Source organism: Arthrobacter mangrovi (genome assembly GCF_026011795.1).
GTDB classification, from domain to species: domain Bacteria; phylum Actinomycetota; class Actinomycetes; order Actinomycetales; family Micrococcaceae; genus Crystallibacter; species Crystallibacter mangrovi.
On sequence record NZ_BRVS01000002.1, the window covers coordinates 168,779 to 226,449 of the forward strand.

Consider the following 57,671-nt stretch of genomic DNA (forward strand, 5'->3'; position numbering starts at 1 on the left):
CCGGGTGATTGCGAACCCGGGCTGCCCTCGGCACCGGCCGGTACCGGGACCGGATCGGCGCCGGTCCGGTCAGTCCCGCATGGCCCGGCGCGCGCTGTCGGTCCGCTGCGCGTAGTTGCCCAGCCGCAGGTCGGCGCTCAGCACGGTGAGGCCCTGCGGCGAGACCAGGACCGGGTTGAACTCCAGCAGCGCTATCTCCGGGTGGTCGTCTTTCATCAGCGCCACCCGGTTGACCAGGTCTTCCAAGGCTGCCACGTCGACGGCGGGCAGGCCCTGGTAGCCGAACAGCTTGGGGGCAGCACGCGGGCTGCGGATCAGGTCCGCGACGTCGACGGAGGTCAGCGGCGGAATGCGGTGCGACCAGTCGCCCAGCAGGTTGACTGCGTCCCCGGACAGCCCGAAGGAGACGACCGGCCCCAGGAGCGGGTCCTCGATCGCCCGGACGGTGCAGGACTGGCCGGACGGCGCCATGGACTGGATCTCCAGCCCGATGTCCCCGAACGGGCGGAGCACCTCGCGCATGTGGTCGATGTTCCGCCGCAGCGAATCGGCGTCGACAATGTTCAGCCGGACACCGCCGAGGTCGAGCCGCTGGCGCAGCCTGTCGTCCATTGCCTTCAGCGCCACCGGCCAGCCCAGCCGGTCCGCCGCCGCGACCGCCTCGTCCGCCGTGGAGAACGCAGCCGACGGGAGCACGCTGATGCCGTAGCAGCCGAGCAGTTCGGCGGCCTGCCCGGTGGTGGTCTGCACCAGGTGGTCGCCCGCAACACCCTCGAGCAGCGCATCGATCATGTCCGCCGCGCGGTCCCGCTCCAGGCCGCTCGGTTCCACGACCTCGCCCTGGTCGCGTCCCAGCCATTCGGTGTAGCGCACCACGGCGGCCAGCGCCTCGATGCCGTTGCCGGGGCTGGAGAACGTCGGCAATGCGGGCTGGCGCGCCGAGCCTTCCTCCGCCGTTTCGGCCGCGAGCAGCCCCTCCGCGACCGCCTGGGGATCCAGGACGCCGGTGAAGGCGGCGATGACCGGCTTGCCGGCCTCCTCTCCGCAGGCCCGCAGGACCTGCGCGATCTCGCCGTTGTCAAGGCCGTTCACGGGAAGCAGCGTGATGAAGACCGTATGCACCTCCGGAAGGGCCAGCGCCTCGCGCACCTTGCTGCGGAGCAGCCCCAGGGCCTCCGAGCGGGCGGCATCGAGTCCGAGCGACGTCGCCAGGTGCACCACCTGCAGCTGGTGGGTGGCCGCCGCGTCCGCAATGACCTTGCCCAGCGCCAGCGAGTTGCTCAGCACCGCGACTCCCGGCCCGGCCGGCAGCGGCTGGCTGACCACAATCTGGGCCACGTCCATCAGCTGCTCGTAGGTGTCGACCCGTACCACGCCGGACTGCCGCATCATGGCGTCGAGCGCGCCGCCGGGCGCCTGCGTGGTCCGCACATGGTGTCCCGGCGGCAGCTGGAGTCCCATCAGGTCCGACTTCGCGACGATGACCGGCTTGCTGCGGGAGAGCCGGCGTGCGATCCGGGAAAACTTGCGCGGGTTGCCGAAGGACTCAAGGTAGAGCCCCACGGCGCCCGTCGCCGGATCATCCTCCCAGTACTGCATCACGTCGTTTCCGGAAACGTCCGCCCGGTTGCCGGCAGAGAGCGTCGACGACAGGCCCAGGCCGCGGCGGTTGGCGGCGGCGTACAACATCACCCCGATGGCGGCCGATTGGCTGAACAGGCCCAGCCGGCCCCGCGGCGGCAGGTGCGGCGCCATCGACGCGTTGAGCGTGACGGCCGGGTCGGTGTTGATGATGCCGAGCGACGCCGGCCCCACCACCCGCATGCCGTTCGCCCGGGCATTGCGGACCAGCTCGCGCTGCCGGGCCAGTCCCTCCTGCCCGGTGTCCGCGAAGCCGGCCGTGGCGACAATCAGCCCCTTCACACCGGCGTCGGCGCATTCCTGCACGACCTTGAGCACCTGGTCGTAGGGCACCGCGATAATGGCCAGCTGGACGGGCTCGGGCACCTCGCCGATCGTGCCGTAGGAGATCATCCCGCCCAGTTCCAGCGCCTGCGGGTTGATCGCGTAAACCGGACCGGTGAAGCCGCCCTCGACGATGTGTTCCAGCAGGGCGTAGCCGATGCTGCCGTATTCCCGGCTGGCCCCTATGACGGCCACGGACGACGGCGCCAGGAGGCCGGCGACGCTGCGTGCCTCCGCGCGGTGCTCGCGTGATTCCATCACGGCGCGGGAGCGTTCCGTCGGGTCGATGTTGAATTCGAGCATGACAACGCCGTCGTCGAAATGCCTCCGCACCTCGTAACCGGCGTCGTTGAATACCGTGACCATCTTGCGGTTCTCCGGCAGCACCTCAGCGGAGAAACGGCGGATGCCGTTTTCGCGCGCCGCCGCGGCGAGGTGCTCCAGCAGGATGGAGCCAAGGCCGCGGCCCTGGTGGCTGTCCGCGATGTTGAAGGCGACCTCCGCCTCGTCCGGGTCGTCCAGCCGGTCGTAGCGGCCGATACCGATGATGTCCCCGGCGATGGTGATGACGAAGGCGACCCGGCTGTGGTAATCGACGTTGGTGAAACGGTCCAGTTCGCGCGAGCTAAGCTTCGCCTTGAAGGTGAAGAAGCGCAGGTAGATCGAGCTCTCCGACTGGCCCATGTGGAACGCCTGTAGCGCCGGTCCGTCCTCCGGGACGATGGGCCGCAGGTGCGCGGTCCCCCCGTCACGCAGCACGACATCGGCCTCCCAGTAGTCCGGATAATCCCGGGTTTGCGCCTCTTGAGCCATAAACTCACTTTAACTGCTTCAACAGATGTAAGGACCCGATCTCTCCATATGGCCCGCCGACCCAAGCCCTCTGCCCGCGAGGCACTGCCCGAAGACCTCGTCGAGAACATCGTCGATATCGATGTCACCTCCGAGATGGAAGTCTCTTTCCTCGAGTACGCGTACTCGGTGATCTACTCCCGGGCGCTGCCGGACGCACGCGACGGGCTGAAGCCGGTCCAGCGGCGCATCCTGTTCATGATGTCGGAGATGGGCCTGCGTCCGGACCGCGGACACGTGAAGTCCGCCCGCGTCGTCGGCGAAGTCATGGGCAAGCTGCACCCGCACGGAGACACCGCCATCTACGACGCGATGGTCCGCATGGCCCAGGACTTCGCCCTGCGCATGCCGCTGATCGACGGGCACGGCAACTTCGGCTCCCTCGACGACGGACCCGCGGCCCCGCGGTACACCGAGGCGAGGCTGGCGGCTCCGGCGCTGGCCATGACCAACCACCTGGACGAAGAGGTCGTCGACTTCATCCCCAACTACGACAACCAGTTCATGCAGCCGGAGGTCCTCCCGGCCGCCTTCCCGAACCTCCTGGTCAACGGATCCTCCGGTATCGCCGTCGGCATGGCCACCAACATGGCCCCGCACAACCTCGGCGAGGTCATCGCCGCCGCCCAGCACCTGATCGCCAACCCGGACGCGCAGCTGGACGACATCATGGCCTTCGTCCCGGGTCCGGACCTGCCCACCGGAGGCAAGATCGTCGGGCTGGACGGGATCCGCGACGCGTATGCCACCGGCCGCGGTTCCTTCAAGACCCGTGCCACCGTGCAGGTCGAGCAGATCTCCGCGCGCCGCACGGGCCTGGTCGTCACCGAGCTGCCGTACCTGGTGGGTCCGGAAAAAGTGATCGAGAAGATCAAGGACGCGGTCACCTCCAAGAAGCTGCAGGGCATCAGCGATGTCGTGGACCTGACGGACCGCCACCATGGGCTGCGCCTGATCATCGAGCTGAAGAACGGCTTCAACCCCAACGCCGTGCTCCAGCAGCTGTACCGCTACACGCCGATGGAGGATTCCTTCGGCATCAACAACGTCACGCTCGTCGACGGCCAGCCACGCACCCTCGGGCTGGTGGAACTGCTCCAGGTCTACGTGGACCACCGCATCGGCGTCGTCCGCCGCCGCACCACGTTCCGCCTCGGCAAGAAGAAGGACCGCCTCCACCTGGTCGAGGGCCTGCTGATCGCCATCCTGGATATAGACGAGGTCATCCAGATCATCCGGTCCTCGGACGAGACCGCGCAGGCCCGGGAGCGGCTGATGGGCGTCTTCGACCTGACCGAAATCCAGGCCAACCACATCCTGGAGCTGCGCCTGCGCCAGCTGACCAAGTACTCGCGCATCGAACTGGAGAAAGAGCAGGAGGAACTGCGCCAGGCCATCGCCGAGCTGGAGGAGATCCTCGCTTCCGAGCCGAAACTGCGCAAGCTGGTCTCCGACGAACTGGGCGAGGTCGCCGCCAGCTACGCCACGCCGCGCCGGACGGTGCTGCTGGAAAGCGAAGCCACCGCCGCGCTCGCCGGTGCCGCCCCCGCCCCGGCGGGCAGGAAGGCTCCGGTGCAGCTGGAGATCGCCGACGACCCGTGCTGGGCCATCCTCTCTGCCTCGGGCCAGCTCGCCCGCACCGCCGACCAGCAGGAGCTCATGGACGGCGGACAGCGCATCAAACATGATGTGTTCACTTCCGTGGTCCGCACCTCGGCCCGCGCGGAAATCGGCGCCGTCACCTCGCTCGGCCGGATGCTCCGGCTGCAGGTGGTGGACATGCCGACGCTCTCTCCCGGCTCCGGCACGCCCAACCTCGCCGGCGGCGTCCCCGCCCGGGAGTTCATCACGCTGGCCAAGGGCGAGACGCTCGTCGCCCTCGCGCCGCTCAACGCCGTGCTGGCCCTCGGCACCGCCCGCGGCATGGTAAAGCGGGTCAGTCCCGATTACCCGCTGAACCGCGAAGACTGGGAGATCATCACGCTCAAGCCGCAGGACCACATCATCGGAGTCTGTGCCGCGCGTGAGGACGAGGACCTGGTGTTCCTGACCCGGCACGCCCAGCTGCTGCGCTTCCCCGCATCGACGGTCCGGCCCCAGGGCCGCACCGCGGGCGGCGTGAACGGGATCAAGCTGGGCGACGAGGACTCGGTGCTCTTCTTCGGCGCGGCCGACCCGACGGACGACGCGGCCGTCGTCGTCACCATCGCGTCCGCGTCCGCCGCACTGCCCGGCACCTCCCCCGGCTCAGCCAAGGTCACGGCGCTGGCTGAGTTCCCGGCCAAGGGCAGGGCCACCGCCGGCCTGCGGGCGCACCGTTTCCTCAAGGGCGAAGACCAGCTCAGCCTCGGCTGGGCGGGCCACGGTCCGGCCAAGGCCTCTACGTCAGCCGGCGTGGTCCGGACGCTGCCGGTGGAACACGGGCGCCGGGACGGCTCCGGCGTCCCGCTCTCGCAGCCAATCGACGCGGTCGGGCCCGCGCTCGGCTGATCCGCGGGGCCATCGGGCCGGCGGGTCAGGTGAGCGGCAGCTGCCAGGCGAAGTCTCGCTTGGTCGGCTCGTATCCCATCCGGGTGTACAGGCCGAGGGCACCGCTGGGATTCTCGGTGTCGACGCCCAGCCCGGCATGCGCGATACCGGCGGCCCGGAACCGGCGCATCGCTTCGGCCAGCAGGGCCGGGGCGAACCCTCGTCCGCGCCAGGCCCGGCGCACGCCGAGCAGGTCGGTGAAGCCCTCGTCGTAGCCGGACTGCTTGCGGTAGTCCGGGTCGAAGCTCGCCAGCTGGTAGGCCACGGTCTCGCCGGTGGCCGCCTCGACGACCGACATGCTCCACGCCGGCTTGAGCTGGGGGTGCTCCACGGTGAACTTCCAGCGCTGCCGGTCGCGCGGTTCGCTGCCCCAATGGTCGGCGAACGCCTCGTTATGGGCGAGCCGCACGGCCTCGCTGTCCGCCGGGTCGAGGGTGCGGAAGACGTAGCCCTCGGGCAGCTGCAGGTCGGGAATGCCGACGTCCAGGGACCGCGTCATCTCGGTGAAGTACCGGACTATGCAGGCACCGGCGGCCCGCATCAGCGCGGTGTGGCCGGCGTTCTGTTCCTCGGTGTAGGTCCGCAGGACCCCGCCGGAAATCCCGGCGGCCGCAAAACGGGCCCGCTGGCAGTCCGCCTGCCAGGCGTAGAGCGCCCGGCCGATCCCGCGGCGCCGCCACTGCGGATCCACGCCGCCCCAGGTGTACGCGACGGCCGATCCGGCGTTGCCATGGACCCGCCCGACGGCACGCAGCACGCCGCCGTCGTCGAAGCCTGCCGCTGTGGTGGCGGCCGGGTCGTTGTGCGCGCTGTCGAAGACCTCTTCAAGGTCCGCCCGGGTTTCGCTCCACACCGGCTTGTCCGCCTCGGCCATGCGCCCGATCAGTGCATGCCACGTGTCGATATCGGCGGCGGTGAGGGCCCGCCAGGACAGGCCGTGGTCGGGAAAGGGCGGCGGCGCGGCGATCGTCATGTCCTTCAGCGTAGGACAGCTGCCTCCGCCGCGGTACCCAGCTCCAGGATGCGCGGACAGGCGGCCGCCTCGTTCGGATCATGCGTCACCATGACCACGGCCTTTCCCGCGAGGGCGGTCCGCAGGTCGGCCAGCAGGCTCGCGGCCGACTCCGGGTCCAGGTGCGCTGTCGGCTCGTCCAGCAGCACCGCATCCGCTTCCGTCAGCAGCGCCCGGGCTACGGCGACGCGTTGGCGCTGGCCGCCGGAGAGGAAATGTCCGTCCGGTCCCAGCCGGGTGTCCAGTCCCTGCGGCAGTGCCGCGGTGAAGTCTGCGAGCCCGACGGCGGCAAGCGCCGCCCGCATTTCGGCGTCCGACGGCGGGTTGCCGCGTTCCCTGGCCAGCAGCAGGTTGGCCCGCAGGCTGGAATTGAACAGGTGGGCCTCCTGGGGCGTCCACGCGATCCGCCCGGCCAGTCCGGCGCCGGCCTCGACCGGAGCTCCGTTGACCAGGTAGTCGCCCCGGCACAGCGGCAGGAACCCCAGCAGCACGCCGAGCAGCGTCGACTTGCCGCTGCCCGAAGGGCCGGTGACGGCGAGCCAGTCCCCCGGTGCCAGGTCGAGTTCCAGTCCGGTGAAGACCGGCTCCGCCTGCCCGGGATAGGCGTAGCCGGCGCCGCGCAGCTGGAGCGAGGCCACTGGCCCGCCCGCCGCCTCGGGCCGGGCGCCGGCAGCTGCACCCGCCTGGGCCGCCTGGGGTGCCGTTCGCCCGGGCAGAGGTTGCTGGTCGGCGCTGCCCAGCTCCGGCAGCACCCGCCCGCCCAGTTCGCGCCAGGCGCCCCACTGATGGGCCGCGGCGTTCACCGCCACGAACGGCTCCACCAAGGCCAGCTGCATGAGGATGACCACAGCCGCAGCCCCCGGATCCGTCCCGCCGGCCGAACCGATCATGGCCAGGGCCGAGAGCGAGCAGGCCAGGACGATAATGGCCTGTCCCAGCCCCTGCGCCCAAGCACCCCTCCGGAGCACCGCCGTCGTCTGCGCTTCCAGTTCGCGTGCCCGCGCCAGCAACGGTCCCGCTGCCCGGTTGGGTGCCAGGTCCGGCGCCGCCTGCAGCAGCCGGGTAAAGGCGCGCAGCGTCCGGCCCTTCAGCTCCACGCTGGCCGCCTGGCCGGACCGGTCGGCCCACCGGGTTACCGCCGGTGCGAGGCCGAGCCCGGCGGCGGCGAGCAGCACCTGCCAGCCGAGCCCCGCCGGCATCAGCAGCCAGGTCGCGATGCACGACGCGGCTGCCGTCAGCAGGCCGACCAGCGGCGCGAATACCGCCCGCGGTGCCACGTCGCGCAGTTCGTCGACGTCGCCCACCAGCTTCTCCAGTGCCTCGCCGCCGCGCGCGAGCTTGCGCCATCCGGCCGGGCGCTGCTGCAGCCCGTTCCAGAGCCGGATCCGCAGCCGGTCGGTGGCGGCGAAGACGGCATCGTGCAGCCGCAGCCGCTCGTGGTAGCGCAGCACCGCCCGGCCGATGCCGAAGAACCGGACCCCCACAATGGCGGTCATCAGGTGCAGGATGGGCGGCTGCTCGCTCGCCCGGACGATCAGCCAGCCGGACAGCGCGGTCAGGGCGACGCCGAAGAGCGTGGCGCCCAGCCCGAGGAAGAGCGCCGCGACGAACCGCCGGCTCCAGGGCTGGAGCATAGCGAGATTCCGCCAGAGCGGAACCCGAGGCCGCTCCGAGGAGGCCCCGTCATGTCCCCCGGACGCTGGCCGGACGGCCGCTCCGGGCTGCCACGCCGGCTCCTGCGCGGCGCTCTCCCGCGGACCGTCCGCCGGCAGGGCACCCTCGTACCCGGCGGCGCCTTTCCGCCCGGCGGGCGACGGACCGGCCTTGGGCCGCGCACCCCGGACGCCGCTTTCCGCGCCGCCGCGGGCGGGATCCACGGGCACGATCAGGTCGGCCAGCCGCGCGGTCTGCGGATCGTGCGCCACCAGCACGGTCGTCACGCGGCCCCGCAGGCACGCGAGCGTCCGCTCGATGGCGCGCGCGCTCGCGTCGTCCACGTGCGCGGTGGGTTCGTCGGCCAGCAGCACGCTGACGCCGGGGACGTGGCCGATCCTGGCGAGGGCGCGGGCGACGGCGAGCCGCCGCAGTTCGCCCGGGCTGAGTTCGCCGGTGCGGGCGTCGATGAGGTGGGCGGCGTTGACCTCGGCCAGCACCTCCACGGCGGCCTCCCGGGCGGCCTGTCCGTGCAGCCCCGAGTACAAGGCGATTTCCGCCGCGACGGTCTCTTCCGCCGCCACCGGATGCTGCGGGATCCATGCAATGCCGTCCCGGTCAACGCCGCTGACGGTGCCGGACACGGCGGCCTGCGGTCCGTCCTGCCGCAGCCCGGCGAGCACTTCCAGCACCGTGGTCTTGCCGCTGCCGCTCGGCCCGGCCAGGAGCGCGATGCTCCCGGCCGGCACCGTGAAGCCCAGGCGCTCGACGGCGGGCAGTTCCCGGTCCGGATAACGGACGGACAACCCGCCCACCTGCAGATCGGACGTGCCTGGCAGAGGCGCCGCGGTGAGGCCCGGCCGCGACTGTCCCGCGGCGCGGGTCAGTGCTGCACCCTCGTCGGCGGCCACCAGCGGGCGGCCGGCCGGGGCGTGCAGGACCGCGTTGCTGCGCTTGAGCGATTCCAGCCCGTCCTCGCTCGCGTGGTGCGCCGTGCCGAGGTCCCGCAGCGGCTGGAAGCACTCCGGGGCCAGGATCAGCGCGAGCAGGCCCGCCTCGAGGCCCATCTCGCCGTGGACCAGCCGGACGCCGATGAACACCGCCACCACGGCGACGGAGATCGTCGAAATCAGCTCGAGCGCCAGCGAGGACATGAAGGCGACGCGGAGCGTGTCCATGGTGCGGCTGCGGTAGGCCGCGGCCATGTCCGCCAGCGCCCGCGTCTGGGCGGACGCCCGTCCCAGGCCCACCAGCACCGGCAGGCCGCGGGCCAGCTCCACCAGCTGGTCCGAGAGCCGCTGCAGCGCCTGCGCGGCCTGGCTGGTGCGGTCCTCCGTGTGCAGGCCGATCAGGACCATGAACACCGGCACCAGCGGCACGGTCAGCAGCACCACCAGGGCGCTGGTGAAGTCGGCTCCCAGGATCCGCAGGCCCACCAGCAGCGGAACGACGGCGCAGCCCACCAGGGCGGGCAGGAACTTTGCGTAGTAGTCATCCAGCGCGTCCAGTCCGCGGGTGGCCAGCACGCTGAGCGCCCCGCTGCCCGGACTGCCGCCGGCTCCCGTCGCGCCGCCGTCGTTGATGACCCGCTCGGCGAGGGCGGCCCGCAGCTGCGCCTTGACGCCGGCGACGGCGCGCTGGGACAGGACTTCCTGCCCCCAGGCCGCGACGGCCCGGAGAAGGGCCCCGGCCGCCGCCTCGGCCACCACGGCGTTCCAGTCCGGGCCGCCGCCGGCCAGCCCGGCCACGCCGGCCGCCACGGCCTGGGCGAGCAGGACGAGTCCGGCCGCCTTGGCTGCGGCCAGGACGCCCAGCAGGTAGAGCGCCCGCTTGCCCGCGGCGCCGACCGGGAGCAGCGGCTTCACTGCGGAACGACGGCGTGGGCGGCCGGGATGGATTCGGCGCTGACGCGCTTGCGGAATACCCAGTAGGTGTAGCCCTGGTAGACCAGCACGGCGGGGATGCCGAACGCCCCGATCACGCTCATCACGCCCAGCGTGTAGTCGGACGAGGACGCATTCTCAACGGTCAGCGAGAAGGCCGGGTCGAGGCTCGAGGGCAGCACGTTGGGGAACACGGCGGTGAAGATGGTGGTGGTACCGGCAACCAGGAAGATCCCGAGTCCGGCGAAACTCAGCCCGTCCCGCTCCCGCCGGGCCAGCAGCCATGCCGCCGCGGCACCCAGCACCGCCACCGTCAAAGTCACCCACGTAACGGGCTTGCCGCCGGCCAGCACCACGAGGATCGCCCACAGCGCCATCGGGAGCAGGGCCACCGGCAGCCAGCGCAGCAGCAGCCTGCGCGCCCGCGCCCGGATGTCGCCGTCGGTCTTCAGGACCAGGAAGGCTGCGGCGTGGACCAGGCAGAACAGCACGACCGCCAGCCCGCCGAGCACCGCGTAGCCGTTGAACCAGGCGAACGGGCCGCCCACCCGGTCGCCGTTCGCGTCCAGCGGCAGGCCGGTGGTGGTCAGCGCCAGCATCGCGCCCACGCCGAAGGCCGCCACGAAGGAACCGAGCGCGATGGCCCAGTCCCAGCTGCTCCGCCAGCGCGGCGAGTCGTGCTTGCCGCGGTACTCGATGGCCACCGCGCGGAAGATCAGGGCCAGCAGGACCAGCACCAGCGGCAGGTAGAGGCCGGCGAAGAGCGAGGCGTACCAGTGCGGGAACGCGGCGAAGGTCGCGGCGCCGGCGGTGATCAGCCACACCTCGTTGCCGTCCCAGACCGGCCCGACGGTGTTGAGCAGCACCCGGCGGTCCGTGTTGTTCCGGGCGAAGCCGCGCATCAGCATGCCGACGCCCAGGTCGAAGCCTTCAAGGAACAGGTAGCCGGTCCAGAAGAAGGCGATGATGATGAACCACAGAGTGGGCAGGAAATCCATGTCAGCTCTCCAAGATGTTCAGGTGGCGCACGTTGCGGCCGGCGGAATCAGTACGCGAAGGCGAGGACATCATCGTCGTCCTTTCCCTTGCCGCTGCCGGCGTCATCGTCCCGGTGCGCCAGCACTTCGGGCATCGCCGAGGGGACGCCGCCCTTGCAGTAGGCGAAGAGCAGCTTGACCTCCACCACCAGCAGCACGCCGTAGACCAGCGCGAAGGCGCAGAGCGAGAAGACCAGCTCCGCGAGGGAAACCCCCGGCGAGACCGCGGCGGCAGTGAACATGAAGACGTTGTCGATGCCGTTGGGATCAGGGTTCGGCGCCACCACGAAGGGCTGGCGGCCCATCTCGGTGAAGATCCAGCCGGCGGAATTCGCCCCGAACGGCGCCAGGATGCCGAACACTGCCAGGCGCATCAGCCACTTCGACTCGGGGACGGTCCCCTTGCGGGCAATCCAGAGGGCCACCAGCGCGGCTCCGGCGGCAAGCATGCCGAAGGTGATCATCATCCGGAAGCCCCAGTACGTGACCTCCATGACCGGAACGTAGTCGATCTCGGTCCCGGCGCGCTCGCCGTAGACGGGGTTGTCCGGCAGGTGGGTGCCGAAGCTGTCCTGGTACTCGGGAATCAGGGTATTGATGCCGCGGATGTCGGTGGTGAAATCGCCGTTGGCCAGGAAGGACAGCAGGCCGGGAAGTTCGACGACGGCGACCATGTCGTCGCAGTCGTTGGAACCGAGGTCGCCGACGGAGAGGATGGAGAAGCCCGTGCCGTCGTGGCAAGCCGCCTCCGCCGCGGCCATCTTCATCGGCTGCTGTTCGAACATCAGTTTGGCCTGCAGGTCGCCGGTCAGCGAGACACCGGCGAAGGAGACCATCGCGACGACGGCGCCGACCCTCAGCGAGGTCAGCCAGACTTTGTGGTCGGTGGCGTCGCGGCCGATGGCCGGGTTGCTGCCGACCAGCACCTTGCCGTCGGCGCCGACGGTGTCGATCCCGTCCCGGCGGCGCTTCCACAGGTGGTACCACGCGATGCCGAGCAGGAAGCCGCCCGCCACGGAGAAGGCGCCGAAGAGGGTGTGCGGGTACGCGACCAGCAGGGTGTTGTTCGTCAGCACCGCCCAGATGTCCACCATGACCGGCCGGCCGTCGATCATCTCGACGCCCACGGGATGCTGCATCCAGGAGTTGGCCGCCAGGATGAAGTAGGCCGAGCCCATCGTGGCCAGCGAGGCCGCCCAGATGCTCAGCAGGTGCATGCCCTTGGGCAGGCGCTTCCAGCCGAAGATCCACAGGCCCAGGAAGATCGACTCGACGAAGAACGCGAGCAGCGACTCCAGCGCCAGCGGGGCGCCGAAAACGTCGCCGACGAAGCGGCTGTACTCGCTCCACGCCATGCCGAACTGGAACTCCTGCACGAGGCCGGTGGCCACGCCCATGATGAAGTTGATCAGGAACAGCTTGCCCCAGAACTTGGTCATCCGCAGGTACTGTTCCTTGCCCGTGCGGTACCAGGCCGTCTGCAGGACGGCCACCGTGAGGCCAAGGCCGATGGTCAGCGGCACCATCAGGAAGTGATAGACGGTGGTGATGCCGAATTGCCACCGGGCGACTTCGAGGGCTTCCACATTTTCCCCTTCGACGTGATTTCTACAGAACGTAGAACAAGTTGCTTCTACGGAGTGTAGAACAAATCCGGCAAAGCCTGTAAATTGGATACGGAAGCCACACGGGCGGCGCTCAGGCTGCCGGTGTGGAGTTGTTTTCGGGTGCGGATGAAGGATGTAAATGGCCACTCTTGGAGAGCTGGAACGGGCAGTCATGGATCTGCTGTGGGAGCAGAACGGACGTCCCGAGGGGGAGAACGCGCTGACCGCGAACGAATTGCGCGACAGCCTGGCCCGCAGGGGCGGCACAACCAAAGACGGCAAGGAGCTTGCCGTGACGACAGTGCTGACGGTGCTGTCCCGGCTGGAGAAGAAGAGCCTGGTCCAGCGTGAGCGCGACATCCGCCCGCACCGCTACCGCGCCGTGACCAGCCGTGAGGCACACACCGTGGAGCTCATGCACGAGGTCCTCGGCTCTGCCCGCGACCGCGAGGCCGTACTGGCGGCCTTCATCGGTTCGGTGTCGGCCCAGGAAGCCGAGGCCCTGCGGAAGATGCTGACGGCCTAAACCGCCGTGCGGATCGCATAACCGAGGTGTTCTGGGCCTCCTACCTGCTGGCCGCCCTGGCCGTGATTCTTGCATGGCCGGTTCCGGTCATGCTTTCGCGCGCCCGCTGGCCTGCGAGGGCGCCCAAGACGGCGCTGATCCTCTGGCAGGCGATCGCGCTCGCCGGAGGCCTCTCCATGATCGGCGCGATGCTGACCTGGGGGCTGGAACCGCTCGGCGATAACCTGCTGGCGGGCCTCCGCGGCCTGGCCGCACTGCTGGCCAGCTACCAGCCCGCACCCGGGCTGGACCTGATCCATGTCTTCGCCCTGAGCGCCGCCCTGCTGCTGGGCGTCCACCTCGTCTTCACGCTGCTGCTGACGTACTACCGGATCGCCAAGCAGCGCCACCGGCACCGCACGCTGCTGAACCTGCTGAGCTCCCCGGCCAAGGATTCCCCCAAGACGCTGGTCATCAACCATCCCGCCCCCGTCGCCTACTGCCTGCCCGGTGGCAGCGGATCCGTCACGGTGCTCTCGGAAGGCCTGATGGAACTGCTGACTCCGGCCGAACTTCAATCCGTGCTGCAGCACGAGCGCGCCCACCTGAACCAGCGCCACGACCTCCTGCTGTGGGCCTTCGCGGCGTGGCGCGCGGCGCTGCCCTGGCTGCCCACCTCGCAGCTGGCACAGCGTGCCGTCAACGAACTCATCGAGATGCTGGCCGATGACGCGGCGCTGGAAACCACGGACCGGCCGACCCTCATCCGCGCGGTCGCCCTGGTCGCCGGCGGCGAACGCCCGGCCGGCAGCGCAGCCGGTGCTCCGGCACGGGAACTGCTGAGCCCCGAAGAGGCCCAGGCGCTGACCTCGGCCAACCGGCTGCGCCGGCTGCTCACGCCGATGGCGCCGCTGGGCAGGGCGGCCCAGTCGCTCGTCCTTGCCGGCGCAGCCCTCCTGCTGGCGGTGCCGACCGTACTGCTGCTCGCCCCCGGGCTGGCCGGCTAAGGCACCGGCCTGGGCCCGTCCGGCAGGCCCGCGGACCGGTCAGGCGTCGATTTGTTCGCGGTCGAGCACGGCCGCGCCGGCGATGATGAACTCCTTGCGGGGAGCCACGTCGGAGCCCATTAGCAGGTCGAACGCCCGCTCGGCCGCCTCGGCGTCCTCGATGCCCACCCGCCGCAGGGTGCGGTGCCGGGGATCCATGGTAGTTTCCGCCAGCTGGTCGGCGTCCATCTCGCCCAGGCCCTTGTAGCGCTGGATGGGCTCCTTGTACTTGCGGCCGGACGCCTCGAGGCCACCCAGCAGCTGGTGCAGCTCCTGCTCCGAGTACGTATAGACGATTTCGTTGGACTTCGCCCCGGGATTGACGATCTCCACCCGGTGCAGCGGCGGCACGGCCGCGTACACCCGCCCGGCTTCCACCAGGGGCCGCATGTAGCGGAAGAACAGTGTCAGGAGCAGCGTCCGGATGTGCGCCCCGTCGACGTCCGCGTCGGTCATCAGGATGACCTTGCCGTAACGTGCCGCGTCCAGCTGGAAGCTTCGGCCGGATCCGGCGCCGACCACCTGGATCAACGCAGCGCACTCGGCATTCGAGAGCATGTCGCCGATCGAGGCCTTCTGCACGTTCAGGATCTTTCCGCGGATGGGCAGCAGCGCCTGGTAGTCAGATGAACGGGCGAGCCGGGCCGTGCCCAAGGCGCTGTCGCCCTCGACAATGAATAGTTCGGAGCGGTCTACCTCGGTCGTGCGGCAGTCCAGCAGCTTGGCCGGCATCGTGGAGGTCTCCAGCGCATTCTTGCGCCGCTGGGTTTCCTTGTGCATACGGGCCGAGACACGGGACTTCATCTCGCTGACCACCTTCTCCAGCAGGAGGGCGGACTGTGCCTTGTCGGCCCGCGCGGTGGAGTTCAGCTTCGCGGTGATCTCCTTCTCCACCACCCGCGAGACGATCGAGCGAACGGCCGACGTGCCCAGGACCTCCTTGGTCTGGCCCTCGAACTGCGGCTCGGCCAGCCTGACGGTGAGTACGGCGGTCAGGCCCGCGAAGACGTCGTCCTTCTCGATCTTGTCGTTGCCGGCCTTCAGCTTGCGTGCGTTGGCCTCGACGACCTTTCGGAAGGTCTTGAGAAGGGCCTGCTCAAACCCGGCCTGGTGCGTACCGCCCTTCGGCGTCGCGATGATATTGACGAAGCTGCGCACCGCCGTGTCGTAACCAACGCCCCAGCGCAGGGCCACGTCCACCTCGCACTTGCGCTCGACTTCGGCGATCTTGCTGTGGCCGCGCTCGTCGAGCACCGGCACCGTTTCCTTGAACGAGCCGGCGCCGTGGATCCGCCAGACGTCGGTAACCGCGCTGTCGTTGGCGAGGTACTCCACGAACTCGGCGATGCCGCCGTCGTGCTGGAAAACCTCCTCCACCGGACCGTTCTCCCCCGGCGTACCGGGCTGCCGTCGCTCGTCCCGCAGCGTCACCCGCAGGCCGGGCACCAGGAACGAGGTCTGGCGTACCCGGGACTGCAGCTCCTCGTAGGAGAACTTGGCATCCGGGGTGAAGATCTGGTGGTCAGCCCAGTACCGGATGCGCGTACCTGTCACGCCCCGCTTGGCCTTGCCCACGATGTCCAGCGAAGAGCTCTCCAGGAAAGGCTCGAACTTCGCGTCCGGGCTCGGCGTCCGCCCGGTATCGATGAAGTGGCCCGGCTCGCCTCGCCGGAACGACATCTGGTAGGTCTTCCCACCGCGGTCGACCTGGACGTCCAGCCGCGAGGAAAGGGCGTTGACCACGCTGGCGCCCACGCCGTGCAGGCCGCCCGAGGCGGTGTAGGAACCGCCGCCGAACTTGCCGCCGGCATGGAGCTTGGTGAAAACCACCTCGACGCCGGTCAGGCCGGTCCGCGGCTCCACGTCCACCGGGACGCCGCGGCCGTCGTCATGGACCTCCACCGAACCGTCGCCGTGCAGGATCACCGTGATGTTCTGTCCGAACCCGGCCAGCGCCTCATCGACGGAGTTGTCGATGATCTCCCAGAGGCAGTGCATCAGCCCGCGGGAGTCCGTGGAACCGATGTACATGCCCGGACGCTTGCGGACCGCCTCCAGTCCCTCCAGGACGGACAGGTGCCGCGCGGTGTAGTCGGTGCTCGGTGGGGTCACTTAACCAATACTCCTTGGCAATGCAGGTGGAACAGGAACAGACGCGCTGCCCCGCGGTCTCGGCGCCCGCCGTCGGGCACCCCCCTCTAGGCTAGTCCCCCTCGGGGCCCGGACCCGTTCAACGCACCGCGGACGCGTGGCGGCGAAGGTCACAGCGGGCCCCGGTGACGCAGCGGATACGCGGTCAGCGAAAGTTGCAGGCTTGGACGAAGAAAACGGGCCGCCTGATGGTTGTATGTAGGTACGCACTTGTAAGGAGGTCACCATGACGACAGCAGTAGCTACCCGAGAACTGACCGCAATGGACCGCTGTGACCGCTGCGGCGCCCAGGCCTACGTCCGTGTTGTGTTGGAATCCTCCGGTGGGGAATTGCTTTTCTGCGGACACCACGCCCGTCAGCATGAACCGCAGCTTCGCCCCATTGCGGCCGAGTGGCAGGATGAGACCGGCCGGCTGAGCACCAACGCCGAAATGGCGGCGGAAACGCAGTAGTACTGTGCAGGCGGCCCGGGTCAGCCCCGGTCGCCCACGGGAACAACGGGCCAATAACGACGGGCCAATAACGACGGGCCAATAACGACGGCGCCGGCCTCCTTCTTTCGCGAAGGAGGCCGGCGCCGTCGTTTGCGTGCCTGTCCGGTCCTAGTCCAGGTAGTCCCGGAGGACCTGCGACCGCGACGGGTGGCGCAGCTTGGACATGGTCTTGGATTCGATTTGGCGGATCCGCTCGCGGGTCACGCCATAGACCTTGCCGATTTCGTCTAAAGTCTTCGGCTGGCCGTCGGTCAGGCCGAAGCGCATGGCGACCACGCCGGCTTCGCGCTCGGACAGGGTGTCCAGCACCGAATGCAGCTGCTCCTGCAGCAGCGTGAAGCTCACGGCGTCGGCTGGCACAACAGCCTCGGAGTCCTCGATCAGGTCGCCGAATTCCGAGTCGCCGTCCTCGCCCAGCGGAGTGTGCAGCGAAATCGGCTCGCGGCCGTACTTCTGGACCTCAATGACCTTTTCGGGGGTCATGTCGAGTTCCACAGCAAGTTCTTCGGGCGCCGGTTCGCGGCCCAGGTCCTGCAGCATCTGGCGCTGGACGCGGGCCAGCTTGTTGATGACCTCGACCATGTGCACGGGAATGCGGATGGTACGGGCCTGGTCCGCCATGGCGCGGGTGATCGCCTGCCGGATCCACCAGGTGGCGTAGGTGGAGAATTTGAAGCCCTTGGTGTAGTCGAACTTCTCGACGGCGCGGATCAGGCCCAGGTTGCCCTCCTGGATCAGGTCCAGGAACAGCATGCCGCGGCCGGTGTAGCGCTTGGCCAGCGAGACCACCAGGCGGAGGTTGGCCTCCAGCAGGTGGTTCTTGGCGCGCTTGCCGTCATGCACGATCTGCTCCAGGTCGCGCCGCAGGCGCGTGTCCATGGAGCCGTCGTCCTTGGCGAGCTTCTCCTCGGCGAACAGGCCGGCCTCGATCCGCAGGGCCAGGTCGACTTCCTGCTCGGCGTTCAGCAGGGCGACCTTGCCGATTTGCTTCAGGTAGTCCTTGACCGGGTCCGCCGTTGCTCCGGCGCTGACAACCTGCTGGGCGGGCGCATCGTCATCGTCGGCATCCGAATAGACGAAGCCCGAGCCGCCGGCGGGCTTGGCAGCCGGGGTTTCGTCCTCTTCGACGAGCTCGGCCTCGTCCGTCAGGTCGGGTTCCACCTCGACGTCCTCGTCCTCGACCTCGGAGTCCACCTGGTCTTCATCGGCTTTGGTGGTCTTCTTGGCGCCGGAGGCCTTCTTGGTGGTGGCGGTGCCGGGCTTGCGGCCGCGGCGCTTCGGTGCGGCCGGACCGTCTGCGGCCGTCTTCGCCTTGGCGCCCCTGGCAACCGACGGCGTCGTGGAGGGTGCAGTTGCCTCTTCTGGCGCTGCAGCAGTCTTCTTGTCAGGTGACACAGAGAACCTTTCATATCCGGTCTGCAGTGCTACCTGCGGGTAACACCACTATGACCCTGTCAAGTCCGTGGTGATTTCCAAACGCAGGCCACGGTGCAGGGTCTCCCTTCGGAAACACTCACCATCTCAGCCCTATTCCCCGTTACGGCGAATACATTTGAAACACGGACCCGACCGGGTCTTGGCTCCCATTGTCTCACGACTTGGCGGGTGAAGTGAACGCTCGTCCGACGCTCCGGCCGCGGCAGGACCCGGCGTACGGCGGTCAGGCCGCAGCCGACGGACTCTCTCCCGCCGCCGCGGGCGGCCTGCGCAGCCACGCCGGCAGGGTGCCCAGCCCGAAAAAGCTTTCCAGCAGGCCTGCCAGCCGGTAGTCGGGCGATTCCGCGAGCACGGTCTGCAGGTGCGCGTGGGCCAGCGAGCTGCGGCCCTGGGCCCATTCCAGCCAGGCGAGCATCGTTCCGGCGGCCGGCTTCGCCGCTCCTTCCGCCAACCGGTGCAGCAGGCCCAGCAGTTCCGAGGTCCGGGTCATCCGTTCGCGTTCGACCGGCGGTTTGTAGCTGCCGAGGAGGATGTCGGTGAAGAGGTCGGCGCCGGGTTCCGGACCGCTGCTGCCGGGAAGATACCCGTCGAAGGGAAGCACCCCCATCAGCTCCGGGGGAACGGGCCGCAGAGGATCCACCCGCCCGTGGGCGACCGCACCGTAATAGGCGGCCGCCGGATCGAGGCAGGCCAGAACCAGGACGGCGTCCCGCACGTGGTCCGACTCGAGGCTGGCGAGGAGCACGGACAGCACTAGCGGTTCGGCGGTACCGCTGCTGATCGCCTCGTCCCAGCTCCCCAGCACCCGCATGAAAACACCGCCGGCCTCCCACTCGCCGGCAAAGCCGGCTGCCAGGTCGCGCGCGCGGGCACGGATGGCCGGCGCGGCATCCGGAAGGGCGCCCGAGCGGGCCAGGACGGCCGCCTCCCCTGCGGTCGCGGAGACACTGCTGCCGAGCAGCATCATCTCGAGGTTCACATGGCTCTCCTTGATCCGTGCCGCGGGATGCCCCTGCGGCGGGCAGCATGGCGACGTCCGGCACTGGACGCAGCGGAACGAGTCCGGCCCTACCGCCCAGGCCCCCCGCACCGGCGTCCCCGCAACGCCCAGGAGGTCCTCTAGGAACACTGCGAGCGGCCAATACGCGAAGGCTTCCGTGCCCGCCCCGCCGGTGGCATCCGTGTAGACCACAACCAGCGAACCGTCCGCTTCGGTGTCCGCGCCGAGATAGGACACGGCGGTTTCCGCGAACGCGGCGAGCCGGGCGTCGTCCCCGGCCTCCGGCAGATCCAGCCGAAGCGTGGCGCCGAGGCTTGAACCTCGCATCGACAGCAGCACCAGGCTCTCGCGCGGGTGGAAGGTGAGCTGGTGGGGCACATACCCGAGCACGTCTTCGGCACGGGAGGCCTTGATGTTGATTCTGTTTTTCATGCGGACCACTCTGGCCGCGGGGCGGCGCGGCCGACAGCACCGCCGGAGCCATTGTGGAAGCGCGGCGTCCTCCATGCGGCTGTGGAGGAACGGTCCGCGGGCTACTTGCCGGCGCCGCGTCCACCGACCCGGTTCCGCCGGCGCAGCCGGCCCAGTTCGCGTTCGCGGGCCAAAGCCGTCCTCAGCGGCAGCACCACCGTGCCTTCCTCGGCCAGCCGGTCGCGGACCCGGCGGCGCACGGTGAGCATCGCCAGGCTACCGCCGGCCAGGAACAGGAACTGCAGACTCAGGGCGATGCGAAAGGAGTCGAGGGCGTAGAGATTGGACCCGGAGAATCCGCTCGCGTACAGCGCATCCAGGGTCAGGCCGATGCCGAACATCACGAGCAGCGCTGAGACAAAGCCCCCGACGTTGACGATGCCGGTCGCGGTGCCGGCCCGGCGGATCGGATTGAAGGTGCGTGCGAAGTCGAACGCGATCATGGATCCGGGCCCGCCGACGGCCAGCACCAGGATCAACGCCACGAGCAGCCACAACGGGGCCGGCCCCGGGTACGCCAGCACCACCAGCCAGGCCAGGGCGGTTGCCCCGACGATCAGCAGCACCATCGTCGAACGGCGCAGCGGATGCCGCGCCACCATGCGTCCGATCATCGGGCCGGAGACGAGGGCCACGACCACGAACAGGGACATCAACGCCGAGGCCACGGCAGGAGGCTGCCCCTGGGCGGAAACCAGGAACGGATAGCCCCAGGTCAGGACGAAGACGTTCCCTGCGAACTGGACAGTGAAGTGCGACCACAGGCCCAGCCGCGTGCCCGGCTCTTTCCAGGCCTCCACCAGCGAAAGCCGGGTCTGCCGCAGTGTCGGCGGCAGATCCCGCTCGGCGCCCTCCGGGAAGTCGCGGATCACGGTGACGGCGAGCACGCAGGCCAGCACCGCCAGTGCGGCCACGGAGAGGAACGAGGTGGTCCAGCCCTGCAGGTTGAGCAGGGCGATGAACGGAATCGTGCTGATGAGCTGGCCCAGTTGGCCGAACTGACCGGTCAGCTGCGTCAGCAGCGGAATACGCTTGCCGGTGAACCAGGCCGGCAGCAGCCGGAGCACCGAGACGAACGTCATCGCGTCGCCGGCCCCGACCAGCAGACGCCCCAGCAGGCCCTCGGGAACCGAGGAGGCGAACGCCAGCTGCACCTGTCCGGCACACATCAGGGCCGCCCCGCCGGTGATCATGAAGCGCGAACCGAACTTGTCCACCATCAGTCCGACGGGGATCTGGAGCCCGGCGTAGACCAGCAGCTGGACTACGGTGAATGCCGAAAGGGCGGCGGCCGTCGCGTCGAAGCGCTCGGTGGCGTGGAGCCCGGCTACGCCGAAGGATGTCCGCTGGGTGATCGCCGCCAGGTAGGCGAAGACACCGATCCCCCACACCCACCATGCGCGCCGCGTATCCACATCAGCATTATCGTCACGCGGCGGCCCGGAACTCTAATCGGCCGCGCCGCGGCCGTCCGGCGTATTGCCTGGTCCTGGCGCCTCCGGATCGGCCGGCAGTGCCGCGAGGAAGGCCTCGACCTCGGAGCCGAGTTCGTCGGCGTCCGGCAGCTCGTCGTTGTCCTTGGTCAGCAGGGAGCGCCTGACCTCCCGTCCGGCGTACTCGTCGTAGCGCTTCTCCAGCTTCGTCACGACCTGCTGCACCTCCGCCGAGTCGCTGACCTGCTTCGCGATCTGGGCCCCGACGTCCAGGCCGGCGGCCCGCAGCCGGTCGGTCGGCAGCACCAGGGATGACGCCGCACCGAGGTACTCCATCGCGGCCACGGCGGCCTGCGGGTATTCGGCCTCGGCCAGATAGTGGGGCACGTGCACGGAATAGCCTGCCACCCTAAGGCCGGCTTCGATCAGGCGGATCTCGAGCAGCGCTCCGATGCTGGCCTGCACCTGCGCCGTCGGTTTCCACGCGGTGATGCCATCGATCAGCTCCGCCTGGTTGCCGTGCACGGTGACGCCGATCGGCCGCGTATGCGGGACGGGCATGGGCAGGGCCTGGACCCAGGTCACCAGCCCGACCTCCAGCTGCCGCACCAGCAGGATGACGGCACGGCAGAACCGCTCCCACTGCAGGTCAGGTTCGGCGCCCGTCAGGAACAGGAAAGGCTTGCCCATCCCGTCGAGCAGCCTGTACAGCTCTATCCTGGGCCGCTCGTAGTCGGTGAAATGGTCGCCGACAAAGGAGACGACCGGCCGCTGGCCCCGGTAGTCGATCAACTGGTCGGTGTCGAAGGAGGCAATGAGCACGCTCTCCAGCTGCTCAAGCAGCTCGCTGCCCAACTGCGCGACCACATGTCCCGCCTCGGCGGAGCCGGTGAAGCCCATGACCAGGTCGAGCCCCCGCAGTTCGTCGGCTTCGATTTGCTCCGCGTTCACCGAGAACAACGACTGTGCGTCCAGCAACTTTTCCTCCGTTCGTCTGCGCGGGTCCACGCCGCCTGCAGCCTGCCCGCCCCTCCGCTCGGGAACGGGGCAGCCAAGTACCCTTTGTACCAGCGCAGCATCGCCGCAAATAATTCCGCATGCCTGTGCCGTGCCCTGCTGCGAAGCGGCTACGATCTGATTTGTAGCCGGTGGCCCGCGCACGGGGCGGATCCCCGGCGCATCCGGCGCAGCGGCAACGACGACGGCGACCGCCCCGTCCCGGTGCCGCGGCCATTGGATCTTCCGAGACGAACAGTGAGGACAGCCCTTAGTGATCAAGACCACCGAGCTCAAGATCAATGCCGCGAAGGATCCCCGCAAGGTCCGCTGCGACGCCCTGGTAGTCGCGGTCGGCCAGGGCCCCGACGGCCCCAAGCTGGTGGACGGCTCGCTCGGAGGGAAGGCCTTGCAGGCGCTATCGCGCTCGCTGGGCGTCCTCGGCATAACCGGCGCCGCGGACGAAGTACGGCGGCTGCCGGGGACCGACGAGTTCCACGCCGAAGTCATCGTCTTGGTCGGCATCGGCCGGCTCTCCGGCGCGGAACCGGCAGAGGAGAACCTGCGCCGGGCCGCCGGTTCCGCAGTCCGCCAGCTGCGCGGAACGGGCCACGTTGCCCTCGCCCTGCCCGCGGCGTCCGTCCGGGCTGCGGCCGCCGTCGCCGAAGGCGCCGCCCTCGGGGCTTACGCCTACACCGAGCACCGCTCCGCCAAAGATGCCGGAGACGTCGTCGCCGCCGTCACCGTGGTGACGCCGGCTGCCGGGGAGAAGTCCCTGCCGGCAGCGCTCGAGCGCGCCGCCATTCTCGGCCGGGCCGTCAACGCCACCCGGACCCTGGTGAACCGGCCGCCGAGCCACCTCTACCCCGAAACGTTCGCCGCGACCGCCCGGGACTTGTCGAAGAACCTGCCGGTCAAGCTGACGGTCCTCGACGAAGAGCAGCTGGCCAAGGACGGCTACGGCGGCCTGGTCGGGGTCGGCAAGGGCTCGTCCAGGCCGCCGCGGCTGGTCAAAGTCGAGTACGCACCGGCGCGGGCCAAGGTGAAGCTGGCCCTCGTCGGCAAGGGCATCACCTTCGACTCGGGCGGACTCTCGCTCAAGCCGGCCACCGGCATGACGACGATGAAGTGCGATATGGCCGGCGCCGCCGTCGTCCTTAACGCCCTCCTGGCCATGGCCGAACTGGGCCTGCCGCTCAAGGTGACCGCCTGGCTGTGCCTGGCGGAGAACATGCCCTCCGGCCACGCCCAGCGGCCCTCGGACGTCATGACCATCTTCGGCGGCAAGACGGTCGAGGTGCTCAACACCGACGCCGAGGGGCGCCTTGTCATGGCGGACGGCCTGGCCGCGGCAAGTGCCGAGGAACCTGATGCCCTGATCGACGTCGCCACGCTCACCGGTGCCCAGATGGTGGCGCTGGGCAGCCGGGTGTCCGCGGTGATGGGCGACGACGGAGTGCGCGACGCGGTCAAGGCGGCGGCCGACCGGGCGGGCGAACTGTTCTGGCCCATGCCGCTGCCCGAGGAACTACGTCCGAGCCTGGATTCGCAGGTGGCGGACCTGGCGAACATGGGCGAGAAATTCGGCGGCATGCTCACGGCGGCCATCTTCCTGCGCGAGTTCGTCGGCGAAAGCAACGGACGGAAGATCCCGTGGGCGCACCTGGACATCGCCGGGCCCGCCTTCAACGAGGGGGCACCCTACGGCTACACGCCCAAGGAGGGCACCGGCGTCGCCGTCCGCACGCTCGTGGCCTACGCGGAGGACGTCGTCGCCCGGGCCGGCTGAGCACCCGCCAGCACAAGCTCGTTCCGGCTGTCACAGCACGGGGTGAATCCCGGCACAATCAGGCCCCGCCGGACCTTCATCAAGTAGATGATGGAATATGGGTGGGGCTAAGGTGAGAGTCAAAACATCGAAGATCACTTCACCCATTTCAAACAGCAGGCGTGCAACGGCACGTCCAGAAAAATATCGAGGGAGCGTTCACGTGGCCGATTCGGCAACTGCGCAAGAGTTCGACATCCTGATCCTCGGCGGCGGTAGCGGCGGATATGCCGCGGCGCTGCGTGCCGTGCAGCTGGGATTCTCTGTAGGACTGATCGAAAAGGGCAAGCTGGGCGGTACCTGCCTGCACTGGGGCTGTATCCCCACCAAGGCCATGCTGCACTCGGCCGAACTGGCCGACCACGCCCGCACGTCCTCCAAGTACGGCGTCAACGTCACGCTGGATTCGATCGACATGAGCGCGGTCAAGGCCTACAAGGACGGCATCGTCGCCGGCAAGTTCAAGGGCCTGAGCGGACTCATCAAGATGCGCGGCATCACGGTCATCGAGGGTGAAGGCAAGCTGACCGGCAAGGACACCATCGAGGTCAACGGCACGACCTACACCGGCAAGAACATCATCCTGGCAACGGGCTCGTACTCGAAGACCCTGCCCGGCCTGGAAATCGGCGGCAGGATCATCACCTCGGAGCAGGCCCTGGACCTGACCGAGCTGCCGGAGAAGGCCGTCATCCTCGGCGGCGGCGTGATCGGCGTCGAGTTCGCCTCCGTCTGGAAGTCCTTCGGCGTGGACGTGACCATCGTCGAGGGCCTGCCTTCGCTGGTCCCGAACGAGGACCCGGCCATCATCAAGAACCTCGAGCGCGCGTTCAAGAAGCGCGGCATCAAGTTCAACACCGGTGTGTTCTTCGAAAAGGCCGAGCAGAACGAGAACGGCGTCACCGTCACGCTGGCGGACGGCAAGACGTTCGACGCGGACCTGCTCCTGGTCGCCGTCGGCCGCGGCGCCGCGACCGCCGGCCTCGGCTTCGAGGACAACGGCATCACCGTTGACCGCGGCTTCGTCATCACCGACGAACGCTGCCACACCGGCGTCGGCAACATCTACGCCGTCGGCGACATCGTTCCGGGCGTGCAGCTGGCACACCGCGGATTCCAGCAGGGCATCTTCGTCGCCGAGGAAATCGCGGGCAACAACCCGGCGGTCGTCGAGGACATCAAGATCCCGAAGGTGACCTTCTGCGAGCCGGAAATCGCCTCGGTCGGACTCAACCAGCCGCAGGCCGAGGAAAAGTACGGCAAGGAGAACGTCGAGACCGCCGAGTACAACCTGGCCGGCAACGGCAAGAGCTCCATCCTCGGCACCAGCGGCATCATCAAGATGGTCCGCGAGAAGGACGGCCCGATCGTCGGCATGCACATGATCGGCGGCCGCATCGGCGAGCAGATCGGCGAGGCGCAGCTGATCGTCAGCTGGGAGGCCTACCCGGAGGACGTCGCGGCCCTGATCCACGCCCACCCGACGCAGAACGAATCGCTGGGCGAAGCGGCCATGGCCCTGGCCGGCCGCCCGCTGCACGGCTAAGAACACGCCTTTGCTTGGTCCACCCGACCCCACCGGCCGGGTGGACTAAGCTCGATCACAGGACTTCCCGGCCCCTTTGCGCGGCCTGGGCCTTAGACACAGAGAATTAGGAGAACGGGGACGACATGTCTGAAACCGTTAACTTGCCCGCACTCGGTGAAAGCGTCACCGAAGGCACCGTGACCCGCTGGCTGAAGCAGGTCGGCGACCGGGTCGAAGTAGACGAACCCCTGCTCGAAGTTTCCACCGACAAGGTCGACACCGAAATCCCCTCCCCGGTCGCCGGTGTGATCGAGGAGATCCTGGTCGCCGAAGACGAGACGGCCGACGTCGGAGCTGCGCTGGTGCGCATCGGCGACGGTTCGGGCAGCGGCGCGGCCGAGGCCGCCCCCGAGGCGCCCGCCCAGGAAGAAGCCCCGCAGGAGGCTCAGTCGGAGCAGCCGGCCCAGGAGGAAGAAGCAGCGGCGCCGGCTCCCGAGTCGAAGCCCGCCGCCGGTTCCGGCGAAGGCACCGAGGTCAAGCTGCCCGCACTGGGCGAGAGCGTCACCGAGGGCACCGTCACCCGCTGGCTGAAGCAGGTCGGCGACTCGGTCGAGGTCGACGAACCGCTGCTCGAAGTGTCCACCGACAAGGTCGACACCGAGATTCCCTCCCCGGTGGCCGGTACCCTGCAGGAGATCCGCGTCGGCGAAGACGAGACGGCCGAGGTCGGTTCCGTGCTCGCCATCATCGGCTCCGGTGCCGCAGCGCCGGCCGAAGCCGCCCCGGCCAAGGCCGAACCGACGGCCGCAGCCCCGTCCGGCGACCGCCCGGCACCCGTCGAGGAGCCGGCTGCCCCGGCCCCGACCAAGGAAGAGGCACCGAAGCAGGAGGCTCCCGCATCGGCAGCCCCGGCCCGGACTGCTCCCGCAGCCGAAGCGGCCCCGGCCGCCGAGGCCGGCTACGTGACCCCCCTGGTGCGCAAGCTCGCCAACCAGCACAGCGTGGACTTGTCCACGGTGACCGGCACGGGCGTGGGCGGCCGTATCCGCAAGCAGGACGTGCTCTCCGCCGCCGAAGCCGCCAAGGCCCCCTCGGCCCCGGCCGCTGGCGCCCCCGCAGCTGCAGCCGCTCCGGCCGCCTCGGCTGCTCCGGCCGCTTCCGCCAAGCGCGGCACGGTGGAGAAGGCTTCCCGCATCCGCCAGGTCATCGCCCGCCGCATGCGCGAGTCGCTGGACACTTCCACCCAGCTGACCCAGGTCGCCGAGGTCGACGTCACCAGGATCGCCAAGCTGCGCGCCGCTGCCAAGGGCACCTTCCAGCAGCAGAACGGGGTGAAGCTGACCTTCCTGCCCTTCTTCGCCAAGGCCGTGGCCGAGGCGCTGAAGCAGCACCCGAAGCTCAACGCGTCCTACGACGAAGAGAAGCAGGAGATCACCTACCACAACGCCGAGCACCTGGCCATCGCCGTCGACACGGACAAGGGCCTGCTCGTTCCGGTTATCAGCGATGCCGGCAGCCTCAACCTGGCCGGCCTGGCCGGCAAGATCGCTGATGTCGCCGACCGCACCCGGACCAACAAGATCGCTCCGGACGAGCTCTCCGGCGGCACATTCAGCATCACCAACATCGGCAGTTTCGGAGCCCTCTTCGACACCCCGATCATCAACCAGCCGCAGGTCGCCATCCTGGGCGTCGGATCGATCGTCAAGCGCCCCGTGGTCATCACGGACGCCGACGGCGACGACACGATCGCCATCCGTTCGATGGTCTACCTGTCGCTGACCTACGACCACCGCCTGGTCGACGGCGCCGACGCAGGACGCTTCCTGCAGGCCCTCAAGGCGCGCCTCGAGGCCGGCGCCTTCGAGGCCGACCTCGGACTCTAACCCCGAGGGCGCAAGCCGCTAACGACGTCGGGTGCACTCCTTTTGCGAGGGTGCACCCGACGTCGTTCCATGTACAGGTTCCGTGCCACTCCCGGCGGTACTACGCGTTGTAGAAAAGTTATCCGCTCCACCCGGGCCGGCGTCCGGGCGGGCCGATGCGAGTCGATAGGATCGAGGGTATGGAATTCCTTCGGTATCTCTTGCTCTTCGTCCACGTCCTCGGTGCCGCGGCCATCGTCGGCGTCTGGTTCGCCACCTTCCGCAAGCCCGGAGTCAGCCCGTGGCAGTTCCACGGCGCGTGGGTCCAGCTGCTGACCGGCCTCCTGCTCGTCGGCGTGATCGAGATGGGTGACCTGGCCGAGGTCAACAACATCAAGGTCGGCGTCAAACTGGTGATCGCCCTGGTCGTCTTCGTGGCCGCCCTGATCGGGTACCGCAAGCAGAAGAAGGGCGAGCCGGTCAGCACCGGACTCGCGCACGCGGTCGGCGGCATGGCCCTGGTCAACATCGCCGTGGCGACGCTCTGGCAGTAGCCTGCCGGCCCCCGAACGGCCGGCTTCCCTCCCGGGGAAGCCGGCCGTCTTCATGTTCGGGCCCCGGTGGCCTTGCCCCAGCCGCACCCCTAGGATGAGGAAGAAGGCGCCGCCGCGGCGATGCCTGAAGGAAGAAGCACATCAGGACGATTCCCACGCAAGGAGTGCACATGGCTACAACACGTTCGGCCCACACCGTCTGGAAGGGCGACCTCTTCTCCGGCTCCGGCCAGACTTCCCTCGACACCTCGGGCCTGGGCACCTACGACGTGACCTGGAAGGCCCGCGCCGAGGACGCCAAGGACAAGACCAGCCCGGAAGAGCTGATCGCCGCGGCCCACTCGGCCTGCTTCTCCATGGCCTTCAGCAATATCCTCAAGGAGGCCGGCCACTCGCCGGAGAGCATCGAGACCTCCGCCGAGGTGGATTTCGACACCTCCAACGGGCCGCAGATCAGCGAGATCCGCCTGATCGTCAAGGCGTCCGTCCCCGGCATCAGCGACGCCGACTTCCAGAAGAGCGCCCAGGCCGCGAAGGAAGGCTGCCCCGTCTCCAAGGCCCTGGCTTCGGTCCCGAGCATCACGCTTGATGCAACGCTGAATTCCTGACGGTACCTCCGCCAGACGGAGGAAGGGCCCGGCGCATCATGGATGGCGCCGGGCCCTCTCGTGCCGCCGCGCGCCTACGGCGCGGCGGCTACATGCTCAGCTCCCCTGCGGACGGGGAGGCAGCGGCGCGGTCCGCAGGGACGGGTAGCCGGCCAGCGCCGGGGGCCGGTCGGTCGGCAGTTCCTGGAGCATCTCCTTGAGGATGCCGACGCCGTGTTCCAGCTGCGGGTCCTCGCCGGCGGCATAGGCATGCGGCGGGAAGGGGACCTCGATGTCGGGGTCGACCCCGTAGTTCTCCACGGTCCAGCCGACGCCCTGGGTGAACCAGAAGGCGTACCGGGGCTGCGTGACTCCTGTGCCATCCACCAGCGAGAAACGCCCGTCGATGCCGACGACGCCTCCCCAGGTCCGGGTGCCAACGACCGGCCCGATTCCGCGGAGCTTGGCCACCTGCGTGATGATGTCGCCGTCCGAGCCGGCGTACTCGTCGGTCAGCATGACGACCGGTCCGCGCGGCGCATGGGCCGGATAGGTGCCGGGCTGTTCCCCGCGCGCAAGGTTCCACGCCGTGACCTTGCGCCCGATCAGCTCGGCCACCAGCTGCGACGTATGGCCGCCGCGGTTGCTGCGGACGTCGATGATCAGCGCGTCCCGGGCCGTCTCCACGTCCAGGTCCCGGTGCAGCTGCGACCACCCGCGGGCGACCATATCCGGAATGTGCAGGTACCCGAAGCGGCCCTCGGAGGCCTCCTGGACGATCCGGCGGTTGCCGGCGACCCAGTTCTGGTACCGCAGCCTTTCCTCGTCACTGATCGGAACGACGGCGATGCGGCGCTGCCGGCCCGATTCGGCGCTGTCGGGACCGTTGACGATGGTCAGCTCGACGGTCTTGCCTGCAGCCCCGGACAGCAGCGGGGCCGGACCCTTGCTGCGGTCCACCGGGACGCCGTCCACGGCTGCGATGACATCCCCCGGCTTCACGCCCGCACCGGGGGCCGCCAGCGGGGACCGGGCCAGCGGATCGGAGGACTCCCCTGCCAGGACGCGCTGCACCGTCCAGCCGGCCGGAGTGACGGCCAGGTCGGCCCCGAGCAGGCCCTGCTTTCCGGCGCCCGGCTCGGCGGCCGGCGCCGGCGTGACGTAGGCGTGCGAGGTGCCAAGTTCGCCGTGCAGCTCCCACAGCAGGTCCACCAGGTCGTCGTGGGATCCGAGCCTGTCGACGAGCGGCCGGTACCGGCTGTAGACCTGCTCCCAGTCCAGGCCGGCCATGTCCTTGGCCCAGAAGAAGTCGCGCTGCAGCCGCCAGGCCTCGTCGAAGGCCTGCCCCCAGACCTTCAGCGGTTCCAGCTGCACGCGGATCCGGCCCAGGTCCACCTGGACGTTCTCCGGCGAGTCTTCCTCCACCTTGGCGGCCGTCGGAACGCTCCGGACCTTCCTCTTGTTCACATAGACCAGGCGCTTGCGGTCACCGGAAACCAGGTAGGAATCCAGCGCCGGCACCAACACGGTCACCTCGCGCCGGGAGATGTCGAAGCGTTCGAGCCGGTGCGGTTCGGCCGGCTCTTCTGCGGAGGCGCGGCCCTCACCGGTCACTCCGGCCAGGTCGCTGGCGAGCCAGAGCAGCGCACCGTCCACGGCGCTCAGGTCGCTGTACCGGCCCTGGGCCACGGGGATCGGAATGATCCGGCCTGCCAGCTGGACGGGGTCGACGGCGGTGCGGGCAGGCTGCGCCGCAGACCCGCCGTCCGCGTCGTTGCGGGGCTCCGCCTCGGGCACCGTGCCGTGGACTGCCGGACCGAAGGGCGACGGCGTGGCCGAGTCCAAGGCCACAAGGAACGGCTTGGTCGACTGCGGGAAGCTCAGGTCGAAGCTGTGCGTGTCGTAGACCGGGTCGAAGCTGCGCTCCGAGAGGAAGGCGGCAAACTTCCCGTCCGGCGTGAACGCGGGCGAGTGGTCCCGGAACCGCCCGTCCGTGATGTCGTGGACGGCGTCGCCGCCGCGCGCCGCGCCAATCCGCAGCTTCGTGCGGGCCCCCTCCGCGGTGACCGGCTCGCTCCAGAGGACCCAGTTCGAATCCGGGGAAAAAGCGACGTCGTTGATCGCACCGTGCCCCGTGGAGGCGAGCTCCCGCAGCTCCTTGGACTCGGCTTCCAGCAGCAGCAACTGGCCGTACTCGGTGGCGACGGCAGCAAGCTTGCCGTCCGGGCTGGTGCACAGCTGGCTGACGCGCGTTGGCTCCGGGAAATCGATGCGGGTTCCGGACGGCGCAACCGGCGTGTCGCCTCCGCCGCGGGCAGGAACGGGACCGGCCTCATCATCGGCCAGCCAGGACCGGCCGGACTGTGTTTCAGCGGACCCGGCCGCAACGGCAGGCGCCGGAGCCACGGCGACTGCGGCCCTGCCCAGCACCGCCGAGGCCGAAACCGGCTGGGGCAGAGGTTCGGCCTCACCGGACGCGGGGGCTTCCCCGCCGATCTGCGGCTCGGCGTCCAGGAGCGGCAGGTCCTCGAAGACGCGGCGCACGTAGAGTGCCTCCGCGCCCCCGTGGTCCGCGACGTAGATGACGGCGTCGTCCCCGAGCGGGCGGGCCAGGCGGGCACGCACCCCGGGAGCCGCCTTGACGACCCGCGACGGCCCGTCGCGGTGGGTCAGCCAGTGCACGGTGCCATGCGTTTCCACCACGGAGGCAGTGCCGTCCCGGTTGGGAACGGCCGCGGCGAGGTGTCGTTCGACGTTGAGCGGACGGCGGCGGCGGGCCGTGGAAGCGGATCCGAGCGTCAGTTCGAGCTTGCGGGGTTCCGCGTCCAGGTCATCGGCCAGCCACAGCTCGCCTGCAGATTCGAACACCACACGCTGTCCATCGGTGGACGCGTGCCGGACATAGAAATCCTCGTGATCCGTATGGCGGCGCAGCCCGCTGCCGTCGGGCAGCACCGAGTACAGGTTGCCGTATCCCTCATGGTCGCTGAGGAAGGCAATCCGGCCGCCGATCCACATCGGATCCGTGAGATTGCCGTTGAGCTGGGGAACCAGGCGGGCGAACTGCCCCGAGCCGTCCCGGTCGATCCAGAGCTTGCCCGCGGTCCCGCCGCGGTACCGCTTCCACCAGGCCGGTTCCCGCGACAGGACGCTGCCGACCACGACAGGCCGCTCATCGCCGACCGACGGGCCGAAGGCAATCGTGTCGAGCGGCCCGAAGTTCAGCAGCCGGGGAACGGCGCCGTCGAGCGGCACGGCGTGGGCCCAGGTGTGGCGCGACTCTTCGCGCTGGAAGGCGCTGGTCACGATCGCCTCGCCGGCCGAGGTAAAGCCCTTCACCCGGGTCGTCGCGTGGCCCCAGTATGTCAGCTGGCGGAAGTCGCCGCCGTCGGCGGATGCCGCGACTGCTTCCGGGGCGCTCCCCTGCACCACGCTCCAGGCGATCTGCGAGCCGTCCGGGGAGAACCGGGGGTTCCTCGCCGGCAGCTGCAAAGACGAAACCCTCCAGGCCCGTCCCCCGTCGACCGGCGCGACCCAGACATCATCTTCGGCGATGAACGTGACCAGGCCGGCATGCAGGTGCGGGTAACGGAAGTAGCTCGAGGAAGTCATGCATCGATCTTAGCCACGCCGCACCGTCACCCCGCGGAGCCGCGGTCACCGCGGCGGATCATGAAGTGGCGGATCATGAAGGGAGGAGATGAGCCACCGGCCCCGCTCGCGTACGAGGGCGAGCACGATGCGCTGCACCTTCGGCTCGCCGGCACCGGCAACGACGCCGCCTACGGCGTCGCGTTGTTCGAAACCCGAGGTGGTCACCGTCGCAGCCACCCGGGCGGCCCCGGAAGCACGGCTCACCACGGCGGCATGCGACACGTCCACGGACAGACCGCTGAAGCGATGGTCCCGTTCCTCCAGCGCAGCGATGACCTCGCGGTCGGCGGCCATGGCCGGCGACCCTTCGGCATTCACCTGGTCGAGCAGGCGTGCATCCCTGGCCACCAGTGCTTCCGTGCGGAGCCAGGTCAGGCCCTGGACCGCCGCTGCCGGGTCATCACCCGCTACGGCGGCGGCAAGCTTGCCGGGCATCGCCCGTGCCGGCGCACCGGGGCCCTGTGAAGCCGGAGCCGCCGGGGAAACCTCCGGCCCGGCCTGCCTCAGTGCCGGCCCCCTTTGCTCCGCCCCGGCGATAGCGGCACCGACGAGAACGGCTGCGGTGATTCCTGCCGCCAGCAGCCCGGCTGCGAACACGGTGCCGCGCTTTTTCCCACCGGCCGCGCTCCCGGCCCTTCCAGCCGCCGCTTCGTGCCGCGCCCTATGCTCCCCGCGGGGCCGCTCCGGCGCACCGGGCGGGCGGTTGCGCCTCCAGCGGGGACGCACACGCGGCTTCCCGTTGATCCGGCGAATTTGCCGCAACAGCAGGGGCAGCGCCGGCCGGCCATCCTTGCACGAGGCGGCCCGCCGGGTCAGCAGCTTGGGCGCCACCGAGGGATGCACGGCCGCGGCCAGATCCACAGGCTCGGGCCGCGCCGCCCTGAAGGCACGGCGGGCGAACTCTTCGGCCCCGGGCCGTTCGGCGGGCGCCTCCGACAATCCTGCTTCAAGCAGTTCGACAAGCTGCACCGGCACGTCCGGCACCATGACCCGCAGCGGCGGCCGCTTGGCCGTGCGCGCCGGGACCCGTCCGGTCAGCATGTACCAGCCAAGCGCGGCAAGCGCATACACATCCGCGTCCGGTTCGAGTCCGTGGTCGGGACGGGAGGGCCCGGCTGTCTCCGGCGCGAAGAACCCCGGTGTGCCGCCCGGGAGGGAGCGCACCGAGCCGACGCGGCGGGCGACCCCGAAGTCACCGAGCAGCGGCTTGCCATGCTCGGTGAACAGCACGTTCCCCGGCGCCACGTCCCCGTGGGTCAGCCCCTGTCCGTGCAGGAATGCCAAGGCCTGGGCGATCGGCGTCAGCACAGTAATAGTCTCGGCGATGCTGAGGGGCCCCCGCGCGGCTACCAGGGCAGCGAGCGACCCGCCCGCAGCGTACTCGAGCAGTAGCCCGGGCCCGGTGTCCGTCGGAATCATCCGCAGGGCCGGCACCAGATGGTCATGGGCCGCTGCCCCCAACAGCCGCCGCTCCCGGTCCGCCTCCGCGGCGGCAGCATCGGCAGGCTCCGCACCGTCATCGTTCTGCGGCCGGAAGACCTTCAGTGCGTACTCCCTGCCGCCTTCTTGCTCAGCCACCAGCCAGACGTGGGCGGCTGCTCCGCTGCCGAGCCAGCGGACCACGCGAAAGCCCCGCGCATCAGGCCGCGGCGGCTCCTCGGCGCCTGCCGCCGGGCCGCCGGAATCGGGTAACAGTGGCTGTGTCATGTGTCCAGATCTACTACAGGCGGCCGGCGGCCGCTCGGGTTATCCACAGGCTGCCGCAGCCTCCCGGCCGCCGACACACAACTACGTCTTGGAGGGGGCTGCGGCGTAGGCTGGACGGCATGAGCCTAGAGTTTTCCCGAATCGGGTTTGCCCCCGACTACGTCGATTACCAGGACGGCTGGGACCTCCAGCGCCGCATCCACGATGCCGTCCTCGCCGGCGAGGCACCCAGCACCGTCCTGCTGCTCGAGCACAACTCTGTATATACGGCAGGCAAACGCACCGAAGAGCATGAGCGTCCGCTGGACGGCACCCCCGTTGTCAACGTTGACCGGGGCGGCAAGCTGACCTGGCACGGACCCGGCCAGCTCGTCGGCTACCCCATCGTCGCGCTGCCCGAACCCACCAAGGTCGCGGACTACGTCCATGTCCTGGAACAGGCCCTGATCAACGTCCTGGCCGACTTCGGCATCAACGGCACACGCATCGAGGGCCGGTCCGGAGTCTGGATCGAGGGTGAAGGCGGCCGCCAGGACCGGAAGATCGCGGCGATCGGCATCCGGGTCAAGCACCGCGTGACCATGCACGGCTTCGCACTGAACTGCAGCAACGACCTGGCACCCTACGAGCAGATCATCGCCTGCGGGATCAGCGACGCCGGCACCACGACCATCAGCGCCGAAACGGGGCGCACCGTGACACCGGCGGACGTCGCCGACCGGGTCGAAGAAGAACTGCGCCGGTTCGAAACCGCGCTCGTCAAGACCGGTGACACCACCGGAGCCGGTTCCGCCCGGCAGGAAGGAGCATTGCTGTGAGTGCTGCCCCCGAAGGCCGCCGGCTGCTGCGCATCGAAGCCCGGAACGCCGCGACCCCGGTCGAGCGCAAGCCGGAGTGGATCAAGGCCAAGGTCAACATCGGCCCCGAATACGTCCAGCTCAAGAACCTGGTCAAGGACGAAGGCCTCCACACGGTCTGCGAAGAGGCCGGCTGCCCGAACATCTTCGAATGCTGGGAGGACCGGGAAGCCACCTTCCTGATCGGCGGGTCCGAGTGCACCCGGCGCTGCGACTTCTGCCAGATCGACACCGGCAAGCCCTCGCCGGTCGACATCATGGAACCGACCAAGGTCGCCCGCTCGGTCGCCAGCATGAACCTGCGCTACGCCACCGTCACGGGTGTCGCACGCGACGACCTCGAGGACGAAGGCGTCTGGCTCTATGCCGAGACGGTCCGCAAGATCCACGAGCTGAACCCGGGCACCGGCGTCGAACTCCTGATTCCGGATTTCTCCGGCAAGCCGGACCACATCGCCGCCATCTGCGAATCGGCGCCGGAAGTCTTCGCGCACAACGTGGAAACCGTGCCGCGCATCTTCAAGAGCATCCGGCCGGCCTTCCGCTACGAACGCTCGCTCGACGTGATCACCCAGGGCCAGCGGCACGGCATGGTCACCAAGTCCAACCTCATCCTCGGCATGGGCGAAACGCGGGAAGAGGTCTCGGAGGCACTGCGCGACCTGCACGAAGCCGGCTGCGACCTGATCACGATCACGCAATACCTGCGCCCGACGGAGCGGCACCATCCGGTGGACCGCTGGGTCAAGCCGGAGGAATTCGTCGAGCTGCGCGATGAGGCCGAGGAAATCGGCTTCCTCGGCGTCATGAGCGGACCGCTCGTCAGGTCCTCCTACCGGGCGGGCCGGCTGTGGGCGACGGCGATGCGCAAGAAGGGCCGGGAGCTGCCGCCCGAGCTGGCGCACATTGGCGATTCCGGCTCAACGCGGCAGGAAGCGACCAGCCTTGTCGCGCACTGATTTCCACCGTCCCCGGCCACTGTAGAATTGCCTCATTATGTCCAATAGCACCGGTTCCGACGCCACCCCCAAGCGCGCCCTGTTCTCGCGCAAGCCCAAGCCCGACAAGCCAGCCAAGGCCAAGAAGGGCCCGGGCCGCCTGAAGCAGATCGGCCAGGTCTTCCAGATGACCCGGCGCAACGACCCCAACGTCGTGTGGATCATGCTGCTGGCCTTCCTGGGCATCGTCGCCGTCGGCCTGCTGATTGGCCTGCTGATCAACAACTGGGTGACGCTGCTCATCATTGCGATCCCGCTGGGCCTGCTCGCCGCCATGTTCATCCTGTCCCGGCGCGCCGAACGTGCCGCCTTCGCGCAGATCGAAGGCCAGCCGGGCGCGTCCGGAGCCGCCCTCAGCGTGCTGCGCCGCGGGTGGATCCTGCAGGAGCAGCCCGTCGCGGTCAACCCGCGCACCCAGGACGCCGTGTTCCGCGCCGTCGGCCGTCCGGGCATTGTCCTGGTGACCGAGGGCCCGTCGCACCGCGTCAAGCAGCTGGTGGACAGCGAGCGGCGCCGGCTCGCCCGCATCCTGCCCAACGTCAAGATCCACGTGATCGAGACGGGCCGGGGCGAGGGCCAGGTGGAGCTGTCCAAGGTGGCCAAGCGCGTCCAGAAGCTCAAGAAGGAGCTGACGAAGCAGGAGGTGTCGGCCGTCGACAAGCGCCTCAGCGCCCTCGGCAACAACAAGCTCCCGATCCCGAAGGGCGTCGACCCCTTCAAGGCCCGCCCGGACCGGCGCGCCATGCGCGGACGCTGACCCTGACGACGGGGAAGGCCACCTGGGAAATCCAGGTGGCCTTCGCCGTCGTTAGGGGACTTTTCGGGAACTCCAGCCGCCGGCTACATCCGGACCAGGAGGGTGGACATCGCCCGGTCGTGCAGGCCGCGCTGGTCCTGGTCGAAGATCACCGCGGGAATCACCAGGCACAGCAATACGGTGCGGACGACGGCGGCCAGGAGGCCGGGTGCCGATCCGTCCGGTTTCCGCACCGCGATTCCCACGATCCGATGTCCGATGCTGTAGCCCAGCGTGCCGACCAGCAGCAGCTGTTCCACCGCGAAGATCGCCAGGATGCCCAGCTCCGCCCCGCCGAACAGCCACCCGGCGATCAGGTAGCTCAGGCCCCAGTCGATCATCAGCGCGATGATCCGGCGGCCCGGCCGGGCGATCGAGCCCGGTCCGCTCCGGGGCAGGCCGAGGCGCTGGCCCGGCCAGTTCTGCTCATTGGATTGGGGCGGCCCTTCGAGCCAGGAGCCAAGGTCTCTTCTGCTTACCACCCCTTAAGGGTACCGACACCTGGCGGCGGGCACGCCCGCCCGCGGTCGCCGCCAGGGACGGCGTAATGCGGTCGGCGCAGCGGCCGGCGGCGCGCTAGTCTTGACGGGTCGGCCCTGACAAGTAACCTGCCGGAAACATTTGCGACACCAACGGGAAATTCCGTGGTCCTACATTGGTCACTGTTGCCGGCGCCCGTGTCGCAGCCGGCGGATACCCCATGAATGCGTAAGGAGCATGCCCGATGTTCAACAATGCGGACGAAGTCCTCAAGTACATCGCGGACGAAGATGTAAAGTTCATCGACATCCGTTTCACCGATCTGCCCGGCGTCCAGCAGCACTTCAACGTGCCGGCCAAGACGGTTGACGCGGACTTCTTTGTCAACGGACAGCTGTTCGACGGCTCCTCCATCCGCGGGTTCCAGGGCATTGCGGAATCCGACATGCAGCTCATCCCGGACGTCACCACGGCGTTCATCGACCCGTTCCGCGTCGAGAAGACCCTGGCGCTGAACTTCTCCATCGTGAACCCCCGCACCGGCGATCCCTACCACCGCGACCCCCGCGGCGTCGCCGAGCGTGCCGAAGCCTACCTGGCCTCCACCGGCATCGCCGACACCGCGTTCTTCGCTCCCGAAGCAGAGTTCTTCATCTTCGACGACGTCCGCTTCCAGTCCAGCCCGGAGCACTCCTTCTACGCGGTGGACTCCATCGAGGCGCACTGGAACTCGGGCCGCAAGGAAGAGGGCGGCAACCAGGGCTACAAGACTTCGGTCAAGGGCGGCTACTTCCCGGTCGCACCGACCGACAAGCAGGCTGACCTCCGCGACGCCATCTGCGTGGAGCTGGACGCCGTCGGCCTCGAGGTCGAGCGCTCCCACCACGAGGTCGGCGCACCCGGCCAGGCCGAGATCAACTACAAGTTCGACACCATGGTCCACGCCGCGGACGACCTGCTGAAGTTCAAGTACATCGTCAAGAACGTGGCCGACGCCTGGGGCAAGTCCGCGACCTTCATGCCGAAGCCGGTCTTCGGCGACAACGGCTCGGGCATGCACTGCCACCAGTCGCTGTGGATGAACGGCGAGCCGCTGTTCTACGACGAGAAGGGCTACGCCGGCCTGTCCGACACCGCCCGCTGGTACATCGGCGGCCTGCTCAAGCACGCCTCCGCTGTGCTCGCCTTCACCAACCCGACGGTCAACTCCTACCGACGCCTGGTCAAGGGCTTCGAGGCTCCGGTCAACATGGTCTACTCGCAGGGCAACCGCTCGGCCGGCATCCGCATCCCGATCACCGGTTCCAACCCGAAGGCCAAGCGCATCGAGTTCCGCGCCCCGGATGCCTCCTCGAACCCGTACCTGGCGTTTGCCGCCCAGCTGATGGCGGGCCTCGACGGCATCAAGAACCGCATCGAGCCGGCCGATCCGATCGACAAGGACCTGTACGAGCTGCCCGCCGAGGAAGCCAAGGACATCCAGAAGGCTCCGGGCTCCCTCGAGGAGGCCCTGGACGCGCTGGAGGCCGACAACGAGTTCCTGCAGGCCGGCGGCGTCTTCACCCAGGACCTGATCGACACCTGGATCGCCTACAAGCGCGAGTACGAGATTGCCCCGCTGCTGCTGCGTCCGAACCCCTACGAGTTCGAGCTCTACTACGGCTGCTGATCAACGGCCGCGGCGCGAATAGGCGCCGCAGCCCGCGGGCCCGTGCGTAGCTGCCAACCGGCAGGCCGCACGGGCCCTCGGGTTTTAATGCATGCGTTGTGGTCCTACCGCTGCCCCGGGTGAAGTCAGGCGGACAGGTGCGTCTCGGTGACGGCGGTCAGCAGGAAGACCGAGTCCTCGCTCGCTTCGACGGAATGACGCTCCTGCGGCACCAGCGCGAGCTGGTTCTCATTGACTACGATCCTGCCGGCGGCGGAGACCAGGGTGATGGACCCTTCAAGGACATACACGCTGCCGGCCACCGGGGCGTTGTGCTCCCCCAGCACGGCGCCGGCCTTCAGCGCGAGCACCGTCTGCCGCAACGGACCATCCTGCGCCACCATCGCGGCGCTGCGCCCGTGCGGGGCCTCCACGGCGACGGCCAGATGTTCCCGGGCTACCAGCTCAATGTCGGTCATGTTGCGCTCCTTTGTCATCGGGTCCTGGCCCCAGCCTAGCCGTCCGGGCCTCGAAGCCGGCAACGTCCGGCATCCGGAACGCCGGACGTACGACGACGGTGCCAAGGGTTGGCGAGGCACCGCCGTCGAACGCTCAGAGCACCTTGGCCAGGAAGTCCCGGGTCCGTGGCTGCCGCGGGGCGCCGAAGACGCTCTCCGGGCTGCCTTCCTCAACGATCAGGCCGTCCGCCATGAAGATAACGCGGTCGGACACCTCGCGGGCGAAGCCCATCTCGTGCGTGACCACGACCATGGTCATGCCCTCCGCTGCCAGGTCCCTGATCACCTGGAGCACCTCGCCGACCATTTCCGGGTCCAGCGCGCTGGTGGCCTCGTCGAACAGCATGATGTCCGGGCTCATCGCCAGGGCGCGCGCGATGGCCACGCGCTGCTTCTGGCCGCCGGAGAGCTGGGCCGGGCGGGCGTCGGCCTTGCTGGCCAGCCCAACGCGTTCGAGCAGCTCCAGCGCCTTGTTCCGCGCCTGCGGCCGGCTCAGCTTCTTCAGCTCGACCGGCGCGAGCATGATGTTCTCCAGGACGCTCATGTGCGGGAACAGGTTGAAGTGCTGGAAGACCATGCCGATGTGCTGGCGGACCTTGTCGAGGTCCACCTTGGGGTCGGTGAGGTCGAATCCGTCCACCACCACTTTCCCGCCGGTGATGTCCTCAAGCTTGTTCAGGCAGCGCAGGAAGGTCGACTTGCCGGAGCCCGAGGGCCCGATAACGCAGACCACTTCGCCCTCAGCCACATCGACGTCCAGGCCCTTGAGGACCTCGTTGCTGCCGAAGCTCTTCGTCAGTCCGGCGACGTGAATCTTGCTCACTTGTTGAACCTCTTATCCAGGATGTTGGAGAGCTTGATCAGCACTGTGATCACCACGAAGTACAGGGCCGCCACGATGAGCAGCGTCTCACCGGTGCGGAAGTTGGAGGCGTAGATCTGCTGGCCCTGGTAGGTCAGTTCGGCGAAGCCGATCACGGCCAGCAGGGAACTGTCCTTGAGCGTGATGACGAACTGGTTGATGAAGCTCGGGGTCATGATCTTGACCGCCTGCGGGATGACGACCTTCTGCATGGACTTGAAGTAGCCCAGGCCGAGGCTTCGGCTGGCCTCCATCTGTCCCGGGTCCACGGACTGCACGCCGCCGCGGACGATCTCGGTCATGTAGGCGCCGGCGTTCAGGCTCAGCGTGAGGACGCCGGCGGTCAGCACGTCCATCGGCCTGCCGGTCAGCTGGGGCAGGCCGAAGTAGAAGAAAAACGCCTGCACCAGCAGCGGGGTACCGCGGAAGATAGCGACGTAAGCGGTGGCGATGCCGCGCAGCCAGACCCGTCGGGAGACCTTGAGGAAGCCGAAGCCGACGCCCAGGATGAGGGCGATCACGATGGAGAGCCCGGTGGCGAACAGGGTCAGCACCAGACCCTTCAGCAGGGCGGGGAGGCTCTGGGTGAGCAGCTCCCAGAAGGTGCTCTTGCCCGCGGATTCCGGCGCGGCCAGGTACTTGTCCAGGATCTGCTGGTATTCGCCGCTTGCCTTCAGCTCGGCCAGGCCGGTGTTGAATGCCTGCACCAGTTCCGGGTTGTTGCCCTTGTTCACGGCGAAGCCGTAGGAGCTGCCGCGTTCCTTCTCGGTAACCGCCTTGAGTCCGTTGTTCTGGGCGATACCGTAGGCCAGCACCGGGTAGTCGTCGAACACGGCGACCGAGTTGCCCGCCTTCACGTCGTCGTACATGGTCGCCGACTGGTCCAGAGGCTTGACCGTAAACCCGTACTTGCCTGCGATGGACTTGGCGAAGGCCTCTCCTTCGCTGCCGCGCTTGACGGCCACGGTCTTGCCTTTGAGGTCCTCATAGGAGGAAATGTCCGTGTTCGTCTCGGCCACGGCCATCTGCACGCCCGAGTCGAAGTACGGTTCGGAGAAGTCGAAGACCTGCCGGCGTTCGTCCGTGATGGACATGCCGGCGATGACGCCGTCGACCTGGTCGGACTGCAGCGCCTGCAGGGCCGCGTCGAAGCCCAGCGACTGGATCTCGACTTTGAAGCCCTGCTTTTCGGCTATGGCGCGCAGCAGATCCATGTCGATGCCCACCAGCTCGCCGCCCTGGCGGAACTCAAAGGGCGCGAAAGTGGTGTCAGTGCCGATGACGTAGGTCTTGCCGGTTGCGCTGTGCGGGGCCTGGACGGCGGCGGAGGCGGGTGGTCCGAAGACCAGCGCCAGCACCGCCAGCAGCCCGGTCAGCGCAAGCAAACGCCGGCCGGCACGTTGGAGGATGTGCAATGGGAACAGCTCCTGGGGATTCATGGGACGCACCTGTGCGGCGCGCTAGGTCACCAAAGAGGCTACTCCGTGCCGAAGCCGTAGAAGTATCGCTCGAAAATGCCGCGTGTCCGGCGGGTGAGCCGGAGGTAGTCCTCTTCCAGCGCGCCGCCGTGGCCGGGCTGGTAGCCGCACCAGCGGGCCACCGCCTCCAGGTCCCGGCGGGAGGACGGCAGCAGGTCTGCGTTCTTCCCGCTCCAGATGACGTTGGCGGACCTGATCCGGCTCGCCAGTGACCAGCTCTGGCGCAGCGTAAGGACGTCGGCGGCCGGCAGCAGGCGGGCCTCCTCGATGGCGTCCAGGGCGTCCATGGTTCCGGTGGTGCGCAGGCCGGGATGGTCGTGCGCGTGCAGCAGCTGCAGCAGCTGGACCAGCCATTCCACATCACTCAGGGCGCCCCGGCCGAGTTTCAGGTGGCGGGCCGGGTCGGCGCCGCGGGGCAGCCGTTCCGATTCCACCCGGGCCTTGATCCTGCGGATCTCGCGGACATCCTCCGGCCCGACCTCGCGGCCGTAGCGGATGGGGTCGATCAGCTCGATGAATTCGGCCGCCAGCTCGTCGTCCCCGGCGATCGGCCGGGCGCGCAGCAGCGCCTGGGTCTCCCACACGAGGGACCAGCGCTGGTAGTACTCCCGGTAGGAGTCCAGCGAGCGGACCATCGGGCCGTTCTTGCCTTCGGGGCGCAGCGCAGCATCCAGCTCCAGCGGACGTTCGGCGAGCACGGGCGGACTGCACGGCTGCTGCAGCAGCGACGAAAGCTGCGAGACGATCCGCAGCGCCTGCTGCTGCGCCGCATCCGGATCCGCGCCGGGCAACGGCTTGTGCAGGTAGATGACGTCCGCGTCCGACACGTAGCCGATCTCGCGGCCGCCCTGGCGGCCCATCGCGACCACCAGCACCCGGGTCAGCTGATCGTCCTCCTCGAACACCACGCCCTCCGCGACATGCAGGGCGCCGAGGATCGCCGCCCGGTCCGCGTCGGACAGCGCGATCCCGACCTGGTTCTGGTCCAGCAGGCCCGAGCTGTCGGCAATGGCGATCCGCAGCATTTCCCGGCGGCGGATCTGCCGGATGAGCCGCATGGCGGCCTTCGGGTCCTGGTGGCGGGACATCTTGTGTTGGATTTCCTGCCACTGCAGTTCGAAGCTCCGCGGCGCCAGCTCCTTGTCGGAGCCCAGCCACGCTGCCGATTCGGGCGACACCTCCAGCAGGTCCGTGATGAACCGGCTGCTGGAGAGCACGTGGCACAACCGCTCGGCCGCAGAGCTCGAGTCGCGGAGCATGCCCAGGTACCAGTGGGACTCCCCCAGGGCTTCGCTGAGCCTGCGGAAGCCGAGCAGTCCGGCATCAGGGTCCACGCCGTCGGCGATCCACTCCAGCAGGACCGGCAGCAGCTGGCGCTGCAGGAGCGCACGGCGCTTGATGCCCGCCGTCAGCGCCTCGATGTGCCGCATTGCGCCGCGGGGGTCCAGATAGCCCAGTGCGGCGAGCCGCCCCTGCGCCGCTTCCGGCGAGAGCCTGACCTCGTCGGCGCTGAGGTTCGCCGCCGTGGCCAGCAGCGGGCGATAGAAGATGCTCTCGTGCAGCTCGCGGACCCGGCGCTTCGTCTGCTGCCACTGCTGCAGCAGTACCTCCGGCGCCGGCCGTCCAATCGACAGCGAGCCCAGCGAGGACTTGGCCAGCGCGCGCAGGGCGGCCTCATCCTGCGGCATCAGGTGGGTGCGGCGGAGCTGCACCAGCTGGATGCGGTGCTCGAGCACGCGCAGGTAGCGGTAGGAACGGTCGAACTCGTTGGCATCGGAGCGCCCGATATAGCCGGCGGCGCTCAAGGCCGCGATGGCCGACGTCGTGTCCCGCACCCGCAGCGACTCGTCCACCCGTGCGTGGACCAGCTGGAGCAGCTGGACCGTGAACTCGACATCGCGAAGGCCGCCGCGCCCGAGCTTGATCTGCCGCCCGCGCTCGTGCACCGGAATGTTGTCGGTGACGCGGCCGCGCATGGCCTGCACCGACTCCACGAAGCCCTCCCGCTCGGAGGAGCTCCAGATCAGCGGAGCCACCGCTTCCTCGTAGCGCAGGCCAAGGTCCCGGTCCCCCGCGATGTGCCGGGCCTTCAGCAGGGCCTGGAACTCCCAGGTGTGGGCCCAGCGACGGTAGTAGCTGATGTGCGACTCCAGGGTGCGCACCAGCGGGCCGTCCTTGCCCTCCGGACGCAGGTTGGCATCAACCTCCCAAAGCCCGGGCTCCGGTCCGGCCGAGGAGATCGCGCGCGTCATGCCCGTGGCCAGCGCCGTGCCGATCACCGCCGCCCGCGCCTCGTCGAGTCCGTCCGCCTCCACCACGTAGACCACGTCGACGTCGGAAATGTAGTTCAGTTCGCCGGCACCGCACTTGCCCATCCCGATGACGGCGAGCCGCACCCGCCCGGCCTCCTCCCCGAAACGTTCGGCGAGCTCTGCGCGGGACACCGCGAGTCCCGCCTCGATGGCCGCCGACGCGAGGTCGGCGAGCTCGCGGCCGGCGGCCGGCATGAAGTCCACGGGCGAGGCCGCGCAGAGGTCCCTGATCGCGAGCTCCGCCAGGTGCCGCCGGTACCGGCTGCGCAGCCGGCTGTAGGCGTCCTTCCCGGACTGCCGCGCGACCGGCTGGGCGGCGGAGGGGTCGGCGCCGACCGATTCGAGCAGCGAGGTACGCAGCCGCGCCGCCGGAACCCCGGCCGGTTCGGGGCTGGTCTTGGTCCGCAGCACGTCCAAATGCTCCGGCCGGCGGAGCAGGAACTCGGCCAGCGCCTCCGAGGCGCCCAGCAGGCGGAACATCGCCTCGCTGGTGTCCGCGTCCGCGGCGGCCAGCTCGGCCAGCTGTGGATGCCGCTCCAGCAGCCTGACCAGCGAAACCAGCGCAAGGTCCGGGTCCGCGGCTTGGCTAAACCCCTCGAAGAGCCGGCCGCGGTCCAGGCCGTCCAGTTCGCGGGCGGCCAGGAAGCGCGTGCTCTTCTCAAGGTCCTTGAAGCCGCTGGCAATCAGCTGCCGGTTCAGGCTCATGCGGTCCCGGCCTACAGGATGCCGATATTGCGGTGCAGCTCGTGCGGTGTGACCTGGATCCGGTAGTCATGCCATTCCGCCCGCTTGTTCCGCAGGAAGACCTCAAAGACCTGTTCGCCGAGGATCTCCGCCACCAGCTCCGATTCCTCCATCACGCGGACCGCGTCGTGCAGGCTGGACGGCAGCGGGTCGTGGCCCATGGCCCGGCGCTCGGCCGAGCTGAGGCTCCAGACGTCTTCCTCGGCGCCCGCCGGCAGCTCGTAGCCCTCTTCGATGCCCTTGAGCCCGGCGCCGAGGAGGACGGCGTAGGCCAGGTAGGGGTTGGCTGCGGAGTCGATGCCGCGGTACTCGATCCGCGCGGACTGGCCCTTGTTCGGCTTGTAGAGCGGCACACGGACCAAGGCGGAGCGGTTGTTGTGGCCCCACGAGATGTAGCTGGGGGCCTCTCCCCCGCCCCAGAGCCGCTTGTAGGAATTGACGAACTGGTTGGTGACGGCCGTGAACTCCGGGGCGTGCTTGAGCAGGCCGGCCATGAACTGCCGGGCAGTCTTGGACAGCTGGTACTCGGCGCCGGCTTCGAAGAATGCGTTCGAATCCCCCTCGAACAGGGAGAAGTGGGTGTGCATGCCGGAACCGGGGTGATCGGAGAACGGCTTTGGCATGAAGGTGGCGTAGATCCCCTCCATCAGCGCCACCTCCTTGACCACGGTGCGGAAGGTCATGATGTTGTCCGCGGTCTGCAGGGCGTCGGCATAGCGCAGGTCGATCTCGTTCTGGCCGGGCCCGTCCTCGTGGTGGCTGAACTCGACGGAGATGCCCACATTCTCAAGCATCGTCACGGCGGTCCGGCGGAAGTCCTGCGCCACGCCGCCGGGCACATGGTCGAAGTACCCGGCCTGGTCCACGGGCACCGGCACGCCGTCCGGCCCGAGTTCCTGCGACTTGAGCAGGTAGAACTCGATCTCCGGGTGCGTGTAGCAGGTGAAACCCATGTCCGCTGCCTTGCTCAGGGCACGCTTGAGCACGTTGCGCGGGTCGGCCGCGGAAGGCTCGCCGTCCGGCGTCAGCACGTCGCAGAACATCCGCGAGGTCTGCTCCGCCTCGCCGCGCCAGGGCAGGATCTGGAAGGTCGCCGGGTCCGGCTGGACCAGCATGTCCGATTCGAAGACGCGGGCCAGTCCCTCGATGGACGAGCCATCAAAGCCCAGGCCCTCTTCGAAGGCGCCCTCGACCTCGGCCGGGGCGAGTGCCACGGATTTGAGCGAGCCGACAACGTCGGTGAACCATAGCCGGACAAACCGGACGTCCCGTTCTTCGATGGTTCTGAGCACAAATTCCTGCTGGCGGTCCATTGATACCCTTTCCGTGCCTGGCCTCGTGGCCCTGAAGCGGCCTGCTAGTACTCACTCTACTTAAGGAACCCCCTGTTTCCTGCCCAGCAGAGCCGCCCCGCCGCCGTCGTACGCTGGAGCCGCGGAGCACCGGCCCATTAGGCTCTAAACCATGACCTCTCCTACCTCCGGGGCAGAGCAGCCCGCCCCTTACGGCACCGGTCCCGTCCCGCAGGCCAAGACGGCCGGCAGGATCCGCATCCACCACCTCCAGCAGGCCAAGGACGAAGGCCGGCGCTTTGCCATGCTGACCGCCTACGAGCAGTACGCCGCCGAGATTTTCGACGAGGCCGGCATCGAGGTCCTGCTCATCGGGGACTCGGCTTCGAACAACGTCTACGGAAACGAGACCTCGCTTCCGGTCACGGTGGATGAGCTGCTGCCGCTGTGCCGGGCAGTGAGCCGGTCCGCAAAGCGCGCCTTCATCCTCGCGGACCTGCCGTTCGGCAGCTACGAGGTCTCCGCAGCGCAGGCGGTGGAAACCTCGGTGCGGTTCCTGAAGGAAGGCGGGGCCCATGCCGTCAAGATGGAGGGCGGGGCTTTCTACGCGGACACCGTGCGGGCCGTGGTGCAGGCGGGCGTCCCGGTGATGGCGCACATCGGCTTCACCCCGCAGAGCGAACACTCGCTGGGCGGCTACCGGGTGCAGGGCCGCGGCGACGATGCCCGCCGGCTCATCGAGGATGCCAAGGCCCTCGAAGCGGCGGGTGCCTTTGCCGTGCTGATGGAGATGGTGCCGGCAGATGTTGCCGCGTCAGTAGACGCTGCCCTCCGGGTGCCGACGGTCGGGATCGGGGCCGGCAGTTCCACCACCGGCCAGGTGCTGGTGTGGCAGGATATGGCCGGCCTCCGCGGGGGCAAGATGGCCAGGTTCGTCAAACAGTACGCCGACCTGCGCACGATCCTGGGCACTGCCGCCCGTGAGTACGCTGCCGATGTGCGCGGCGGCACCTTCCCGGGCAGCGAACACAGTTTTTAGCCTTCCGACGGCCGACGTCGGAGTGCTGCGCGGTGCCTGCCGGCGCCCGTTTGATCTCATCCTTGGCGGGTGAGTCCGGGGGCCACCGCGCGCGCTTCACTGGAAGGGTCATGGTTGCCCAACTTGCCGGCGCAGCGATCAGCCGGATTACAGCTTCGGTACTCCTCCCGGCCGTCCGGATGGCCAGGAGCGGGCCGGTCCGTATGGCGCTGCGCAGCGGGACCTTCCTGGTCCTCTCGGCGGGCCTGGCGCCGGTGGCGCCCATCCTGCTCATGGTGCGCACGGGAGCATCCCCCGCGGCGGCGGAAGCGGGCAGCCGGCTGGAAGAGTCCCATGCCGCAGAGCATGGGGACGGTGAGCGGATGGGACACCACCATGAGTGAGATTGGCAAGCCGCTGCCCTCTGCGGAATACGAAGAGCTGCTGGCGCTGCGCCGGGAGAACGCCGAGCTGAAAAGGGAGCGCGTGGGGGCGGAGCCCGGACCGCCTGCCAGGCCTGGGGCCACTTCGCACGTCCTGCGGTGGGTCGCATCAGCGATCCTGCTGGTCCTGACCTGCGTGCTCACCATGGCAGCGGTGGCCGCCGCCTACCTGCGCAGCGAAGTGCTGGATACCGACCGCTACGTGGCTACCGTCGCGCCGCTGTCGTCGGATCCGGTCATCCAGGCGGAAATAGCGGACCAGGTCACCGAACAAATCACCTCGAGGGTTGATATCGAGGGGCTCACGCGGCAGGCCCTGGCCGCCGTCACCGAGGCGACTCCCCGGGTGGCTCCATACGTCACCGGCCTGGCGCCGGTCATTGCGGAGCAGGCCACGACCCTGATCCATGACACGACCGCCAGGCTGGTGGCCACCGAGCAGTTCGACGACCTGTGGATCCAGGCCAACCGGAGGGCCCACCAGAGGCTGGCTGCGCTCCTGACCCGGGAGAACGACGGTGCGGTCACGATCGATCAGGCCGGCACGGTCACGCTGTCTGTTGCTCCCATCATTGAGCGGGTCAAGAGCGTGCTGCTCGAAAAGGGCGTGGGGTTCGCCCGCAACATCCCCGCCGTCAATGCTGAGATTGTCCTCTTCCAGGCCCCGGCGCTCGTCCGGGCGCAGCGGGCCGTCAGCGCGCTCAACACGGCGGCCGAGGTGTTGCCCTGGGCCGCGTTGGCCTGTGCCGCCGGCGCCGTGGCCGCCGCGCCCCGCAGCAGGCGGCGGCGGGCGGTCATCTACGCCGGGCTCGCCTTCAGCGTGGCCATGGCCTTGCTGGCCATCGGGCTGGCCATCGGACGCGGCTACCTGCTCAATTCGATCCCGCCCGATGCCATCTCTCCCGGCGCCGCCCAGGTGCTGATCGACACTCTCCTGGTGCCGCTGCGGACCACGGTGCGAATGGTGTTCGTGCTGGGCCTGGTGATTGCGCTGGCTGCCTTCCTGAGCGGCCCCTCGGGCGCTGCCCGCGCCGTACGCAGAGGGTTCACCAATGGTGCCGACTTCGTGAACGGCAGGATCAGCTCCGGACCGGCCAAACGGTGGCAGCACTGGCTGGCCCGCCACCGCCGGATCCTGGAGGCCGCCGTCGTCGCCGTCGCGGCACTGATCCTGATCTTCTGGTCGTACCCAACCGCAGCCGTAGTAGTGACGCTGGCAGCCAGCGTCGTGGTGATTGTCATCGTGATCGAAGTGCTCTCGCGCCAGGCCGTGGTCGAGAGGGAGGCAGTCGTGGCCGGAGAAGGCGGTTAGTCCTCGTCCTGGGAGTCCCAGGCCTCGTTGCGTTCGCGGACCTTTTCCAGCGCCTTTTCGGCCTCGGCCCGCGTCTCGTAGGGCCCGATCAGCTGGGTCCAGTCTGACTGCGCCCCGACCTCGACCTGGTGCGTGACCACGTTGAACCAGTATTCCGGCATCTGTGTCCCTTCCTTTGGGGCCGGCGCAAGCCGACCGGATTGGCCGCTGCAGCGGCGCCGGGCTATAAGATCGATACTATGCCCCACACAGCAACAACAGCACCCTTGGGCACGCTTGTCCAAGGCACCGTCAGCCCGGTCCTCCCGGTTCCGTCGTCGATCCCGAGGCCCGAGTACGCCTGGAAGCCGGCGCCGGCGAAATTCACCGGTTCCGAGGTCAAGGACGCGGAAACCATCGAGCGGATCCGCCGCGCCAGCCGGATCGCCGCGCAGGCGATCGTCGAGGTGGGCAAGCATATCCGTCCGGGAGTGACTACGGACGAGCTGGACCGGGTGGGCCACGAGTTCCTGCTGGACCACAGCGCCTACCCGTCCACACTGGGCTACCGGGGCTTCCCCAAGTCCCTGTGCTCCTCGGTCAACGAGGTGATTTGCCACGGCATCCCGGACAGCACCGAGCTGCGCGACGGGGACATCATCAATATCGACATCACGGCGTACGTCGACGGCGTCCACGGCGATACCAACTACACCTTCCTGGTCGGCGACGTGGACGAAGAGTCCCGCCTGCTCGTCGAGCGGACGCAGGAATCGCTCAACCGCGCCATCCGGGCGGTGGCGCCGGGCCGTGAGATCAACGTGATCGGCCGCGCGATCGAATCCTACGCCAAGCGTTTCGGCTACGGCGTGGTCCGCGACTTCACCGGGCACGGTGTCGGCGAGGCGTTCCATACCGGCCTCATCATTCCCCATTACGACGCCGCCCCCGCCTACAGCCGGCTGATCGAACCCGGCATGGTCTTCACCATTGAGCCGATGCTGACGCTGGGCACCATCGAGTGGGACATGTGGGACGACGACTGGACCGTCGTCACGAAGGACCGCAAGCGGACCGCACAGTTCGAACACACCCTGGTGGTCACCGAAAGCGGAGCCGAAATCCTGACTTTGCCCTGACCAGCAAGTAGGCTGGCCGCAAACAGGACCGGCGGACCACGGACGGAGCGTTGATGGGCGAGATGGACGATAGCCGGAAGGCCGCAAAGAAGGCTGCCCGGTCTGTCCTCGGTATCGATATCGGGGGCACCGGCACGAAGGGCGGCATCGTCGACCTGAAGAAGGGCAAGCTGGTCGGGGACCGTGTCCGGCTGGACACGCCCAAGCCGTCGACCCCGGAGGCCGTCGCCGAAGTGGTCGCCGCCCTCGTCGAGGAACTCTCCGCGCGCCCCGAGGGGCCGCCGCCGCATGCGCCCGTGGGCGTGACGTTCCCGGCCATCATCCGGCACGGCGTGGCGCTCTCAGCGGCGAACGTGGACCCGAGCTGGATCGGGACGGATGTCGACAGGCTCCTGAGCGAGCGCCTCGGACGCGAAGTCCAGGTCATCAACGACGCCGATGCCGCCGGACTCGCGGAGGCGCGCTTCGGCGTGGGCGCCGGGCGCGGCGGCACCGTCCTGGTGATCACGCTGGGCACCGGTATCGGTTCCGCCTTCATCTTCGACGGCCAGCTCGTCCCGAACGTCGAGCTGGGGCACCTCGAGTTGGACGGCTTCGATGCCGAAACCAAGGCCTCGGCCACCGCGCGGGAGCGAGACGGCCTCGACTGGGACGAATACGCCGTGCGCCTGCAGCGCTACTTTTCCCACGTGGAGTTCCTCTTCTCCCCCGAGCTCTTCATCGTGGGCGGCGGAATCTCCAAGCGCAGCGAGGATTTCCTGCCGAAGCTCAAGCTGGCCACGGAGATCGTGCCCGCCGAGCTCAAGAACAACGCGGGCATCGTCGGCGCCGCCCTGCAGGCCGCGCACCACTTCAACTACCGCAAGTAGCCGGTGTCAGGCAGCCGCGCCCCCGGCAGCTACCGCGCGGTCAGCGGGCGCTGCTTGCCGGACGGCCCCGCCTTCGCCGCGGCTTCGGTCTCCGAGCGCAACTGCCCGATGGCCGACTCGAAGTCATCGAGCGATTCGAACCCCTGGTACACGCTGGCAAACCTCAGGTATGCCACCAGGTCCAGCTTCTTCAGCGGTCCCAGGATCGCCAGGCCGACTTGGTGCGCATCGATCTCCGCCGCGCCGCTGGCACGCACGGTCTCCTCGACCTCCTGGGCGAGGAGCGCCAGGTCGTCATCCGTCACCGGCCGGCCCTGGCACGCTTTGCGCACACCGTTGATCACCTTGGACCGCGAGAACGGCTCACCTGCGCCCGAGCGCTTGACCACGCTGAGGCTGGTCGTCTCCAGCGTCGTGAACCGGCGGCCGCACTCCGAGCACTGCCGGCGTCGGCGGATGGCCGAGCCGTCCTCGGTCAGCCTGCTGTCGACGACGCGGGAATCCGCATTGCGGCAGAACGGACAGTACACGCCGCACTCCCTTCCTGGCCCGCGCTGGCGGATCCATCGTTAAGGCCGCTGGAATGCTTCACAGCGGCAGGCTTTGGGTATGTTACCGGCCGGCAGGCGGCGCAGCTGCTGCTGCAGCGTCCCGGAACCGGACCGACACCGCGTCCCCGTGCGCCGGCAGGTCCTCGGCTTGGGCGAGGGCTACGATATGCCCGCCGACCTCCTGCAGCGCGGCACGCCCGTAATCGATGATCTGCACCGCCTTGAGGAAGGTCGTGACATTCAGGCCCGAGGCGAACGTGGCCGTTCCGCTGGTAGGCAGGACATGGTTCGAGCCCGCGCAGTAGTCGCCGAGGCTGACCGGGCTGTAGTCACCGACGAAGATCGCCCCGGCATTGCGGATCCGCGCTGCCACGGCGGCCGCGTCCCGCGTGTGGATCTCAAGGTGTTCGGCAGCGTAGGCGTCGCACACGGCGATGCCCTGTTCGACGTCGTCCACGAAGATGATGCCCGACTGCGGACCGGTCAGCGCCTGCGCCACCCGCTCGGCGTGACGGGTGGCCGCCGCCTGCACTGCCAGTTCGGCGCGCACCGCATCGGCCAGGGCAGCCGAATCGGTGACCAGGACGGATGCCGCGTGCGGGTCGTGCTCCGCCTGGCTGATCATGTCCGCGGCGACGAAGGCCGGGCTGGCGGTCTCGTCCGCGAGGATCGCGATCTCCGTGGTCCCGGCTTCGGCGTCGATGCCGACGACGGACTTCACCAGCCGCTTCGCAGTGGCGACGAAAACGTTGCCCGGGCCGGTGACGACGTCCACCGGCTCCAGCGCAGGCCCGGCGTCACTGGCCGGCACCCCGTAGGCGAAGGCCGCGACCGCCTGGGCGCCGCCGATCGCGTAGACCTCGTCGATGCCCAGCAGCCGCGCTGCCGCCAGGATCGTGGGGTGCGGAAGGCCGCCGAAGTCCTTTTGCGGGGGCGACGCGAGGGCGATCGACCCGACGCCGGCGGCCAGCGCGGGAACAACGTTCATCACGACCGACGAGGGATAGACGGCAAGTCCGCCCGGGACATAGAGCCCGACGCGTGCCACCGGAACCCACTTGTGCGTCACCGTGGCGCCGTCGGCAATGGGGACGACGGCGTCTGCCGGCTTTTGCGCCTCGGCGAAGGTCCTGGCGCGGGCGATCGACTCCTCGAGGCCGGCCCGGACCGCGGGATCCAGTGCCGCCAGGGCCTCTTCCAGTGCCTCCGCGGGAACCTTCGGGTGCGCCTGCTCGACGCCGTCGAAGCGCTGCGCCAGCTCCGCCAGGGCCTCGAAGCCGCGGCTCCGGACGCTGCCGATGATCTCTTCCACCGCGTGCGAGGCCACATCGAAAGTGGTTTCGGCACGCGGCATGGCGGCCTTCAGCTCGGCCGGGCCGAGCCGCCGCCCGCGCAGGTCGAGGACGGGCAGGGCGAAGGATGAATCGGGGTTGGTCGCAGCAGTCACGGTTCTATTCTACGTAAGCGCGGACCCAGGCCCGGATGACCGCGTCATACATCGAGGCAGGCGGGTCCGAGCAGGATCTTCAGGTCGCCGAATAGCGCGGGGGTCGGGTTGACCCTGAGGTCCACGCCGAGCTTCATCACCTCGATCTTGCGCGAGCTGTTCAGCCTCACCTGGACCTCGGTGGTCCCCGGGTGCGTCCGCAGGACATCCCCGAGTGACGAGACCATGGTTTCGGTGGCCTTGAAGCTGGCCATGGAAATGACGACCGGGCCGGAATGGCCGTCACTCAGGTCGGGAACCGTCAATTCCTGCGCGTTGAGGGTGACGGCGCCGTCGTCGCGGCGCTGCAGGCGGCCGCGGACCACCACGATCAGGTCCTCGGCCAGGATCGATGAGATCGGACCGTAGACCTGCCCGAAGAACATGACCTCCATCGAGCCGCCCAGGTCCTCGACCTCGGCGCGGGCGTAGGCGTTGCCGCTGTTCTTGGCGATGCGGCGCTGCAGGGAGGTGATCATGCCGGAGATCGTGACGATGGAGCCGTCGGCCGGGCCCTCGTCGCTGATCACCGACGTGATGGACATGTCCGCATGCTGGCTGAGCAGGCCCTCGAGCCCCTGCAGGGGATGGTCGGAGACGTACAGGCCGAGCATGTCGCGCTCGAACGCCAGCTTGTCCTTCTTTTCCCATTCCGGCAGGTCGGGGATCTCCACCGCCAGCGCACCGCCGGCCTCGCCGCCGTCGTCGAAGGCGCTGAAAAGGTCGAACTGGTTCGCCGCCTCGTTCCGCTTGAGCACGATGACCGAGTCCACGGCCTCTTCGTGCACCATGGCCAGCGCGCGGCGCGGGTGCCCGAGCGAATCGAACGCGCCGGCCTTGATCAGGGATTCGATGGTCCGCTTGTTGCAGACAACCGCCGGGACCTTCTGCAGGAAGTCGCTGAAGTTGGCGAAATGCCCCTTCTCCTCGCGGGCGCCGACCATCGCATGGACGACGTTCGCTCCGACGTTCCGGACGGCGCCCATGCCGAAGCGGATGTCCTTGCCGACCGGAGTGAAGTTGACGCTCGATTCGTTGACGTCGGGCGGAAGCACGGTGATGCCCATGTGCCGGCACTCGTTCAGGTACATCGCCAGCTTGTCTTTGTCGTCGCCGACGGACGTGAGCAGGGCGGCCATGTACTCGCCCGGATAGTGCGCCTTCAGGTACGCCGTCCAGTAGGAGACCACCCCGTAGGCGGCCGAGTGGGCCTTGTTGAACGCGTAGTCGGAGAACGGGAGCAGGATGTCCCACAGGGTCTTGATGGCGGCGTCGGAATAGCCGTTGTCCTTCATGCCCTGGGAGAAGCCGGCGAACTGCTTGTCCAGCTCCGCCTTCTTCTTCTTGCCCATCGCGCGGCGCAGGATGTCCGCTTGGCCCAGCGAGTAGCCCGCAAGCTTCTGCGCGATGGCCATGACCTGCTCCTGGTACACGATCAGGCCATAGGTGCCGCCGAGGATGTCCTCCAGCGGTTCGGCCAGCTCGGGATGGATCGGAACGATCTCCTGCAGCCCGTTCTTGCGCAGCGCGTAGTTGGTGTGCGCGTTGGCGCCCATGGGACCGGGACGGTACAGCGCCAGCACGGCGGAAATGTCTTCGAAGTTGTCCGGGCGCATCAGCTTCAGCAGCGACCGCATGGGACCGCCGTCGAGCTGGAAGACGCCCAGGGTGTCACCGCGGGCGAGCAGTTCGTAGGACGCCTTGTCGTCGAGGTCCAGGTCTTCCAGGACCAGGTCTTCGTCGCGGTTGAGCTTGATGTTCTCCAGGGCGTCCGAGATGATCGTCAGGTTCCGCAGCCCGAGGAAGTCCATCTTGATCAGGCCGAGGCCCTCGCAGGTCGGGTAGTCGAACTGCGTGATGACCTGGCCGTCCTGCTCGCGGCGCATGATCGGGATGATGTCGATCAGCGGGTCGGAGGACATGATGACGCCGGCGGCGTGCACGCCCCACTGCCGCTTCAGCCCTTCCAGGCCCAGGGCAGTCTCGAAGACCTTAGCCGAGTCCGGGTCGGACTTGAGCAGCTCGCGCAGTTCCTCGGCCTCTCCGTAGCGCGGCGCATCCGGATTGTGCACATCCGGGAGGGAAATGCCCTTGCCCATGACGTCCGGCGGCATCGCCTTGGTCAGCCGCTCCCCCACGGAGAACGGGTAACCCATCACGCGTGAGGAGTCCTTCAGGGCCTGCTTGCCCTTGATGGTGCCGTAGGTGACGATCATGGCCACGCGTTCGTCGCCGTACTTCTCCGTGACGTACTTGATCACTTCGGAGCGGCGACGATCATCGAAGTCGACGTCGAAGTCGGGCATGGACACGCGGTCCGGGTTCAGGAAGCGTTCGAAAATCAGCCCGTGCTTGAGCGGGTCCAGGTCGGTGATCCGCATGGCGTACGCGGCCATGGAACCGGCGCCCGAGCCACGTCCCGGGCCTACCCGGATGCCGTTGTTCTTGGCCCAGTTGATGAAGTCCGCAACCACCAGGAAGTAGCCGGGGAAGCCCATCTGCGAGATGACGCCGATTTCGTAGTTGGCCTGCTTGCGCACCTCGTCGGGAATGCCATCGGGGTACCGGTAGTGCAGCCCGGCTTCGACTTCCTTGATGAACCAGGATTCCTCGTTCTCCCCCGGCGGGCAGGGGAATCGCGGCATGTAGTTGGCCGCGGTGTTGAACTCCACGTTGCAGCGCTCGGCGATCAGCAGCGTGTTGTCGCACGCCTCTTCGTAGTCCCGGAAGATTGCGCGCATTTCGGCCGGGGACTTCAGGTAAAACTCGTCGGCGTCGAACTTGAACCGCTTGGGGTCCGCCAGCGTCGAGCCGGACTGGACGCACAGCAGCGCCGCGTGCGACTTCGCATCCTCGGCGTGGGTGTAGTGCAGGTCGTTCGTGGCCACCAGCGGCAGCTTCAGCTCACGCGCCAGCTTGATCAGGTCCGCCTGGACGTTGCGCTCGATGTCCAGGCCGTGGTCCATCAGTTCGCAGAAGAAGTTCTCCGTCCCGAGGATGTCGCGGAAGTCCGACGCCGCCTGCATCGCCTCCTTGTAGAGGCCCAGGCGCAGCTTCGTCTGGACTTCGCCCGAAGGACAGCCGGTGGTGGCGATGAGGCCCTTGCCGTAGGTCTGCAGGAGGTCGCGGTCCATGCGCGGCTTGTAGAGGTAACCCTCGAGCGAGGCGAGCGAGGACATGCGGAAGAGGTTATGCATCCCCTCGGTGGTTTCCGCCCACATGGTCATGTGCGTGTAGGCTCCGGCACCCGAAACGTCGTTGCGGCCGCCGTCGCCCCACCGCACACGCGTCTTGTCCTGCCGGGCGGTTCCCGGCGTCAGGTACGCTTCGACGCCGATGATGGGCTTCACACCTGCGTTTCGGGCCTTGTTCCAGAAGTCGAAGGCGCCAAAGACAAAACCGTGGTCCGTGGTGGCCACGGATTCCATGCCGAGTTCCTTGGCATGGTCGAACAGGTCCGTCAGGCGGGCGGCCCCGTCCAACATCGAGTATTCGGTGTGGTTGTGCAGATGTACGAAGTTTCCCGTACCGGTTTTAGAGCTAGTCACTGTTGCCACCAAAACATTCTAGGCGGCGGGCCCGGGTAAGCCCGAGCCGCCTCGCCATCAGACCCGATGCTCGGCCAGCGCCTCGACGGCATAGGCCAGGTCAGCCGGGTAGTCGCTTTCGTATTCGACCCACTCGCCCGTGCCGGGATGCGTGAAGCCGAGCCTCTTGGCATGCAGCCATTGGCGTGTAAGGCCAAGCTCGGCCGCCAGCTTGGGGTCCGCCCCGTAGGTCAGGTCGCCCGCGCACGGGTGGCGCAGGGCGGAAAAATGCACGCGGATCTGGTGGGTCCGCCCGGTTTCCAGATGGACCTCCACCAGGGTGGCCCGTCCAAAGGCCTCCAGGACTTTGTAGTGCGTCACCGAGGGGCGTCCGTCCTCGACGACGGCGAACCGCCAGTCATAGCCGGGGTGCCTGCCAATAGGGGCGTCAATGGTCCCCTCCAGCGGATCGGGCAGGCCCTGAACCAAAGCGTGGTAGACCTTTTCCACCGAGCGGTCCTTGAAGGCACGCTTGAGCAGCGTGTAGCCATGCTCCGTCTTTGCCACCACCATGACCCCGGACGTGCCGACATCGAGGCGGTGGACGATGCCAGCCCGTTCGGCTGCCCCGGAGGTCGAGATCCGGTACCCGCGTGCCGCCAGGATCCCGACCACCGTCGGCCCCACCCAGCCGGGTGACGGGTGTGCTGCTACCCCGACGGGCTTGTCGACAACGACGAAGTCGTCCTCGTCACCAAGTATCTTCATGTCCTCCACGTCCTCAACGACCACGGCCAGCGGGTCACGTTCCTCAGGGCGGCTGACCCGCAGCTCGCCGTGGTCCGGGAGCCGCTCGGACTTGCCGACGACGCGCCCGGCGATCGTCACGTGGCCGCCGCTGCACCAGGCCGCCGCCGAGGAGCGGGAGATTCCCAGCAGTTGCGCGAGGGCGGCGTCCACCCGTTTGCCGGCGGTCTCCGGCCCGAGGGTGAATGCCGAAATCTGCTCAGGCACTGTCCTGCCCCTGGGACGGCTCCTGCGGGCGGTCGCGACGGGTTCTGTCGACGCCGTCCTCGTCCTTCCCGTCCGTGACCCGCCGGCCGTCCATGCCGATGCCGCGCAGCGTTAGCAGGCACCACAGGATGACCGAGCCGACGATGGCGGAGTCGGCGATGTTGAAGATGGCGAAATTCGGCAGGGCAATGAAGTCCACGACATGGCCGACGCCGAAACCGGGTTCACGGAACAGGCGGTCGGTCAGATTGCCAAGCACGCCGCCCAGCAGGAACCCCAGCGCCACGGACCACCAGAGCGACCGGATGCGGCCCGCGTAGAAGATAATGGCCGCCGCAACCACCGACATGATGATCGTAAAGACCCAGGTGTAGTCCTCGCCGATAGAGAAGGCAGCCCCCGAGTTGCGGATGAAGTGCCAGTGCAGCAGCGGCGGCAGGACCGGAATGATGTCTCCCTCGGACATCGTGCCCACCACCCAGGCTTTGGTCAGTTGGTCAAGGCCGTACGCAAAGCCGGCGCAGGCAGCCAGGATCAGCACGAAACGGGCGG

The 57,671-nt window shown here is 68.6% G+C and carries 42 protein-coding genes (1 of these 42 cut by a window edge); 18 read left to right on the forward strand and 24 right to left on the reverse strand.

The features are described from left to right. Positions 1-69: 69 nt before the first annotated feature. The gene (locus tag AHIS1636_RS03000; protein WP_264794329.1) at positions 70-2,778 is read right to left on the reverse strand and encodes a bifunctional acetate--CoA ligase family protein/GNAT family N-acetyltransferase; all 2,709 of its coding nucleotides are present in this window, start codon (positions 2,776-2,778) and stop codon (positions 70-72) included. 48 nt (positions 2,779-2,826) lie between these two features. On the opposite strand from AHIS1636_RS03000, the gene AHIS1636_RS03005 reads away from it, so the two are divergent. After that, the gene (locus tag AHIS1636_RS03005) at positions 2,827-5,307 is read left to right on the forward strand and encodes a DNA gyrase/topoisomerase IV subunit A (protein ID WP_264794330.1); all 2,481 of its coding nucleotides are present in this window, start codon (positions 2,827-2,829) and stop codon (positions 5,305-5,307) included. A gap of 25 nt (positions 5,308-5,332) precedes the next feature. On the opposite strand, the gene AHIS1636_RS03010 is transcribed toward AHIS1636_RS03005, so the two are convergent. From AHIS1636_RS03010 to AHIS1636_RS03025, 4 genes are read right to left on the reverse strand one after another with little or no spacing between them, the layout of a single operon-like run. Further along, positions 5,333-6,319: a GNAT family N-acetyltransferase gene (locus AHIS1636_RS03010; protein ID WP_264794331.1), complete on the reverse strand. Its 987-nt coding sequence runs from the start codon at positions 6,317-6,319 to the stop codon at positions 5,333-5,335. A gap of 5 nt (positions 6,320-6,324) precedes the next feature. Beyond that, entirely contained in the window at positions 6,325-9,876 is a 3,552-nt protein-coding gene (cydD, locus tag AHIS1636_RS03015; protein WP_264794332.1) for a thiol reductant ABC exporter subunit CydD, read from the reverse strand. Continuing rightward, positions 9,873-10,892 (reverse strand): cytochrome d ubiquinol oxidase subunit II, encoded by a 1,020-nt coding sequence (gene cydB / locus AHIS1636_RS03020; RefSeq protein WP_264794333.1) that lies wholly within the window; start codon positions 10,890-10,892, stop codon positions 9,873-9,875. The genes cydD and cydB overlap by 4 nt, the downstream gene beginning before the upstream one ends. A gap of 47 nt (positions 10,893-10,939) precedes the next feature. Continuing rightward, complete coding sequence (locus AHIS1636_RS03025) at positions 10,940-12,517, reverse strand: cytochrome ubiquinol oxidase subunit I (RefSeq protein WP_264794334.1); 1,578 nt, start codon at positions 12,515-12,517, stop codon at positions 10,940-10,942. 160 nt (positions 12,518-12,677) lie between these two features. Between AHIS1636_RS03025 and AHIS1636_RS03030 the strand changes: the two genes are divergently transcribed. Together AHIS1636_RS03030 and AHIS1636_RS03035 are read left to right on the forward strand one after the other, a co-directional pair. Next, a complete protein-coding gene (locus tag AHIS1636_RS03030; protein ID WP_264794335.1) occupies positions 12,678-13,064 on the forward strand; it encodes a BlaI/MecI/CopY family transcriptional regulator in 387 nt (128 codons plus the stop codon). 26 nt (positions 13,065-13,090) lie between these two features. Beyond that, complete coding sequence (locus AHIS1636_RS03035; RefSeq protein ID WP_264794336.1) at positions 13,091-14,050, forward strand: M56 family metallopeptidase; 960 nt, start codon at positions 13,091-13,093, stop codon at positions 14,048-14,050. Positions 14,051-14,089: 39 nt separating this feature from the next. On the opposite strand, the gene AHIS1636_RS03040 is transcribed toward AHIS1636_RS03035, so the two are convergent. Beyond that, entirely contained in the window at positions 14,090-16,201 is a 2,112-nt protein-coding gene (locus tag AHIS1636_RS03040) for a DNA gyrase/topoisomerase IV subunit B (RefSeq protein ID WP_264794337.1), read from the reverse strand. Between the two features lie 265 nt (positions 16,202-16,466). Here AHIS1636_RS03040 and AHIS1636_RS03045 point away from each other — a divergent pair, with 265 nt between their 5' ends. Beyond that, a complete protein-coding gene (locus tag AHIS1636_RS03045) occupies positions 16,467-16,694 on the forward strand; it encodes a DUF7455 domain-containing protein (protein ID WP_264794338.1) in 228 nt (75 codons plus the stop codon). 150 nt (positions 16,695-16,844) lie between these two features. Here the strand turns inward: AHIS1636_RS03045 and AHIS1636_RS03050 are convergent, their stop codons facing one another. From AHIS1636_RS03050 to AHIS1636_RS03065, 4 genes are all read right to left on the reverse strand, one after another. Then, entirely contained in the window at positions 16,845-18,131 is a 1,287-nt protein-coding gene (locus tag AHIS1636_RS03050) for an RNA polymerase sigma factor (protein ID WP_264794339.1), read from the reverse strand. Between the two features lie 265 nt (positions 18,132-18,396). Next, the gene (locus tag AHIS1636_RS03055) at positions 18,397-19,605 is read right to left on the reverse strand and encodes a DUF4192 family protein (protein WP_264794340.1); all 1,209 of its coding nucleotides are present in this window, start codon (positions 19,603-19,605) and stop codon (positions 18,397-18,399) included. Positions 19,606-19,706: 101 nt separating this feature from the next. Continuing rightward, a complete protein-coding gene (locus tag AHIS1636_RS03060; protein ID WP_264794341.1) occupies positions 19,707-21,059 on the reverse strand; it encodes an MFS transporter in 1,353 nt (450 codons plus the stop codon). A 33-nt stretch (positions 21,060-21,092) separates the two neighbouring features. Next, complete coding sequence (locus tag AHIS1636_RS03065; protein ID WP_264794342.1) at positions 21,093-22,055, reverse strand: proteasome assembly chaperone family protein; 963 nt, start codon at positions 22,053-22,055, stop codon at positions 21,093-21,095. A 292-nt stretch (positions 22,056-22,347) separates the two neighbouring features. Here AHIS1636_RS03065 and AHIS1636_RS03070 point away from each other — a divergent pair, with 292 nt between their 5' ends. The 5 genes from AHIS1636_RS03070 to AHIS1636_RS03090 all read left to right on the forward strand — a co-directional run bounded on the left by AHIS1636_RS03070 (position 22,348) and on the right by AHIS1636_RS03090 (position 28,456). After that, positions 22,348-23,862 (forward strand): leucyl aminopeptidase, encoded by a 1,515-nt coding sequence (locus tag AHIS1636_RS03070; protein ID WP_264794343.1) that lies wholly within the window; start codon positions 22,348-22,350, stop codon positions 23,860-23,862. A gap of 202 nt (positions 23,863-24,064) precedes the next feature. Then, positions 24,065-25,447, forward strand: a complete 1,383-nt coding sequence (lpdA, locus tag AHIS1636_RS03075; protein ID WP_264794344.1) for a dihydrolipoyl dehydrogenase — start codon at positions 24,065-24,067, stop codon at positions 25,445-25,447. 125 nt (positions 25,448-25,572) lie between these two features. Beyond that, complete coding sequence (gene sucB, locus AHIS1636_RS03080) at positions 25,573-27,315, forward strand: 2-oxoglutarate dehydrogenase, E2 component, dihydrolipoamide succinyltransferase (protein ID WP_264794345.1); 1,743 nt, start codon at positions 25,573-25,575, stop codon at positions 27,313-27,315. A gap of 179 nt (positions 27,316-27,494) precedes the next feature. Next, positions 27,495-27,848 (forward strand): hypothetical protein, encoded by a 354-nt coding sequence (locus AHIS1636_RS03085; RefSeq protein WP_264794346.1) that lies wholly within the window; start codon positions 27,495-27,497, stop codon positions 27,846-27,848. Between the two features lie 170 nt (positions 27,849-28,018). Next, complete coding sequence (locus tag AHIS1636_RS03090) at positions 28,019-28,456, forward strand: OsmC family protein (protein ID WP_264794347.1); 438 nt, start codon at positions 28,019-28,021, stop codon at positions 28,454-28,456. Between the two features lie 96 nt (positions 28,457-28,552). Here AHIS1636_RS03090 and AHIS1636_RS03095 read toward each other — a convergent pair whose 3' ends face one another. Further along, positions 28,553-32,047 carry a S41 family peptidase gene (locus tag AHIS1636_RS03095; RefSeq protein ID WP_264794348.1) on the reverse strand — a complete coding sequence of 1,165 codons (3,495 nt, stop codon included), beginning with the start codon at positions 32,045-32,047 and terminating at the stop codon, positions 28,553-28,555. Between the two features lie 45 nt (positions 32,048-32,092). Continuing rightward, a complete protein-coding gene (locus AHIS1636_RS03100; protein ID WP_264794349.1) occupies positions 32,093-33,796 on the reverse strand; it encodes a serine/threonine-protein kinase in 1,704 nt (567 codons plus the stop codon). Positions 33,797-33,915: 119 nt separating this feature from the next. Between AHIS1636_RS03100 and lipB the strand changes: the two genes are divergently transcribed. Genes lipB through AHIS1636_RS03115 form a run of 3 tightly spaced genes read left to right on the forward strand, consistent with a single transcriptional unit; the run spans position 33,916 to position 36,408 of the window. Beyond that, the gene (gene lipB / locus AHIS1636_RS03105; RefSeq protein ID WP_264794350.1) at positions 33,916-34,614 is read left to right on the forward strand and encodes a lipoyl(octanoyl) transferase LipB; all 699 of its coding nucleotides are present in this window, start codon (positions 33,916-33,918) and stop codon (positions 34,612-34,614) included. Continuing rightward, entirely contained in the window at positions 34,611-35,612 is a 1,002-nt protein-coding gene (gene lipA / locus AHIS1636_RS03110; protein ID WP_264794351.1) for a lipoyl synthase, read from the forward strand. Before lipB ends, lipA begins: the two co-directional genes overlap by 4 nt. A 37-nt stretch (positions 35,613-35,649) precedes the next feature. Further along, the gene (locus AHIS1636_RS03115) at positions 35,650-36,408 is read left to right on the forward strand and encodes a DUF4191 domain-containing protein (RefSeq protein WP_264794352.1); all 759 of its coding nucleotides are present in this window, start codon (positions 35,650-35,652) and stop codon (positions 36,406-36,408) included. 83 nt (positions 36,409-36,491) lie between these two features. On the opposite strand, the gene AHIS1636_RS03120 is transcribed toward AHIS1636_RS03115, so the two are convergent. Then, positions 36,492-36,929: an RDD family protein gene (locus tag AHIS1636_RS03120; RefSeq protein ID WP_264794353.1), complete on the reverse strand. Its 438-nt coding sequence runs from the start codon at positions 36,927-36,929 to the stop codon at positions 36,492-36,494. Positions 36,930-37,171: 242 nt separating this feature from the next. Between AHIS1636_RS03120 and glnA the strand changes: the two genes are divergently transcribed. Further along, positions 37,172-38,596, forward strand: a complete 1,425-nt coding sequence (gene glnA / locus AHIS1636_RS03125; protein WP_264794354.1) for a type I glutamate--ammonia ligase — start codon at positions 37,172-37,174, stop codon at positions 38,594-38,596. A gap of 125 nt (positions 38,597-38,721) precedes the next feature. On the opposite strand, the gene AHIS1636_RS03130 is transcribed toward glnA, so the two are convergent. From AHIS1636_RS03130 to AHIS1636_RS03150, 5 genes are all read right to left on the reverse strand, one after another. Then, the gene (locus AHIS1636_RS03130) at positions 38,722-39,054 is read right to left on the reverse strand and encodes a cupin domain-containing protein (protein ID WP_264794355.1); all 333 of its coding nucleotides are present in this window, start codon (positions 39,052-39,054) and stop codon (positions 38,722-38,724) included. A 133-nt stretch (positions 39,055-39,187) separates the two neighbouring features. Next, positions 39,188-39,916: an amino acid ABC transporter ATP-binding protein gene (locus tag AHIS1636_RS03135; RefSeq protein ID WP_275116360.1), complete on the reverse strand. Its 729-nt coding sequence runs from the start codon at positions 39,914-39,916 to the stop codon at positions 39,188-39,190. Beyond that, on the reverse strand, positions 39,913-41,394 hold the full coding sequence (locus tag AHIS1636_RS03140) for an amino acid ABC transporter substrate-binding protein/permease (RefSeq protein ID WP_264794356.1): 1,482 nt from the start codon (positions 41,392-41,394) through the stop codon (positions 39,913-39,915). The genes AHIS1636_RS03135 and AHIS1636_RS03140 overlap by 4 nt, the downstream gene beginning before the upstream one ends. 38 nt (positions 41,395-41,432) lie before the next feature. Then, positions 41,433-44,450: a bifunctional [glutamine synthetase] adenylyltransferase/[glutamine synthetase]-adenylyl-L-tyrosine phosphorylase gene (locus tag AHIS1636_RS03145; protein ID WP_264794357.1), complete on the reverse strand. Its 3,018-nt coding sequence runs from the start codon at positions 44,448-44,450 to the stop codon at positions 41,433-41,435. Positions 44,451-44,461: 11 nt separating this feature from the next. Next, entirely contained in the window at positions 44,462-45,802 is a 1,341-nt protein-coding gene (locus AHIS1636_RS03150) for a glutamine synthetase family protein (RefSeq protein WP_264794358.1), read from the reverse strand. 151 nt (positions 45,803-45,953) lie between these two features. On the opposite strand from AHIS1636_RS03150, the gene panB reads away from it, so the two are divergent. From panB to AHIS1636_RS03165, 3 genes are all read left to right on the forward strand, one after another. Continuing rightward, positions 45,954-46,820, forward strand: coding sequence for a 3-methyl-2-oxobutanoate hydroxymethyltransferase (gene panB, locus AHIS1636_RS03155; protein ID WP_264794359.1), 867 nt, complete (start codon positions 45,954-45,956; stop codon positions 46,818-46,820). 110 nt (positions 46,821-46,930) lie between these two features. Further along, positions 46,931-47,203 carry a hypothetical protein gene (locus AHIS1636_RS03160; protein ID WP_264794360.1) on the forward strand — a complete coding sequence of 91 codons (273 nt, stop codon included), beginning with the start codon at positions 46,931-46,933 and terminating at the stop codon, positions 47,201-47,203. Beyond that, on the forward strand, positions 47,196-48,554 hold the full coding sequence (locus AHIS1636_RS03165; protein WP_264794361.1) for a hypothetical protein: 1,359 nt from the start codon (positions 47,196-47,198) through the stop codon (positions 48,552-48,554). Before AHIS1636_RS03160 ends, AHIS1636_RS03165 begins: the two co-directional genes overlap by 8 nt. On the opposite strand, the gene AHIS1636_RS03170 is transcribed toward AHIS1636_RS03165, so the two are convergent. Further along, positions 48,551-48,715: an SPOR domain-containing protein gene (locus AHIS1636_RS03170; protein WP_264794362.1), complete on the reverse strand. Its 165-nt coding sequence runs from the start codon at positions 48,713-48,715 to the stop codon at positions 48,551-48,553. The two genes, AHIS1636_RS03165 and AHIS1636_RS03170, sit on opposite strands and share 4 nt — an antisense overlap. A gap of 78 nt (positions 48,716-48,793) precedes the next feature. Between AHIS1636_RS03170 and map the strand changes: the two genes are divergently transcribed. Together map and ppgK are read left to right on the forward strand one after the other, a co-directional pair. Then, positions 48,794-49,672, forward strand: a complete 879-nt coding sequence (gene map, locus AHIS1636_RS03175) for a type I methionyl aminopeptidase (RefSeq protein WP_264794363.1) — start codon at positions 48,794-48,796, stop codon at positions 49,670-49,672. 53 nt (positions 49,673-49,725) lie between these two features. Then, complete coding sequence (ppgK, locus tag AHIS1636_RS03180) at positions 49,726-50,541, forward strand: polyphosphate--glucose phosphotransferase (RefSeq protein ID WP_264794364.1); 816 nt, start codon at positions 49,726-49,728, stop codon at positions 50,539-50,541. Positions 50,542-50,570: 29 nt separating this feature from the next. On the opposite strand, the gene nrdR is transcribed toward ppgK, so the two are convergent. The 5 genes from nrdR to lspA all read right to left on the reverse strand — a co-directional run. Next, complete coding sequence (gene nrdR, locus AHIS1636_RS03185) at positions 50,571-51,071, reverse strand: transcriptional regulator NrdR (RefSeq protein WP_264794365.1); 501 nt, start codon at positions 51,069-51,071, stop codon at positions 50,571-50,573. A gap of 82 nt (positions 51,072-51,153) precedes the next feature. Further along, complete coding sequence (hisD, locus tag AHIS1636_RS03190) at positions 51,154-52,539, reverse strand: histidinol dehydrogenase (protein WP_264794366.1); 1,386 nt, start codon at positions 52,537-52,539, stop codon at positions 51,154-51,156. Between the two features lie 44 nt (positions 52,540-52,583). Next, entirely contained in the window at positions 52,584-56,126 is a 3,543-nt protein-coding gene (gene dnaE, locus AHIS1636_RS03195; protein ID WP_264794389.1) for a DNA polymerase III subunit alpha, read from the reverse strand. 57 nt (positions 56,127-56,183) lie between these two features. Next, on the reverse strand, positions 56,184-57,119 hold the full coding sequence (locus tag AHIS1636_RS03200; protein WP_264794367.1) for an RluA family pseudouridine synthase: 936 nt from the start codon (positions 57,117-57,119) through the stop codon (positions 56,184-56,186). Beyond that, on the reverse strand, positions 57,112-57,671 hold the 3' portion of the coding sequence (lspA, locus tag AHIS1636_RS03205) for a signal peptidase II (RefSeq protein ID WP_264794368.1). It continues 82 nt past the right edge of the window; only the last 560 of its 642 coding nucleotides appear in the window; the start codon falls outside the window, past its right edge — the gene reads right to left on this strand; it ends in the stop codon at positions 57,112-57,114. Before lspA ends, AHIS1636_RS03200 begins: the two co-directional genes overlap by 8 nt.

What these genes read in the sequence shown, in the direction of transcription:
- AHIS1636_RS03000 (WP_264794329.1), bottom strand. Translation starts at nt 2,778, where the DNA reads ATGGCTCAAGAGGCGCAAACCCGGGATTATCCGGACTACTGGGAGGCC.
- AHIS1636_RS03005 (WP_264794330.1), top strand. Translation starts at nt 2,827, where the DNA reads ATGGCCCGCCGACCCAAGCCCTCTGCCCGCGAGGCACTGCCCGAAGAC.
- AHIS1636_RS03010 (WP_264794331.1), bottom strand. Translation starts at nt 6,319, where the DNA reads ATGACGATCGCCGCGCCGCCGCCCTTTCCCGACCACGGCCTGTCCTGG.
- cydB (WP_264794333.1), bottom strand. Translation starts at nt 10,892, where the DNA reads ATGGATTTCCTGCCCACTCTGTGGTTCATCATCATCGCCTTCTTCTGG.
- AHIS1636_RS03030 (WP_264794335.1), top strand. Translation starts at nt 12,678, where the DNA reads ATGGCCACTCTTGGAGAGCTGGAACGGGCAGTCATGGATCTGCTGTGG.
- AHIS1636_RS03045 (WP_264794338.1), top strand. Translation starts at nt 16,467, where the DNA reads ATGACGACAGCAGTAGCTACCCGAGAACTGACCGCAATGGACCGCTGT.
- AHIS1636_RS03055 (WP_264794340.1), bottom strand. Translation starts at nt 19,605, where the DNA reads ATGAAAAACAGAATCAACATCAAGGCCTCCCGTGCCGAAGACGTGCTC.
- sucB (WP_264794345.1), top strand. Translation starts at nt 25,573, where the DNA reads ATGTCTGAAACCGTTAACTTGCCCGCACTCGGTGAAAGCGTCACCGAA.
- AHIS1636_RS03085 (WP_264794346.1), top strand. Translation starts at nt 27,495, where the DNA reads ATGGAATTCCTTCGGTATCTCTTGCTCTTCGTCCACGTCCTCGGTGCC.
- AHIS1636_RS03090 (WP_264794347.1), top strand. Translation starts at nt 28,019, where the DNA reads ATGGCTACAACACGTTCGGCCCACACCGTCTGGAAGGGCGACCTCTTC.
- AHIS1636_RS03095 (WP_264794348.1), bottom strand. Translation starts at nt 32,047, where the DNA reads ATGACTTCCTCGAGCTACTTCCGTTACCCGCACCTGCATGCCGGCCTG.
- AHIS1636_RS03100 (WP_264794349.1), bottom strand. Translation starts at nt 33,796, where the DNA reads ATGACACAGCCACTGTTACCCGATTCCGGCGGCCCGGCGGCAGGCGCC.
- lipB (WP_264794350.1), top strand. Translation starts at nt 33,916, where the DNA reads ATGAGCCTAGAGTTTTCCCGAATCGGGTTTGCCCCCGACTACGTCGAT.
- AHIS1636_RS03115 (WP_264794352.1), top strand. Translation starts at nt 35,650, where the DNA reads ATGTCCAATAGCACCGGTTCCGACGCCACCCCCAAGCGCGCCCTGTTC.
- glnA (WP_264794354.1), top strand. Translation starts at nt 37,172, where the DNA reads ATGTTCAACAATGCGGACGAAGTCCTCAAGTACATCGCGGACGAAGAT.
- AHIS1636_RS03130 (WP_264794355.1), bottom strand. Translation starts at nt 39,054, where the DNA reads ATGACCGACATTGAGCTGGTAGCCCGGGAACATCTGGCCGTCGCCGTG.
- AHIS1636_RS03140 (WP_264794356.1), bottom strand. Translation starts at nt 41,394, where the DNA reads ATGAATCCCCAGGAGCTGTTCCCATTGCACATCCTCCAACGTGCCGGC.
- AHIS1636_RS03145 (WP_264794357.1), bottom strand. Translation starts at nt 44,450, where the DNA reads ATGAGCCTGAACCGGCAGCTGATTGCCAGCGGCTTCAAGGACCTTGAG.
- AHIS1636_RS03150 (WP_264794358.1), bottom strand. Translation starts at nt 45,802, where the DNA reads ATGGACCGCCAGCAGGAATTTGTGCTCAGAACCATCGAAGAACGGGAC.
- panB (WP_264794359.1), top strand. Translation starts at nt 45,954, where the DNA reads ATGACCTCTCCTACCTCCGGGGCAGAGCAGCCCGCCCCTTACGGCACC.
- AHIS1636_RS03160 (WP_264794360.1), top strand. Translation starts at nt 46,931, where the DNA reads ATGGTTGCCCAACTTGCCGGCGCAGCGATCAGCCGGATTACAGCTTCG.
- AHIS1636_RS03165 (WP_264794361.1), top strand. Translation starts at nt 47,196, where the DNA reads ATGAGTGAGATTGGCAAGCCGCTGCCCTCTGCGGAATACGAAGAGCTG.
- AHIS1636_RS03170 (WP_264794362.1), bottom strand. Translation starts at nt 48,715, where the DNA reads ATGCCGGAATACTGGTTCAACGTGGTCACGCACCAGGTCGAGGTCGGG.
- map (WP_264794363.1), top strand. Translation starts at nt 48,794, where the DNA reads ATGCCCCACACAGCAACAACAGCACCCTTGGGCACGCTTGTCCAAGGC.
- ppgK (WP_264794364.1), top strand. Translation starts at nt 49,726, where the DNA reads ATGGGCGAGATGGACGATAGCCGGAAGGCCGCAAAGAAGGCTGCCCGG.